35 protein-coding genes are annotated in these 43,161 nt (G+C 64.9%); 12 read left to right on the top strand and 23 right to left on the bottom strand.

All coding sequences use genetic code 11. The features are described from left to right. Both IEY07_RS23390 and IEY07_RS23395 read right to left on the bottom strand, forming a co-directional pair. A partial coding sequence (locus IEY07_RS23390) for an MFS transporter (protein ID WP_188898487.1) occupies window positions 1-362 on the bottom strand: 362 nt, incomplete at its 3' end. Between the two features lie 176 nt (window positions 363-538). After that, on the bottom strand, window positions 539-964 hold the full coding sequence (locus tag IEY07_RS23395; RefSeq protein ID WP_229670597.1) for a hypothetical protein: 426 nt from the start codon (window positions 962-964) through the stop codon (window positions 539-541). A gap of 985 nt (window positions 965-1,949) precedes the next feature. On the opposite strand from IEY07_RS23395, the gene IEY07_RS23400 reads away from it, so the two are divergent. Then, window positions 1,950-3,176, top strand: a complete 1,227-nt coding sequence (locus IEY07_RS23400) for an ATP-binding protein (RefSeq protein ID WP_188898491.1) — start codon at window positions 1,950-1,952, stop codon at window positions 3,174-3,176. Between the two features lie 93 nt (window positions 3,177-3,269). Here the strand turns inward: IEY07_RS23400 and IEY07_RS23405 are convergent, their stop codons facing one another. Then, window positions 3,270-3,800: a helix-turn-helix domain-containing protein gene (locus tag IEY07_RS23405; protein WP_188898493.1), complete on the bottom strand. Its 531-nt coding sequence runs from the start codon at window positions 3,798-3,800 to the stop codon at window positions 3,270-3,272. A 131-nt stretch (window positions 3,801-3,931) separates the two neighbouring features. Between IEY07_RS23405 and IEY07_RS23410 the strand changes: the two genes are divergently transcribed. Then, a complete protein-coding gene (locus IEY07_RS23410; protein ID WP_188898495.1) occupies window positions 3,932-4,243 on the top strand; it encodes a hypothetical protein in 312 nt (103 codons plus the stop codon). Between the two features lie 6 nt (window positions 4,244-4,249). Here IEY07_RS23410 and IEY07_RS23415 read toward each other — a convergent pair whose 3' ends face one another. Genes IEY07_RS23415 through IEY07_RS23425 form a run of 3 tightly spaced genes read right to left on the bottom strand, consistent with a single transcriptional unit; the run spans window position 4,250 to window position 6,272 of the window. Next, window positions 4,250-5,620, bottom strand: a complete 1,371-nt coding sequence (locus IEY07_RS23415; protein WP_188898497.1) for a hypothetical protein — start codon at window positions 5,618-5,620, stop codon at window positions 4,250-4,252. Then, the gene (locus IEY07_RS23420; RefSeq protein ID WP_188898499.1) at window positions 5,620-5,877 is read right to left on the bottom strand and encodes a hypothetical protein; all 258 of its coding nucleotides are present in this window, start codon (window positions 5,875-5,877) and stop codon (window positions 5,620-5,622) included. Before IEY07_RS23420 ends, IEY07_RS23415 begins: the two co-directional genes overlap by 1 nt. A gap of 53 nt (window positions 5,878-5,930) precedes the next feature. Further along, window positions 5,931-6,272, bottom strand: a complete 342-nt coding sequence (locus tag IEY07_RS23425; protein WP_188898501.1) for a hypothetical protein — start codon at window positions 6,270-6,272, stop codon at window positions 5,931-5,933. 283 nt (window positions 6,273-6,555) lie between these two features. On the opposite strand from IEY07_RS23425, the gene IEY07_RS23430 reads away from it, so the two are divergent. Next, window positions 6,556-7,110 (top strand): plasmid mobilization relaxosome protein MobC, encoded by a 555-nt coding sequence (locus tag IEY07_RS23430; RefSeq protein ID WP_188898552.1) that lies wholly within the window; start codon window positions 6,556-6,558, stop codon window positions 7,108-7,110. Next, window positions 7,107-9,008 (top strand): relaxase/mobilization nuclease domain-containing protein, encoded by a 1,902-nt coding sequence (locus tag IEY07_RS23435; protein WP_229670599.1) that lies wholly within the window; start codon window positions 7,107-7,109, stop codon window positions 9,006-9,008. Before IEY07_RS23430 ends, IEY07_RS23435 begins: the two co-directional genes overlap by 4 nt. Window positions 9,009-9,572: 564 nt before the next feature. Here the strand turns inward: IEY07_RS23435 and IEY07_RS23440 are convergent. The 13 genes from IEY07_RS23440 to IEY07_RS23500 all read right to left on the bottom strand — a co-directional run bounded on the left by IEY07_RS23440 (window position 9,573) and on the right by IEY07_RS23500 (window position 30,867). After that, window positions 9,573-9,935: a hypothetical protein gene (locus IEY07_RS23440; RefSeq protein ID WP_188898505.1), complete on the bottom strand. Its 363-nt coding sequence runs from the start codon at window positions 9,933-9,935 to the stop codon at window positions 9,573-9,575. Between the two features lie 331 nt (window positions 9,936-10,266). Then, window positions 10,267-16,854 (bottom strand): RHS repeat-associated core domain-containing protein, encoded by a 6,588-nt coding sequence (locus tag IEY07_RS23445; protein ID WP_188898507.1) that lies wholly within the window; start codon window positions 16,852-16,854, stop codon window positions 10,267-10,269. Between the two features lie 514 nt (window positions 16,855-17,368). Further along, window positions 17,369-18,070, bottom strand: coding sequence for a hypothetical protein (locus IEY07_RS23450; protein WP_188898509.1), 702 nt, complete (start codon window positions 18,068-18,070; stop codon window positions 17,369-17,371). Between the two features lie 2 nt (window positions 18,071-18,072). Continuing rightward, window positions 18,073-19,683: a toprim domain-containing protein gene (locus IEY07_RS23455; RefSeq protein ID WP_188898511.1), complete on the bottom strand. Its 1,611-nt coding sequence runs from the start codon at window positions 19,681-19,683 to the stop codon at window positions 18,073-18,075. 8 nt (window positions 19,684-19,691) lie between these two features. Next, the gene (locus IEY07_RS23460) at window positions 19,692-20,369 is read right to left on the bottom strand and encodes a DUF4913 domain-containing protein (RefSeq protein ID WP_188898513.1); all 678 of its coding nucleotides are present in this window, start codon (window positions 20,367-20,369) and stop codon (window positions 19,692-19,694) included. Beyond that, window positions 20,366-22,186 (bottom strand): type IV secretory system conjugative DNA transfer family protein, encoded by a 1,821-nt coding sequence (locus tag IEY07_RS23465; RefSeq protein ID WP_188898515.1) that lies wholly within the window; start codon window positions 22,184-22,186, stop codon window positions 20,366-20,368. Before IEY07_RS23465 ends, IEY07_RS23460 begins: the two co-directional genes overlap by 4 nt. Then, window positions 22,183-23,691 carry a putative type IV secretion/conjugal transfer ATPase gene (locus tag IEY07_RS23470; RefSeq protein ID WP_188898517.1) on the bottom strand — a complete coding sequence of 503 codons (1,509 nt, stop codon included), beginning with the start codon at window positions 23,689-23,691 and terminating at the stop codon, window positions 22,183-22,185. Before IEY07_RS23470 ends, IEY07_RS23465 begins: the two co-directional genes overlap by 4 nt. 56 nt (window positions 23,692-23,747) lie before the next feature. After that, window positions 23,748-25,271, bottom strand: coding sequence for an SCO6880 family protein (locus IEY07_RS23475; protein WP_229670601.1), 1,524 nt, complete (start codon window positions 25,269-25,271; stop codon window positions 23,748-23,750). After that, window positions 25,261-26,970, bottom strand: a complete 1,710-nt coding sequence (locus IEY07_RS23480) for a TrbL/VirB6 family protein (RefSeq protein ID WP_188898521.1) — start codon at window positions 26,968-26,970, stop codon at window positions 25,261-25,263. Before IEY07_RS23480 ends, IEY07_RS23475 begins: the two co-directional genes overlap by 11 nt. A 26-nt stretch (window positions 26,971-26,996) precedes the next feature. After that, window positions 26,997-27,812 (bottom strand): DUF8175 domain-containg protein, encoded by an 816-nt coding sequence (locus tag IEY07_RS23485; RefSeq protein ID WP_188898523.1) that lies wholly within the window; start codon window positions 27,810-27,812, stop codon window positions 26,997-26,999. Window positions 27,813-27,860: 48 nt separating this feature from the next. After that, on the bottom strand, window positions 27,861-28,187 hold the full coding sequence (locus tag IEY07_RS23490) for a hypothetical protein (RefSeq protein ID WP_229670602.1): 327 nt from the start codon (window positions 28,185-28,187) through the stop codon (window positions 27,861-27,863). A 35-nt stretch (window positions 28,188-28,222) separates the two neighbouring features. Next, entirely contained in the window at window positions 28,223-28,846 is a 624-nt protein-coding gene (locus IEY07_RS23495; protein ID WP_229670604.1) for a DUF6668 family protein, read from the bottom strand. A gap of 1,013 nt (window positions 28,847-29,859) precedes the next feature. Continuing rightward, complete coding sequence (locus IEY07_RS23500) at window positions 29,860-30,867, bottom strand: C40 family peptidase (RefSeq protein ID WP_188898525.1); 1,008 nt, start codon at window positions 30,865-30,867, stop codon at window positions 29,860-29,862. Between the two features lie 215 nt (window positions 30,868-31,082). Between IEY07_RS23500 and IEY07_RS23505 the strand changes: the two genes are divergently transcribed. The 8 genes from IEY07_RS23505 to IEY07_RS23540 all read left to right on the top strand — a co-directional run bounded on the left by IEY07_RS23505 (window position 31,083) and on the right by IEY07_RS23540 (window position 40,572). Further along, on the top strand, window positions 31,083-31,439 hold the full coding sequence (locus IEY07_RS23505) for a helix-turn-helix domain-containing protein (RefSeq protein WP_188898527.1): 357 nt from the start codon (window positions 31,083-31,085) through the stop codon (window positions 31,437-31,439). Window positions 31,440-31,804: 365 nt separating this feature from the next. Continuing rightward, window positions 31,805-32,278 carry an XRE family transcriptional regulator gene (locus tag IEY07_RS23510; RefSeq protein ID WP_188898529.1) on the top strand — a complete coding sequence of 158 codons (474 nt, stop codon included), beginning with the start codon at window positions 31,805-31,807 and terminating at the stop codon, window positions 32,276-32,278. Beyond that, complete coding sequence (locus IEY07_RS23515) at window positions 32,278-33,693, top strand: alpha/beta hydrolase fold domain-containing protein (RefSeq protein WP_188898531.1); 1,416 nt, start codon at window positions 32,278-32,280, stop codon at window positions 33,691-33,693. Before IEY07_RS23510 ends, IEY07_RS23515 begins: the two co-directional genes overlap by 1 nt. A gap of 7 nt (window positions 33,694-33,700) precedes the next feature. Beyond that, window positions 33,701-34,807 carry a hypothetical protein gene (locus tag IEY07_RS23520; RefSeq protein ID WP_188898533.1) on the top strand — a complete coding sequence of 369 codons (1,107 nt, stop codon included), beginning with the start codon at window positions 33,701-33,703 and terminating at the stop codon, window positions 34,805-34,807. A 1,343-nt stretch (window positions 34,808-36,150) separates the two neighbouring features. Further along, window positions 36,151-38,043: a hypothetical protein gene (locus IEY07_RS23525; protein ID WP_188898535.1), complete on the top strand. Its 1,893-nt coding sequence runs from the start codon at window positions 36,151-36,153 to the stop codon at window positions 38,041-38,043. 347 nt (window positions 38,044-38,390) lie between these two features. Then, on the top strand, window positions 38,391-39,308 hold the full coding sequence (locus IEY07_RS23530; RefSeq protein ID WP_188898537.1) for a ParA family protein: 918 nt from the start codon (window positions 38,391-38,393) through the stop codon (window positions 39,306-39,308). Between the two features lie 406 nt (window positions 39,309-39,714). After that, window positions 39,715-40,047 carry a ribbon-helix-helix domain-containing protein gene (locus IEY07_RS23535; protein ID WP_188898539.1) on the top strand — a complete coding sequence of 111 codons (333 nt, stop codon included), beginning with the start codon at window positions 39,715-39,717 and terminating at the stop codon, window positions 40,045-40,047. Between the two features lie 345 nt (window positions 40,048-40,392). Beyond that, window positions 40,393-40,572: a hypothetical protein gene (locus IEY07_RS23540; protein ID WP_188898542.1), complete on the top strand. Its 180-nt coding sequence runs from the start codon at window positions 40,393-40,395 to the stop codon at window positions 40,570-40,572. A gap of 625 nt (window positions 40,573-41,197) precedes the next feature. Here the strand turns inward: IEY07_RS23540 and IEY07_RS23545 are convergent. The 4 genes from IEY07_RS23545 to IEY07_RS23560 all read right to left on the bottom strand — a co-directional run bounded on the left by IEY07_RS23545 (window position 41,198) and on the right by IEY07_RS23560 (window position 42,708). After that, complete coding sequence (locus IEY07_RS23545; protein ID WP_188898544.1) at window positions 41,198-41,344, bottom strand: hypothetical protein; 147 nt, start codon at window positions 41,342-41,344, stop codon at window positions 41,198-41,200. Further along, the gene (locus IEY07_RS23550) at window positions 41,322-41,672 is read right to left on the bottom strand and encodes a hypothetical protein (protein ID WP_188898546.1); all 351 of its coding nucleotides are present in this window, start codon (window positions 41,670-41,672) and stop codon (window positions 41,322-41,324) included. Before IEY07_RS23550 ends, IEY07_RS23545 begins: the two co-directional genes overlap by 23 nt. Continuing rightward, a complete protein-coding gene (locus tag IEY07_RS23555) occupies window positions 41,665-41,994 on the bottom strand; it encodes a hypothetical protein (RefSeq protein ID WP_188898548.1) in 330 nt (109 codons plus the stop codon). Before IEY07_RS23555 ends, IEY07_RS23550 begins: the two co-directional genes overlap by 8 nt. A gap of 111 nt (window positions 41,995-42,105) precedes the next feature. Further along, complete coding sequence (locus IEY07_RS23560; protein ID WP_188898550.1) at window positions 42,106-42,708, bottom strand: hypothetical protein; 603 nt, start codon at window positions 42,706-42,708, stop codon at window positions 42,106-42,108. Window positions 42,709-43,161: the final 453 nt, after the last annotated feature.

Here is a 43,161-nt window from a genome sequence, read left to right on the forward strand (position 1 = left end):
CCGCACGCGGCGGAGGCGACGACGAAGAGTCCGGCTGCCAGCTGCAGCACCAGCTTGCGTCCGAACAGGTCGCCGAACTTGCCCGCCAGGACGGTGGCGACGGTGTCGGCCAGCAGATACGACGAGACAACCCACGATAAGTGCCCCGCTCCCCCGACATCAACAACGATCGACGGCAACGCCGTCGACACGATCGTCTGGTCCAAGGCCGACAACAGCATGCCCAGCATCACGGTGACGAAGATCAGATTGATCTGCCGCCTGCCCAGCTCTCCACTCACCGGGACCTGCTCAGCCACCTCTACTGCAGCCAATTCCTTCACCTTCTGGATTCGGGTACATCTGTTGACCTGCTCGTCCATACAGTTGCACCCAAAGTGGTCTCCTGTACAGCACTTAGCTGCTATGTGGTCAGTAGGCGATCAGACGGGACGTCAGCCTATAGCTAGGTACAGTTGGTGCGCGGCACCATACGGGTCCCACCCAGTCCTGTGAGACCCACGATCCGGACAGGGTCATTCGTCGAGATGTTTGAGCGTTATGAGTGGGCAAGAACCTGCAAGGCGATGACCAGGAGTGCAAGTAACGCCAATATTCCCAGCAGAATCGGGCGTTGCCACCACGGAAGATCGACACGTCGGACTGCGCTCCACGCAAGGAATACCAACGCAAGCACGAGTGCGATCGTGGAAGCGAGGAGCGCAGCACCCACATCCCAATCCGTCACCGCAGCAATACCAAGAAACAGAAAAGGCAGCACAACGGCAGGAAGTGCACCAAAGCTTGCGCGAACGGCGTGAACGAATTCTGCCCGTGTCATAAGTCGTCCATGCGACACGATATGAGCGATCGCATCCGCCGTGAAAACTGCCAGCACGGTGCCGACGAGCGTAACAGCCAAAGTAAGCAGCGCGCCCTCGGCGCTGATGTGTCCATGCGTCCACGTTGCCAAGGTGACGGCCAAGGTGGCGAAGATGAGATATACGCCTTCCTTGAGAGTCGCAGCTCTCTCGGCTGGGCTAAATATTGGCCGACCTCGGTGCGACAGGTGACGCTTCTCTGAGGTCGCGCGAGACGCCGAGCTCATGATTCGATGGCGCTTCTGTCACGGCGGCGGATTAAGCCGGCAGTCGTGACCCCCCAGCTAGCCCACTGCGTGTCAGGTAGCTCTGACTGGACGGATCTCGGGAGCACGTCATCTCCAATCTCTGGCCCGTAAATCTCTGGCCCGTAAGTTGTTGCCCAAGGCTCTTCGACCGCTGAACGATCGGCGCGAGTTGCGGCCGACGATACGACGGCGGTGACATCGACTGGACGTGCCAGAGCCGTTTGTTTCTGGTCGCAGGGCCTCCGAGCGTGGCCTGAATCGTAGCGATCCCAGCGGTTGAAAGGTTGCTGTAGCTCCTGGGATCTACCTGATTGCCTGGAGTCGCCGGGCGGCATTTGCTGCAGGACTCGTGGCTGACCACACCGACTGAGGTCGGTGTCGCGATCTGGAGGTGCTCAACGGCGTTGCCGGTGCCGCTCAGACAGTTCCGCAATTCCGCTGCCGTGCGTGCGTGCGCTCGGGGCTCGTTTGCACCGCGGTACGACTGGGAACCAGACGACCTGGCCGCGGGCCCGGTAGCTCCCGATCTCGAAACCGTTGGCGCGACCCCAAGACCCAGCTTCGGCCCCGGACATGATCAACTCCGAAACGAGCTAGCCAAAGAACTGGACCGACTGCGCGCGCAACCGCAGACTGAGGCCGGCCCGCAAGCCGTTCCTCCTGCGGGGCAGTGTCAGCTGGTGCCGAACACGTCTCGGGTCACGCTCACCCACATGCCCGGAAGTCTCGCTCGGTGAAATGCCCGATAGAGGGGTGCTAACTGCGACGATGTTGCTAGTTGTCTGCGGTTTTATCTGGATCTATGCCCTGATGTGGCATAAATCTGGATAGACTCCGAGACATGCAGCATGAGTTGAACCCGTACACGCCCGGCTCCGGTTTGGCCCCGCCGGCGCTGGTAGGACGGGATGCGGAGATTGTGGCGTTCGACCAGCTGCGGATCCGAGTCCGGAAGCAGGTGCCGACCGTCGGCCGTCCTCTGATCTTGTCCGGATTCCGTGGTGTTGGCAAGACCGCGCTGCTCAACCAGCTCCGCAACCTGGCCGATCAGCATGATTGGCTGACCATCGCACTCGAGGCCCAGACCACGGGCGAGGGCCGGGCCAGTGTCCGGACCCAGCTCGGGAGAGAGCTCACCGCGGCGATCCGCAGGTTCAGCGTCAAGAACCGGGTCGGTGATGCCGCCCAGCGGCTGCTGGCCATGGTCGGTGACTTCTCCATCTCGGTCGCCGGGATCGAGGTCGCACGCAACCAGCCCGCAGGTGAGATCCGCCGGGCGGCCAGCGGTTCCCTGGACATCGATGTCCAGGAGCTGGTCGACGACATCAGCGATGAAGTCGCTGCGAAACAACGCGGTTTCGCGATCTTCGTCGACGAAATGCAAGACCTCGACGATGACCTCCTCGCCGCCTTGATCACCGCGCAACATCGCAGCCAGCAGCGCACCGCCCCGTTCTACCTCGTCGGAGCCGGACTGCCGTCGCTGCCGTCGACGTTGACGGCGAGCCGTTCCTACGCCGAACGGCTGTTCAACTACCGCCGCATCGGTCCCCTCGACCATCAGACTGCTGCCCAGGCCCTGGTCGAGCCGGCCCGACGTATGGGGGCCGACTACAGCAGCGAGGCGCTGGATCTGCTCATCGAGGCCAGCCACGGCTACCCCTACTTCCTGCAAGAGTACGGTGCCTCGATCTGGGACCTGGCCGCAGTCAGCACCTTCACGGTGTCCGACGCGAAAGCAGCAATCGAGGTCGGTCAGGCTCAACTTGACGCTGGCTTCTACCCTGGGCGCTGGGACCGCGCCACTGGGACCGAACGCCGCTACATGATTGCCATGGCAGGCCTTCCCGATCCTGAACCCATGACCCGGGCCATCGCCGACCATCTCGAGACGACGCTCAGCTCGGTCAGCGGCATCCGAGACGAGTTGATCAAGAAGGGCCTGATCTACTCCCCCGAACGTGGCCGTGTCGCATTCACCGTTCCCGGCATGTCCGAATACATCCGTCGCCAGACAGACCCTGAGAACCCTGGTCACGCGGGACGACCCCGACATGCTGGACCATGATCAACACCGGTCCGGTTGCCCGCGATTCCATTGATTATCGCAGGCAATACGAGACGCGATTTCCGCAGACCCTGACTGATCTGAGTTCTGGACTTAAGCGTCGGTGATCAGAGGATCACGGAAGTTCACTCGGCGCCAGATGAGGGTTGCGCTCACGCCGTACTCGGCTGCCAGCTCCCGGTATGTTTCGCCGGCCTCGTGGCGGTCGTGCAGCTCATCGTCGGATACCGGTAGCTGCTGGCGCGGTCTGAGTCTCGTGCTTTCGACGCCCTGGCGCCGCAGCTGTCGGCGGATCGTGCGCGGGTGGACGTCGCATTCGGCCGCAAGCTCGCTCACCGTCTTGCCCGCCTCGTACCCAGTCGCCAGAGTCGTTAGTTCGTCTTTCCGCGGACGCGATGGCAATGTGGGCGTCTGGGTTGCTTTGGCGTAGCGGCGTTGGAGTGTCGAGGTCGGGATGCCGGAGATCGCTGAGATCTCGGTCCAGGCCAGGCCGAGGTTGTCTCGGAGCTGAATGATGGCGACGTCGTGTTCTGGATCGAGCTGATCCGCCGGTCGTCGTTCGACGTCCTCTTCGGTGAGTGCTCGTCGTACGAGCGCCCGTGAGACGTGGTGCTTGGCGGCCACTGCTCTGATGGAGTTTCCGGCCCGGTAGTCAGCGGCTAGCGGTGCGGTTGGTTTGCGCGGCCGCCCTCGAGTCATGGGTGTCGTCCCGCTGTGATCGGCGAGAACTGAATCACTGGCATCATCAAAGGACTATGGCGTCCTGCGATGATCGCGAGTTCACCGGCGTACAGCTGATCGTCGCCCAGCTCGTGGAGCCGCCGATCATCGAGCCACTGCAGCGGCTGCTCGACCTGGTCGATGACCCGTGGCTGGTCAAACAGACGGCGATGGCCTGGGCCGATGTGCGCGGACTGGACGGTTTGGCCGCGGCGATCGAGCGGACGGTGCCGCCGGCGCCGGATACGGGCTATTCGGCGGTGCTCAACCAGCCTCACCGGCTGCTCGTCTACGCACGCTGGCATTGGGCGGGCGTGAACATCATGGCTGATCTGCACCTGATCTAGTCCGATCTAATCCCGGCCCTCGCGCCGGCCCTCGGTTTGCCGTTCGCCGGTCCGGGGTCGGCGCGTTCTTGCTGCGCGACTGCTGTTGTGGCGTTTCCCAGAGCCTTGTTGTGCATCGAGGATTCGTCGGTTCAGGAGGGTCTCGCTGCTCGCGCCGCTGGTCTTCAGCCCGTAGTACATCGAGCCCACACTGATGCCGAGCTTGGCGGCGATGTCGCGAGCTTTGACTCCGGCGGATCGCATCTCGGTGGCCTGTTGGAGCTTTCGGGGGTCGTTCCACCAGCGATTGGTGTAGGCGAGTCCTAGAACCTTCTGCCGGCCGCCCTGATTGTTTTGTTGCAGCTCGCGCAGCGCGTTGACCACTGGTGCGAGGTCGGGCATATCGCGCACCGGGATCGCGCCTCCGCCTCGGGCGAAGATGACTCTCTCTGCGCCCTGCTCGGCGTCGGTGGCCGGCGTCCGCGGTTCGGCGTCGAACATCCGGGCCGCTCGCTCTGCGGCAGTGCCGGAGGCGACAGGCTGGCCGATGTTGAGCTCGAGGTCGGTGGGCGGATTCTGGTGCATGAGCCGGCTTTGCAGGTATGGCGGTAGTCGGCCGAACGAGGTCATCGCAAGCTTCGACTCTTCTACCTCCCTGCCAGGACCGCCGTAGCCCTCGATTCGCAGCCAGCGGACGCGCTGTTGGGTGCGCTGGTTCACCCACCACCACGAGGCGTATTCACGCCAGGTCCGTTCGCCGGGCAGGCCGATCGGGTCCCCGTCTTGGTACAGGAGTCTCGCCTGGTTGTCGGCAAGGCAACTCCCGACGCGGTCCACTTCGGTAGGCGTCACCGGTGCCGTCGGGACATCCAGAACTTTCGGGCCGATCATTGCCCGGAATGATCGTGCGTACCACTGTGCCGTGATCGCTGGACGGAGCTGCCGGTCGGCTGGTTTCGGGAGGGGGAAGAGTCTGTTGATCCGTGCGTTCAGCGCTGCTTCGAGGAGTTGGCCGCGTGCGACTGCTGTCTTCCGGGCAAGGATTCGGGCGTCCTGGGCGAGGGCTGTGATCACGCCGACGGTGACGGCGTGGTGCACACGGGTCTGTTCCATCACGGTGGCGAGTGCCCGGCCGGCCTGCTTCCCGTTGATCGTTTGGACGGTGCCGGCGACAGGTTCGGCCAGGTGCTGTTCGAAGGCGTACAGGTACCAGGCCTGGAGTGCGCGGCGAGTCTGCGGATTCCGGGCGTGCTGAGGCCATAGCTCGCTGAATCTGGCGACTGCGATTGACCGCGCACCGTATTGCAGGCGTACGGCGACCTCGTTCGCCTCGGCTGTTGCGAACTCTGACACCTCATGGGCGTAGATGCGGGCGCGTTCCGCGGACAGGTCTGGCACTACGGCTCCTGGCGCAGCGCAGTCATGTCCAGGCCGATGTCGGCGAGGATTTCATCGTCGCTGGCCGCCTCGGACAGTCGCGCGATGGCCTCGGCTTTTGCCGTGCGGGCTTTCGCCGCGTCCGCCTCGTACATCTCCATCATGCGGAGAAAGTCTGCGTTGGTCGGCGCGGGCAGATCATCTCCGCTCGGATCAGCGTCCAGCGGCTCGTTCAGCGCTTCGTCGTTCGGGGGTTCGCTTGAGTCGTGTTCAGTCATCTTTGCCTCACTGTTCTCTCGCGTCGCTAGCCGACATCGTGCGGTCGTGGGGTTCAGTCGGCGGCCGTATCTGATTCCGTTGGTGTGTCAGGCGCGCTCCGCCGGCGCTTGGTGCGTTGTCCCCTCTTCGGGTCTCGGAATCCGATCTTGCGGAGCTCGGCCGCCGTCCAGCCGGCGCTCAGTGCTTCGCTGTAGCGGCGGGCGTTTTCCTTCTGGGCGGCGGCGACCAGCTCGTCGCCCTCGCGCTTGGCCTGTGCCACCTTCTCGGTGCTGGCTTGTTGTTGTGCGGTGACGTCCTGTTGCGCCTCGGCCAGGCGTCGTACGGCGTCGATGCGTCGTTCCTCTGCTTGGCGGGCGCGAGCGACCGCATCTTCGATCGTTAGTTCAGGTGCCATGGGGGCACGGTATCCACCGTTGGTGCCTTTGAGGCGGTTCTGTGGAGAACGTTTCTCGGTCGGTGGACGATGGGTGCGTGTTTGTCGCGGCGGAGCCGCGACGTCGTTGCGTGTCCGCACCGACGTGCCTTCGGCAATCGGACGTCCGCGTGGAGCAAGCTATAGAGTTAGCCGTGCTAACTCGGTGCGATCCTCGACATCTGTCTCCGGTTCGGGCACACTGGGTGCATATCCGACCGTTGGTCGGGACGCTGCGCTTGGCGGAGAAAGGGGCGACGTTCTGATGGTTGACGACACAGCGGATGGTCCGCGTCGTCGGCTGTTCGGGCGTACCCGTCGAGAGAACGTTGAGGGTGGCCGTGTTGGCCGCCACGAGGTGAAAGTCAGCGCCGAGGAAGAGGCGGAACTTCAGCGGCTGGCCGGCGAACAGAACATCGGCGTCGTCCGACTCCTGGTCGAGTCAGCGCTCGCTTCCGGTCGTGACTCTTCCCCCTCACAGGAACGTGAAGAACGACGCGAATTGCTCGCTGAGCTGTTCGCGATCCATCGACTGTTGGGAAGCATTGCCCGCAATGTCAACCAGGTCACTCGGGCGATCAACGCCACCCACGAAGTCCAGCCCGAACTTGTCGCAACGCTAGACAGCGTGCACCGAATCGGACAGCGCATCGACGCTGCGGTGGACGGGCTCGATCACGGCTCGGAATGGCTGTCCGAACTGTCGGCAGCGCGAGCCTCGCTGGAGTCGGTCGAGGCCGGCGATGACATCGGCCGCACACTCCAATCGGTTCGAGTTTGTGCGGATCGGATGACAGGGATCTTGGACGGTGTGGCGTGATTCCCAACGTCACCCGCGGCGGTCGGATGGCCGGCCTTCTGTCCTATCTGACCGACACCGACCCGACCCATCTGCGCAAGGGCAAGCTGCGCAACGATCACGAGGATCCGCACCTGGTTGGCGGGGACGACTGGCTGATGGCCTGGTACAGCAACGGCCAGCTGTCCCACGATGATGCGATGGCGATCGCCCGCCACCTCGACCGACCACGCAAGCGCCACGGCGTCGACGTCCTGGCCGCAGTATCCGAACGCCAGGCGGTCGGCAGGGACGATGACGGGCAGCGGATCTTCCGCAACGTGAAGGTCAGGGACAAGCCAGCTCACGTCTGGCACTGTTCGCTGTCGCTGCCCATCGAGGACGGCCTATTGTCCGACGAACGGTGGGAAGAAATCGCCCACCAGTTCGTCACCCGGATGGGACTGGTCAAAGGTGATCAAAGCGATGACGACATGGCCGGCTCATCGCGCTGGACCGCGATCCGACACGGGATCAGCGAGAACGGCAACGACCACATCCATGTGGTCGTCCAGATGGTCCAAGACGACGGTGTCAAAGTCAACATCCACAACGACTACGTACGCGCTCAATCCGTGTGCCGGCAGCTCGAACGTGAGTACGGGCTGACATCGCTGGAATCGGCCCGCGCCGGGGTTGGCTACGACCCCGGCGAGCGAGAAGCCGCCGCCCGCCGGAAAGCGTGGGCGCGGCACCGCAACCAGCAGGAGCAGGCCGCCCGACGTGGGCAACAACTCCCCGACTGGGACGACCTTCCAGTCGAAGATCGCCAGGCGCGCATCCAGGAGCAGCTGCGCCGGCTCAAGTCGCCCAAAGACGGTCTGGAACGCACCATCCGTGCGGCTGCGACAGCCAGCCAGACCGAGGCCGAGTTCGTCCGCCGCGTCCGGCAGTCAGGTGCGCTGATTTCCCCGCACTTCGTCGCCGGCCGCAACGACGTGATCAACGGCTACCGCGTCGCCGAACGCCCCGACGACGGCGGTCGCCCCATCTGGCACGGCGGCAAGGACCTGGCCGCCGACCTGAGCCTCCCCCGGCTCCGCGAACAATGGCCCGACAGCCCCCAGGACGCGCTCGACGCCGCCGGAGAATGGCGTGCCGCGAAGCTCGGTCGCCCACCTGTCGGCCGTGGTCGTGAAGACCTCGACCGGCCCTGGACGCCCGCTGACCAAGCACGCCTTCAGCAGCTGGCCAACCAGGCCGAACTGCTCTCGCCAGAACAGACCGAAGAATGGGCCCGACTGGCCCGCTACACCAGCGGCGTCTTCGCCGCATGGGAACGCCGACTCACACACCAACTCGACAACCAGACCGACCCTGATCCTCAACTCGACCAGCTCCGGAGCCGGTTGGGACGGGCAGCTGATGAGCTCGGCCGGTCGGCCAGACTCCACCGACGAGCCCAGCGGCCTAACCCAGCTCGCACACGTGCCGTGATCCTGACCTCCGCCGCTGCCTTCCTATCGATCCATGGGGCGAACCGGAGTGGGTTGGTCGGGCAAGCTGTCCTCCTAGCGGAGCTGATGCGGCTTACTACAGCCATCGCGCGAGCCGCCGAAGTCGCCGGCGACGCACGACACGCATCCGCCCTGCTCAAGCTGAAGACGCTGCAGTTGGAACAGCCATACGCAGCTGCTCAGCCAAGGATTACCGGAGCAACCGCGCCGGCCCCGGTCGACAACCTGTCCCCCGCCGCGAAGGCTGGAACGACTTCGGCACTGCCACCAGAGCTCGAACAGGTCCAGCGCCAAATGCGACCACAACGCGGCAGCGGATCCCGACCTGCCCGCGGCACACCTCAACGCGAGCGACCAGCACGAGACCGGCGCCACAGCCCGGAGGCCGGCCGAGACTCGGGGCGCGAGGGCCAGAGCCGGTAATTTGGGCCGATAAAGCTGTCGTCCACAAACAACGTTTGTCAGGCCTCGCGCAGGGCCTGCTTACTCATCGTTCCTCAGGTAGTCCCGCCGCGGCGCGGATATGGCAGATACTTGATGATTTCCGGCCGCCTTGAGTGAAGTGCACTCCCGCCGCAGCTGAAGCTCTGTCGGGAGCGTTGCAGGTCCACTCGTGAGTCAACGATTTTTCCGTTGCTTCGGCGCACGTCTCAGTCACAGATCCTTCCAGAGCTTGGATTAGCAGATCATGCACGATTTCTCTTCTTTCATCCAAGCTCGTGTCTTCACCGACGAAGCCTTCGTCCCATCCAGCCTGACCTACGGTGACGCTGAGATAACTCGGATCGCCGAAGCTGAAAGTAATCGGGCAACATCCCTTGCCGTCAGGACCGCGGTCCGATCGTCGTCGGCAAAGTGACGTCCCTGAAGGGCATCGTCGCTTGCCATCCCTACTCCTGAAACGATCGGTCCGTCCCCAACGGGTCCACGGCTCCACCGGTTCGAGATCAAGCCAGGCTGCCCGCACTGCGAAGGTCAGACGGGACGCTAGCTCGGGTTGCCAAACAGATATCCGCGTATCAATCCGGCAATGAATGCCGCCACGAGTAAGGCGCGGGAGAGGTACCAGATAGTTAGGAAGGGTATTTGCGGAATTTTGGCCCTTTGGGCAACAGAGCGAATTTTTCCCGGATCGAATGGATGGAAGAAATCGGGCGCCAACCTTGCGTGCGCCGGGGGAATCTTCTCCCAGCCTTTAGTTGCTTCTCGACCGCGTGCGGAAGTAGCAATCGTCAAACCCAAACCGAGCGCTCCGCTCACGAAAAATACGGCGCTACCTTGTGGCGCGATGACCATGAGCCAGACGAACAGCGCAAAAGGTAACGGCCCGATCGCGGCAGCCGCTGCCACAATCCTCGATGTTGCTGAAATCTGACCGTCCTGCGTAGGCCCAGCTGAAGAATTACCCGAGTCGGGCAGCCGACCCGATCGGACTGATGTTGATTCCAAGTGGTAACGGCGACTCCTGAGAACATCAAATACATTGTATCCAATGCACCACAAAACGGCGACCGAAACAACGATCGAGACCAGAACGTGGCCCTGTCTTAGACCTGCGAATCCAACTCCTAGCACACTCAGCGTTAGTACGGTAACACAGAACGTGAATACTCTCGGGTGCCGGAGAGCCCAGGCAGCTAGCGCCGAAAGACGCGGATTCCTTGTGCTCATCATGTTGATTTCACCAAAGCCGCTTCCTCGATCTCCATATTACACCTCCCCCGCCAAGACCCCCGGAGAAGCCGACTCCAACTCCGCCCCCCAACGCCACCCCATATCTTGAAAAAGTCCCCCTGCCTTTCATTCCGGATGCAACAGTTCCACATACAATGCGATAGCAGCCGGTGAGGTTACCGCCAACCCTTGACTTGGGATTCGGATATCCAGGGGTCCAGGTTGCGTATGCTCCTGCTCGACTCCACCCGCGGGGGTTCCTGTTCCGTCCGTGCCCATAGCCGATACCGCCGTAGAGAGTCGGGCGTCCGCCATAGGTTGAGAAGCCGTACTGCGCGTAGCCGAATCCAAAGGATGCACCGGCACTCACAGTTCCGGAGCGTGAAAGGTTACACAGCGGACTGACTGCGCATGCGTACTTGTACCTGTTCCTTTTCAGATGCCTCTTGAATCGGCGCCACCATTGACCATTGAGGTCTTGCTGATTGATGGGATCGTTGGGGTATGCGTACGCCGTATCCCCGCCACCAAAAACTGGGTCCGTGCTGGTGAACAGTCCGGTTGCCGTGTTGTAGACGCGGGCTCCCATCAGAGTGAGACCAAGCTGGGACGTTGAGCGCTGATGTCCTCCGAGCCACCCATAGTCGATGCTGGCCGTGTTTCCGGTGTTGCCGGTAGCTTCCGAGTCTGTTTGGCCGTATTCGGTGTACGTGCTCCAGCTGTCGATGCCTGTTGCCGGGTCGGCGCCTGGTCCGTTCATGGTTGAGGAGAGTGTGACGGTTGTTGCGATGTCTCCGCGAGGAGTGTCTAGCGCAAGTTGTGTTGTGGTGGTGGCGCCTGTGGTGGCGATGGTGAGTCCGAGGTCGCCGTCGATGAGTTCGTTGTAGCGGGTGCTGGTGGTCGTGCCGCCGACTGTTTCGTCGCTCCATGTTGGGTTGTCGGAGTCGTCGGTGTAGTGGCGGGTGAGGGTTGTTGTGCCGGTGCCGGTTTGGTCGGTTGCGATGAGTCGTCGTTGGGCTCCGTCGAGGGTGTAGCTGGTTTGGGTGCCGCCGGATCCGAGGGTGCCTTGGCTGATGGTGTGGATGGCGTCGGTGTCGTAGTAGCCGAGGCTGATATCACCGTCGGTTGGTGTGGTGGTGTCGGCTGCTGGGATGGTGGTTTGGCGGCCGAGCTGGTCGTAGACGTAGGTGCCGGTTCCGTTGGCGCCGGTGGTGGGCCGGTCGGCGGTGTCGTAGGCACGGGTGGTGCTGCTGCCACCTGTGGTGGTGCAGGTGCCGTCGGTAGCTGCCGGGATGCTGGTCTGGCTGGTGCGGTTGCCGTTGGCGTCAAAGGTGTAGGTGCGGGTTTGGCACGGGGCGAGGCCGGTGTCGGTGTCGGGTGTTCCGGTTTGGTCTTGGACTTGGGTGAGCCTGCCGGCTTGGTCGTAGGTGTAGTTGAGGCTGCCGGTCTGTCCGCTGTCGGTAGTGCTATCGGTGGTGCCGTCGGGTGTGGTTTCGCTGGTGATTTGGCCTTGGGTGTTGTGGGTGGTGTCCCAGCCGAGCCACGGCTGATCCGCGGCTGGGTTGCCGGTGTCGGGGTCGATGCCTTGACCGTTGATGGCGAGGTTGGTCTGGTCGCCGGCAAGATCGGTGGTGGTGCGGCGGATCAGGTTGCCGGGGAGTTTCTCGAGGGTGAGGTCGCCGGCGGGGTCGTAGGCGCCGGTTGAGGTGTATTCGGTTCCGCCGGTGGTTTTGACTTTGACGGCGGTGACCAGGCCGCGGTGTTCGGCTGCGCCGTTGGCGTCGGTGCCGTCGTAGGTGTAGCTGGTTTGGCCGTTGTTGTCGACGACCGTGGCGATGTTGCCGGCGGTGTTGTAGGTGGTCGTGGCCGCGTCGGGGGTTTGTCCGGCTGGGGTGTTGGTGTAGGTGAGTTGGCGTCCCCAGTTGTCGTAGGTCATCGCCGTGTCACCGGCCGACGACGTCGTCCCCGTGACCTGCCCGGTGGCCGTGTCGTAGCTGGTAGTGGTGTCGGGCACCGGGGTGGAGCTGGACAGTCCGGTGACGGCTAGGTGCACGGTGGTCGGCCGGTCCTGGGCGTTGTAGCTGGTGGTCGTGGTCGACGTCACCGAGCCGGACGTCTTGACCTCGGTCGCGGTTTGCAGATCCCACGTGTAGCCGGTGGTTTTGGTGACGGGCATGGTCTGCCCGGCGGGTTGGGCTGCCGGTCCGACCTGACAGATCATGCCGGCCCATTCGGGTTTGCTCGTGCAGCCGGTGGTGCCGGTGCTGGCTGCGGTGTAGTAGGCGGTGACCCGGGTGCCGGCGTCGGTCCCGCTGGATTTGGGTTGCCGGGTTTCGATGGTGCGCCCGCGTGCGTCATAGCGGGTGGTGGTCGTGATGTCACCGCTGGTGACGGTCCCGGACAAGTCCATGTCGGTCGTTGTGGTGGTGGCCTGTCCGAGGTCCCAGCCGGATGTGTCACCAGCGATGACTGGGGCGTAGCCGGTCAGGGTGATCGATAGTGGCTTCCCGTTCCCGGTGGGATCGATGGTGCCGTCGGTAGTTTCGGCGGTCTGGATTTCCTCGGTGGGTAGCCGGTAGGGCTGGCTGGTGTTGGGGTTGATCCCGGAGTTGGGTGCGCCTTGGTCATAGTTGGTGTGGGTGTGGAGCCGCAGCGGCTGAATGCTGCCGTCACTGGCGGTCACGTCGTGGACCGGCCCGTAGGTGTCGGTCACGAGGGTGCCGGCCGGCGTGACTACATCACCGGCGGTGTTGGTGATGTCGTTGTTGTAGATGGTGACGGTTGCGGTGTCGGTGGAGCCGGTGATGTCGGGGTCGATCGCGTTCTGGGCGCGGATGTCGGCGATGGCTCGTTCGTCCCAGGTGTGGATGATGTTGCCGTTGGTGTCGTAGTCCTGGGCGGTGAGTTGCCAGTCTCCTGCGCCGTAGTTGGCGGTGTTGATTGTGTAGCCCTGGTCGTCGGTGAACTGCAGGTTTGCGTATTGCCAGTTGGTGGATCCGGTGGCGGGTGCTGCCGAGATCGGTTTGTCTTGGCCGAAGACGGCGGCGGCCCAGGTGGGTGTGGCGGCCTGGTCCCATTTTGCGGTTTCGGTGGTCATGTCGGGCAGGCCGGGCACGGTGCCGGACAGGGGCACGTTGTACACGTATGCGGCGATCTGTGCCGTACCGCCGCCGGCTGAGGACGGGTTGGGGCGGGTGACTTTGAAGAGTCGGTTGTTGGCGTAGACGAATGTGTAGGCGGCCTGGCCGGGCGGCGTGTAGGTCGCTAGCCGGAGCCCGGTACCGGTACCTGTCCAGGTGTAGCTGGTGGTCAGCCCGGTCCGCTCGTCGGTCTGGGAGATGAGTTGCCCGGCGGTGTTGTATTTGTAGCTGGCCAGTGTCCGGTCAGCGTCGGTGTTGACCTGGGCGGTGATCTTGCTGACCTGGCCGGCGAAATCTCCGGGCGTGCTGGAGGTGGCGGTGGTCGCGGTGGCATAGCTGATCCTGAGTACCCGGCAGCCTGCTGACGGTGTTCCGGGAACGCAGCTGGTCACTCCGTCGGGGAGGGCGGCGATGATCGCGGTGACCCGGCCGACGGAGTCGTAGTTGTAGGTGGTGGTGCTGCTGGTGGCGGGTTCACGGACGTCGACGGTGCGGAACAGCGCTTCTTGGCCGGTGGCTGGGGCTGCTGTTACTTGGAACTTGGTGATGGTCCCGTCATCACTCTTCAACTGCAGCACCGTTGACGCTCCACTGCCGGTGATGGTCATAGCGGTGCCGGACTCGCTGGTGTCGGCGTCGGCCGGCACCCAGGTCCCGGTTGGGATCGTGGCTCCGGTGCGTCGTGCACCCGGGGTTGTTCCGGGGGTGAGGTAGGTCAGCAGGTTGCCGTCGGCGTCGGCGACTGAGATTGAGCCGTCGACGAAGCTGTTGTCCCAGATCTCCGCGCCGCCTGCGCCCGAGTCGGCGCCGTCGAATGATGCGGTCCAGCCGGGACCGAAGACCCGGTTCTGGATTCCGTTGGCGGGGCCGGAGAACGAGTTGTGGGTTCTGGACACCGACAGGCTCCCGTCGGGTGTCGCCAGGTCGGCGTCGCTGTCGGCGACCGACAGTTCACCAGTCCACAGCCCGACTGTGCCCGGTCCGGCGTCGGCCTGCGGGAAGCCGTCGCCGAAGGCGTGTGGGACCCGCTGGATCCGGGCCGACCCGGTGCATTGGGTGCCGGTGTCATAGGTGAGGCAGACGCGGAGGTCGAGCAGCGTCGCGGTGCGGTCGGCCACCGTGATCCCGGAGCCGTCTGCTTGCCCAACCAGCACGCTGGTGTCAAATGTCGCGGTCGCCTGGGTGGCGCCACTGGCCTGGCTCAGTGTGAAGGTGGTCCCGGCCGGGGCGTCCGTCCAGCCGGCACTGCCGGTGGCTCCCGACACCCGCCACTGCATCTTCGCTGTCACCGCGGTCGAGCCGCCCTGCGGCGGGCCGGAGGCGACGATCGCAACGGTGTCGGTGGTAGTCACTTGTGGGCTGTTCTTCGGCGTGACCAGGGACGCGGTCCCCCAGCCTGCCTGGAACACTGCCTCGCTGGAAGACAGGCCGGCAGGGTTGATCGCATACGCGCTGATCTTGTGGCCACCGGAAGTGGAAGGAATGCTGGCAGTGGTCTTGGCTGTCGAGGTAGAAGACGATTGGGTGATCGCGGTCGAGGTGTAAGCCTTGCCATCGACCGACCACTTGATCGTCGACGGAGCGGAGAAACCGGTCCCGGCGGCGGTGATCGTGCAGGTCGTCGTCGTGGACGGGCCAGTGCTGGTCCAGGAGTTGTTCGTCAAGCCCGGGCAGCTGATCACCGGCTTGGCCGGAACGACTGTGGCGATCCGCAGCTGCCGGGCCGCGGACATAGGCCCGTTGGCGCCGGTGCTGTCTTCGGACTTGGCCCGGATCCACACTGTGCTGTTGGCCGGCAATGCGGCACCCAACGAGCAGCTGGACGAGGTGCCGGCCGCCACATAGCTGCCGCCGGCACAGCTGGAAATCTTGTCGGCCTCATCGGTGGTGCTGGAATTGTCGAAGGCGAAGAACCGGCCCCGCATCACATCACCATCAGCGTCGGTGGCCATCACCGCCGTCACCTGTGGAGTGGCGTCGGAGGTGTAGTAATAGCTCGAGGTCCCAGTACCTCCAGGGGCGTAGGACCGCCACGGCGATGCCGTCGGCGTCGCGGTCGAACCCGGCGGACGGCTGTAAGACCACCGCAGCACCGGCGGATGAGTCGTCTCCGAAGAGTCGAACTCCTTCCAGTTCGACGCGTCGGTCTCATCATCAGCGCGCAGCAGAATCCCCCGCGGATTGGTGCTGCTGTGCGACCACATCTGCAACTGACTGGTCATATCGATCTTCATCGTCCCGTTCGGACAAGCCGACTGATAGCCCTTCGACTGCGTCGAGCTGCCGTACTTATCCGACACCCAAGGCTGATTAGTCCACCGGGTCGCGGTGGTACCGACGCCAGCATTCCAGGACGACCACGACCGGGCCGCGCAACTCCGCGTATACGTCCCATACAAACTCAAGGAGGCCGACGTGATCGACTTGTCCTGGATCGCGGTAGTCGAGAAAGCCATATAGGTGCGCGCCACCCGGTCCGGGGATTGGCCGTTGTTCCCGAACTTCAACGTGTCATCCGACGAATGATCACCATCCCAATCCTGTTCGACGAACGCGTCATAGATCGGCTGCGCCGAAGCCGCCACATAGGTCGGATCGATCGTGATCGGGAACACCCGAGCCGGATCATCCAACCAGGCCTGATCCGGAATGACCGCCAGACCAAGATCACCAGCAGCATCCCCCTTCGACGGGACCGCGTCGCCGCTGGCATCAGTGACCGTCAACTCAGCCGGAGCCACCTCCGTCGGGTCCACCCCACTCGAATCAGTGGCCTGATCAGTACTAGAAGCATCCCAAACAGCTGGTGTGGCCAGCTTTCCCAGCACATCGGCCTTGTCATCAACGAACGCGACGCTCCCGTCGGCGCGCGGTGAGGCAGACAGATCCCTCGACGTGGTCAGATCCGTGGCCAAACCTAAATCGCCGCCCGGCTGCTTGTCCAGCAACCGATCCAACCCGTCGCGGTTCTTCGCGATCCAAAACGTCTCAAAGCCAGTCGGGCGGACCTCGACCTTCACATCCACACCCGGCAGCACATCCGCATAGGTAGCGGTATCACCGTCCAGAGCTGGTGTTGGCAAGGTGCCGTCGACACCCGCACCCAAGATCATCTTATTTCCGTCAGCAACGGTCGTGATCAACTTCGACGCATCATCACCCGCCCCGGCCAACACCACCTTCGCCGGTGCGGCCTTCGGAGACACCGTGCCATCAGAGTTGCGCTGCAAGGTGAGATCGATGTCCCGCCAGCCATCAGTCCTGGTGGCGGTCGAGTCCTTGAACCGGACGGGTCCCCCAGTCATCTCCGACGACAACGTCCCATCCGGGTTCGCCCACGTCCGCGACGTCTCCGACCGGTCGGCCAAGACCTCTACCCGCTTGCCCGACGCGCGCGCCGTCACCGCCGCCGACACCAGATCCGGACGAACAAGCCCGTCGCCGGTCGGCTCCACCCATGAACCATCCGAACCCGAGTCCGGCGACGGCGACTGGGACGGCGTCGGATCAGTCGTCGGATCAGCCTTCGCCACCGGCATCGGAGCCGCGGACACGACTAAACCCAGACTGAGCAGACCGACCAAGCCCACCAACGACGTCCGCCATCCTCTACCGGATCTGGGAGACCGTTTTTGGGCGTGGAAAGCTACAGCCACGACAACTCCACGAAAGGCCCGAGCCTCTACAAGCGGAGGCTGTCGGGCCAAAAGCTACATAGCCCCCTCACAGCAAAACCCAAGTACCACATTCCGTTATCTAACCGTGATCTTCCGCGCTGTCCAGGCTCAGGAAGTGCGTCTCCGGCACTTCGGTAACTCCTCCGCGCTACGAAGAGAATTTGTATCAGTGCTATCTAAGGCTGGGTATCCTCAGCTATTTCTCAGGAGATCAAAGTGATGGCGCGCTAGACCCACTGAATCGGAGTTCTCATGCGGTCCTGCCGCCTTCGTCGGGATCGGCGCCGAGTTCTCATCGGCCCTGTTGTTGGCGTTCGTATGTTCGGCTGATTGCCGTTCTGCGGTTGGTACGTGCTCGTGGGTGGTGAGTGGGGCTGCCGTGTTTGTCGACGATGGTGGTTGCTGGCTGGGCTTGTGATGCATCGGCGCGGATCCTTTCGTCCGCGACCTCCGCTTCGACTCCGCCCTCGGTCAGAGCGTGGTGCATCTCGAGTCGGCGCCTGGCGCTGTCGTACAGGCGGGCAGCTTCCGGGTGCCGTACGGCAGCATGGTGTTCCTCGGCTGCGGCATGTGCCAGGGCGACCTGAGCTGCTTCTGGTGTCGCGACTTCGTCGGCCTCCTGGCGGGCGGCCGCGGCAGCGTCCTCGGCCTGGTTCACTTCAGCCTGGGTGAGTTGGGCACGAACCAGTTCGTCTCGCGCCAGCCGGTCGTCTTCCTCCGCCATGGTGTGGTCGACGCGGTTTGGTGTGGAGCGTCCTGTGCCCTGTTGTCGGCCATCAGCGTGCTCTGGCTGGGTCGTCGCCGCGCGTATCTTCTCCAAGGCTGCGATGCGCGCGTCGAGGGCGTCGGCGGATGCTTCGTTCTGACGGGCTCGTGCACGATTGCGCCGCTCGGTGAGTTCAGCGATCCGCCGGGCGATCTGGCTGACGGTTGCGACACCGGCTCGGATTTGAGCTTCCAGGACCTCGTCGATGCCGTCCGATTCGAGTGCCATGATCATTCTCCTTTGCCGGGTGCTTGCCCGGTGGTGACTTGCTGGGGTCGGTGTGCTGCTTGGGCTTGGTTGTGTGCTGCTCGGAGGTGGGGTTTGCTGGCGGGGTACGCGGCCTGGTGGCGACTGATCGTCGCCGCAAGCTCCGATTCCTGGTCGGTCGTGTCGGGTCGGCTTGGAGTGACGGCTGACTCGAGGCCCGCGGTATTAGTACCGCGGGCGAATGGTTCCCCCAGGCGGTCACCGTTGGCCTCTTCTCGCTCGGTGATTGCTTCGAGGACGAGGTCGGCGAAGTCGCCACCATTGATGGGTGCAAGGGCATCGGCGGCATATCCGGCGGCAAGTCCTTGGGTCGCTGCCGTGGGTTCGCGCGCGATGATCTTGGCCACGGCTCGACCGGCGTCGACACGCAGGAACGCGTTCAGCGCGAGATCGTCGTGATTCCATCGGCTCAGCTCCTGGTCGATCACGTCGCGGACCAGCGGTTGATCATGGGCGGACCGAAGGGCCGCTGCCAGCGCGAGCGCTCCCCCGGATCGCAGCACGTCGCCGGGATCCATGCCGTCGGGATAGTGAAGCACCCCGGTGTTGATCCCACGCCTGCTGGCCATCTCATGCAGCTGGTTGGCGCTGTGGGTGCCGGCCGGGTCGGCGTCGAGTCCGTACAGGAGCAGGTCGGGCCGATTGTTCGGCGGCCAGCCTTCAAGCCCGTCGAGGTGGGCTTCGGTGATTGCCGTCCCGCACACGGCCAGCGGTCGGTATTGCCCCGGTAGGTACTGGTTGGCCTCGATGACGGCGAGGGCGTCCATAGGGCCTTCGACGAGGACAGGCACCCCAGATTTGCTGCCCGAGGGGTCGTACAGGGTTTCCCGCTTGTGATAGATCGCTGACTCGGGTGAGTTCAGGTATTTCGGGCCCGCGGTGCGATCGCTGTCGCGGTCCGGATTGCGTCGGCCGACGAACCCGTTCTCGGTCCGGAATATGGCGCGATCGCGGAACCGGTCGATGAGCCCGAATTTCCCTTCCCTCGATAGGCCGGCGGCCAGCAGCTCCTGGTCGGAGAATCCTTTGCCCCGTAGGTGATCGGTCAGGCCCGTCCAACCGGCGGGCGCGTACCCGACGCGGCCGTACCAGGTGTCGCGCCCGATGCCGCGGTCCTGCATCAGCTGCGGCACCCACGAATGGTCCACCTGGCTCGTGTAGAACGCTTCCGCTTCGTTGACCGCGTCCAACAAGGCGGGCACGCTGCCCTCACTCGTGCCGACCTCGGGCAGCTCACGAGCTAACGTCTGCTTGATGGTTCCGGTCACGGCGACTGCGACGTCGCTGTGTTCGCCGACGAGGCCGCGGAGTGCGTCGGCGCCGCTGCGTTCGGATCGTAGGTCGCGATTTTCCAGGACGGCGTAGTCGATGTTTCCGGTGGCGCGATCGGCGTGGATCTCGTGCCGGTTCCCGTTGGCCTCGATCCACGTCAGGGTCGCTTTCTGCGGTCCCAAGTCGATGCCCGCCCAGGTGACTGGCTGGTCGGCGGCTGCCGCGATCTTCTCGACGGCTGCGATGGTGCGGTTTAGTTCCCTGGCCGCTCGGGCTTGCTCGTACTGCTGCTGTGTGATCATTGCTGCTCCTAGTGCTCGTCGTGATCCTCGACGGTGTTCTGGTCGTTGAGTTCGCGGACGTCGGGAAACATCCCTTTGGGTGGTGGGGCGTACGGCAGCGGATCGCCTTTTTCGTTCTGGTTCTCGGGTTTGGTGGCGACGCGCGCGAAGGGTCCCTGGTCGGACATCAAGATCGGCATGTGGTGATCGCAGTGGTCGCGCCACCACACGCTCATTCCGGTGGCTTCGTCCAGGCGGAGTTCTTCCCAGGCCCGCCAGAGCGATTCCAGGCGGGAGGTTGCCTCGCCGGATCGCCACCATTCGGCCGACCAGTACCGGTTTCGGCCGTCGCAGTGGCGTCGGTAGGTCCAGCGCAGCCATTCCCGCATCCACTCGTCGACGCTGCCGTAGTACAGCTCCGGTGCGGGTTCTTCGGGATCGTCCTCGGTGTTGAGTTGGCCGTCGAGCTGGTCAGTGATGGCCGCGCCGGCCGCTGCTGTTGCTCGTTCACGGAGCCGCTCGCGGACGTCGTCGGTGATGGCCTCTTTCACCGCTTGGTTGGAGACTGCGGCGACTTCCGATTCAACGGCTCGCCGTACGCCGGCGTCCACGAGGCTCGTGGCGAGAGAGCCGATGTCAATGCCGAATGCCTTTCCTGCAAGGGATTCGCGGCTTTCAGCCGTCGTGCCTGTGATGGTGGCGGTCATGATGCATGCTCCAGTTCGCCGGTGAGGTGAGCGATGGTCTGTTCGGCGTCGTTCAACGTCTGTGGGGCTCGCGGATCGTGCGCGGCGATCGAGGCTTTGATCTGCGGGGCGTGCTGGCTGGTCATCCACGGCTGGGTCCGGATCAGGGTGGGCCGGGATCCGGAGCCGATGACCAGGGCGCGGCCTTTAGGCATGGCGCCCAGGTCGGCGACGTCGAGGATCCGTTCCCGCTGCAGCTGCTGGGACACGGTGCGCTGTCCCCTGTTCGTCGACGTCGAGGAGGCGATGCGGTCGAAGTCTCCGACCAGGCGGGACAGGTCTTCGAGGAATTGGGTTTCGGCGACACCGCCGCCATAAACCTTGATGTTGGCGGCGCTCCAGAGTTTCTTCATCCCGGACTCGCCCCAAACGTCGACGCCTTGGGACCAGGACTGCAGGATCGTCATCAGCACGATGCCGCGGGAGCCGTAGTGGCTGTAGAGGTCGGGAAGGTCGCGCCACCGGCAGACGTTGGCGGCTTCGTCGAGGACCGCCAGCAGTGGCATCTGCAAGCGGCCGCCGGCCGAGGTGGCGGCGAGCTCCTCGGCGGCCTCGACGACCGCGACCGTTAGTGCGGTGACCAGTGGGCCGGCGGTCCCCCGGCCTTCCCGGGAGAGCGAGTAGAGCGTGTCGGTGCTGCGGACGAAGTCGTGCGGGTTGAAGTGTGGGCGTTCGGGTCGGGCCAGATCGGAGTGGGTCGGGTCGGGGGTGACCCAGCGGGCGACGGCCCTGTTGGTCAGGCAGGACGCCATCTGTTGGGCGGTGCCGTAGATGCCGCCGCGTTGCTTGTCCGGGGCGTTGATCACCCCGGATACCTGGTCGGCGGTAAGGAGGAAGTCGTGCTTGCGGAGGATCTCGATCGGCTCGTCGTCGTTGGGGTTGGTTAGCCAGGTGTAGGTCTGGGTGATCGGCCGGCCGGCCAACGCGGCGGCGAGGAGGAGGCCGGCGAGGAGGTCTTGGCCGGCGGGGTCGAAGAAGGCGTCGGTGCGGGCGCCGACGTCTCGGCTGCCGGAGGCGAAGTGGTCGGCCAGCCGGGCTGCTTTGACTTCGTCGGTGACGTAGCTGAGCGGGTTCCACCACCAGCTGGGGTCTTCGTTGGCGATCTGTTGTGGGTCGAAGATCCAGACGCGGCCGGTCTTGGCGCGGACGTCGCGGGTTGCGTCGACCACGTCGCGTTTGTTCGAGGTGCCCACGACTGCACCGGGTGCGTCGACGATCGCGGGGATGGCCCGGCTGGTGGTCTTTCCGGTGCGGGGTCCCCAGATGTCGATCTGGACGTCTTCCCAGGAGCCGTACAGCTCGGTGCCACCGGACAGTGCACCGCCCATTCCGCTGGCTAGGGTGCGGCCGATCGGTACGCCGGGTGAGGTGGTGACGCCCAGCCGGTGGGCGGTTGCTGTGGCATTGCGCCGGTTCATTGCGGCGATGTCGCGGCCGCGGCCCATGTACTGCGAGGCGCGGTCGACCCGGGTTCGCTGGCCTGTGAGTTGTCGCCACAACAATGTTCCGCCGACGGTTGCGGCTGCGAGAGCCACGATCAGGCCGATCAGCACTCCGGTACCCGACTGCGGCCAGGCCACGGTGCCACGGATCAGGCCGGCGCCGATCTCGAACGGGTTGCTCGGCACATCGGGATGGGTGCCGTCGATGGCGTTGCCGACGCGCACCACCACGTCGATCCCGCCGATCACCACGGCGACGGTGATGATGCCGACCCATAGCAAGATCACTTCACTGGACAGTCCGCCTGGCCCGGTACGGCGATTGTTGGCACTCATCGCCCGGCCCCATCCGTGTCGTCGAGTCGGCCGGTGCGGCTTTGTTCTCGCCAGCGGGCGTTGGTGTCGTGGATCGAGCGTTCGATGGTGGTCAGTTGTACCCGGACCGGGATCCCTGGTCGGCCGCCGACTTTCACCAGGAACTTGCCTCGGCCTGGCGGCTCGGCCTCTCGGTTGTTGATCGGATCCCATGCGGGTGGGTCTTGCCAGCTGGTGAGCATGTTCTGCTCGGCGGTTGACATCGGTACCACCGTGGTCAGCTGCGGCATCTCCGCTGACGGCAGACCACCGCAGATCACCATGCCTGACCGTTCGACGAAGCCCTTGGCTTTCATCCGATCTTCCTCACTCGGTAGCGCGAGGAGATCACTCATGGTGTGGCTGATCATCGCCATCCCGACCCCGCGCTGCCGGTTCAACCGAGTCAGCGCATCGACCCGGTCGACCATCCCGCGGCCGGCGCGCAGCGCACGCCACAACTCGTCCAAGATCACGAAGTAGTGCCGCCTGGGCTCGAGGCCGGCGTCGGCGAGGGCGTTGGCGACATTCACCGTGCCGAAGCCGGCGGACCAGCAGGCCAACAGTGTCGCGGCCTGTCGATCCATTTCCGAGTCGTCGATCGATGACACGTCATAGACCACCGGAGCGTCGCGGCGCATCGGATTGGTGGTCGGTTGAGCGAAGGTCTCCCCGAGCCGGCCACCGGAGACCAGTCCGATCAGCGACGCCTCGAGGTTCTCGGTGATTTCCTTGTACCGCTGGTCACTGCCCCGATCCAACGCGACCGCGCGCACACCGTCTGGGGCCTCCTGGATCACCTGCAGCAGGTCTCCGAGGACCGGGATACCGTCATGGCGGTCGTCGAGGATTCGCAGCGCCCGATCGATGATCGTTTCCTCGCGATCGGTGGGTGGAGCGGCTCGCACGATCGTTAGCAGGGCTGACACGATCGTTGTTCGGCGGCCGTGGGCGTCGGCCAGCACTTCGCCGGCTTCTCGGTGGTGACCGGCTGCGCGCAGCTTCTCGGCCGCGCTGACGGCTTCGCCCGGGTCGAGCACGTTCAGGTGGCCCCGGCCACGCCCTAGCGGGATCACCTGACCGCCCAGCGCTTCGATCATCGCCACATAGTCGGGACGTAGGTCTCCGAGGACCAGCGGCATCACTCCGTAGCCGGCCAGACCGGTCGCCATCCGCACCACGGTGGTCGACTTGCCCAGCCCTGGCTTGCCGAGGACGAACACGCTGGGATTGCTGATCAAGTTCGCCCGTTGGAACCACGAGATCGGGTCACAGCACAAGGTGGCGCCGGTGGTGATGTTCCGACCGAGGGGAACGCCCACCATCGGGGTCCCGGCACCGATCGCGTACGGCCACAACCCGCAGACCTGCTTGGTGGTACCGCGCCACTCCTGCGGCGCCTGGACCACCTGTGCGGCACCGCGGCCGCGGCCCAGCCAGCCACGCATCGTTGGTCGCAGCGGCCGGAACGTCGACCCTTCGGCCATCGGGCTCGGATCGTGCATTACGCCGGTCCGGCGGCCCGCCTTCCTGCTTTTCCCGTTCATAGTTTGTCCTTCAGCTCGGCCGGAACTTTGAGGTGTTTCGACAGCACCAGCCCGAGCGGAAGGGCGGCAGCGAACGCACTGTCTTGGCTGCCGTAGACCGGCCGGATCCGCAACCTGGCTGTCGCGGACAGGCTGTCGATCGCGGCGCGGGCGTCGGCGGCCTTGGTGCGGTCGGTCACGGTTGCGGTGATCAACACGCCGAAGTTGACCAGGCCCGCACCGGACGCTTCTTCTGCTGCGGTGGCCTGGGCGGCACGGACCGCGACGACATCCCGCGCGGCAGGCTTCGCCGTCCCCGACATCCGGAACTGCGCTGCGTTCACGTCCGACTCGACGATGGCGGCCGCGCGGGCCGGGTCGATCGGCCGATACAGCAAGGTGATGCGCTTGCGGGCGATGTCGCGGTGCGGGGCCAGCAGGCGAGCCAACACGTTCGACTGCACGTGGCCACGGGGTGCACCGGTCATCGACCAGGTGCAGGAGAACGCCCCGTCGTGCCGGTAGCCGTCCCAGCTCGTCTCATGGGCGGTTGGGCCGACGTCGGGCCAGCCGAGGTCTGGTGTCTGGCCGAGGGCGTGCGCCTCGTCGATCAACCCTGCCGCGGCCGGATCGTAGGCGACCCGGATCGTCTCGCACAGTTCCTGGGCACCCATCGGCCGAGCCGCGCCTGCGCCGGTGGCCTGCAGGCCCGCGGTCAGGCCCGGCAGTCGCGACGCGAGGTCACGGCCGAGCTCGTCGGCGTCACGTCGCTTTCCGCCGGTGCGCGTCGTAGCCGAGAACGTGATCGTCACGTACGCCTTCACGGTCGACGATCCGGCCGGATACCGCTGCACGACCTCCCCCAGCATCTGCCGGGCAAAGGCCGGCGCCTGCGGGTCGGTGTTCAGCTCGACCTCACGCCGCAGCCGTGCCCCAGAATCCGGCGCGGTCTCCAAGGTCACCGCGGCAGCTTCGACGCCCGCCTCGTCGCCCAGATTGGCCAACCAGTGGCCCCACTGAGCGACCCACAGGTCGACCTGCTCCTGATTGACCAGCGCCGCACCATCCGGCTCAGTGGCGATCACCACTCCATACGAAGCGGTGGCCGGTGTGTACACCATCGCGAACGGACGCCCATAGGAGTCCGTGTGCTCACTCAGCCGGGTCGCCGCCGCGATCCCGGGCAGCTGGTAGGTGCCCCACAACGCCCGGCCGAGCGGACCAGACCGGTACAGATGCTGACCCTGGGCTCGGGTGGCCGACCAGCCGATCCGGGTTGAGATCCGGCTCACCAAACTCGCCCCGTGCGCGTCCCGCGTCACCAAAGCGAGGAAAACCACCAGCAGCCCGGCGGCGACGATCACGCCGCGCAACAGCCCGGCGACCATCACCACCACAACGGTGAAGATCATCGCGCCGAGCAGGAACGCGGTCCCCAACGACCCAAGCCCGAACAGCCCCGCCGACTGCGGCTTCCTCCAATTCCCGTACGTACGAGTGTTCGTGCGGTTGCTCGATGCAGTGTTGGACTCAATTGTCACCTGGACCATCTCCCTCGCCGGTTGTATCTGCCGCTACGCCCTTGGCCGTGTCATCGACCGCGTCGTAGACCTTCTTCGCCGCCTTGGCGCCTTCGATGGCGATCGCGGCCGGACCGGCCGCAGCCGCAGCTGCGGCAGTCGATCCCCCGGCCGCCGTAGAACCGGCCGCCGTAGAGCCAGCCGACGCAGATCCGGACGACGCAGCGGCCGCCCCCTCCGATGCACTGCCAGCTGTTGCATCGCCCGCTGATTCGGCTGCACCTCCTGCATCGGCGACCGTGGCCGAACCCGACCCCGGGATACCCACACCACTGCCGCCCTCGGCCGAGCCGCTGTCGACGTCAGCTCCTGGGTGGCCGCCCGCGCCGGCATCGCTGCCTGCGGGGCCTTCCCCAGGGCCGCCGTCGCTTGGTCCTTCACTGTCAGGCCCATTCCTCCCAGGCGGGCCGCCGCTGCCGGTATCAGCGCCCTGGTCAGCACCGGCTGTACTCGATCGACCGATACGGGAGGCGACCTCGATCGCACCGGACGCGGCAGCGCCCGCCAATGCCCCGGCGGCTGCTCCGCCGGCTCCGGCGCCGACGGCACTCACCATCGGAGTGACGAATTTCATCAGCGCTGGCAGCGCAAACGCAGCCAGAGCCATCAGGCACAAGCCCGACAGCACGCGGACGATGCCGGTCTTGTCACCGGCCGCGAACCCTGATGCGCCCACGAGACGGAACGCGGCCGCGTACACCACCGCTGCGGCCGGCTTGTACAGCATCAGGGCGACCGTCCAGGCGGTCAGCTTGCCGAACCAGTTCTTGCCCATCGCGGTGTTGGTCGCGGCACCGGCGGTCGGCAGGATCCCTGCCATCAGCACGAGCATCCCCGACCTGGCGACCAGCAACACGATCTGCATCAGGCCGACGAAGAACGCGATGACGCCGACGAAGATCACCACCAGCACCGCACCGCCCCGGAGTTTGCTCAGGGCGAGGATGGCCACGATGTTCTGGCCAAAGCAGGCGCTGTCCTGCACGTGGCAGTCCATCGACGCGTTGAGGATCCAGACGGCGAACGAATCCGACGCGGTGACCAGCAGGTTGATGATCGAAACACCGCACCCGATCACGACCAGCATCGTGATCAAGCTCGGGAGAAGTTCTTGGCCGGGTTCGGCCCGCATCGTCCAGGCCATCCGGATACCGGCGAAGATCACCGAGGCCGTCGCCACCGTGATCGTGATGTACCACAACGATCCCTGCAGGAAGGCCGCCGTGCTATCGACATGTGTCGGCCGGTGGCTCAGCAGCCGGGATGCGAGCGAGCCGCCACCGGCGATCAAGATCACCCCGCCCAGAACCCAGCCGATCTTGCCCACCTGCCCCATCGCCTCGCCCGCACGCATCCGTGACGCGATGATCGCCCCCAAGATCACCAGTGAGAGGATCGCCAGGACCAGGCCGATCCACTGGGCATACCCCAGCAGCGTCGTGAGATGACCGGCGTTCGGTGCGTGACCGAGATCGGTGACCGGACGGTCGCTGGAGTTCGACAGGCCCGGAGTCGGAATGCTCACCCACAGGCTGCCGATGGCCCCAATCAGTCGGCCTTCAGCCTCATTGACCGCATCAGCGAGATGCTGCAGCTGGTCGGCCAGAGCGCCCGAGATCGTGTTGCCGAGTTCGCAGGACGGCTGCCAGGGCTTGCACATGACTGGTGCCTTCTTTCGTTGGCTGCTTAGTTTTCGCCCCAGGCGGTGTAGCCGGTCAGATCGGGGATCCGCCCGACGTTGACCGGCTGGGACGATGCGGCCGAGAAATGCCAGTCACCGTCTTGCCACACCAGTGATTGGACGACCGAGGCCGTGATCGTCCCGTCGGTATTGGTGACGTCGTAGGCCAGGTCGACCTGCGCTGACTTCGCGGAGAATGACAGCATCCGGTAGCCGTCGAGCCGCATCCGCGTGCTTCCCACATCACCGTTGCCGGTGCCGTCGTCGTCGTTGAGGATGTGCGACCGGTACGGGCCCTTGCCGACGAAGTAGTTCGCCCACACGGTGGCGTTCTCACCCGCGCTTTGCACCATCGCGTTCGCCGCCGCGAAAAGTGCCCCGGTCGGTGAATGCGCGAAGCAGTAGCGATAGCCCTTCGACGACGTCTTCCCGGGCCCGTACGTGGGCGACGACGGATAGGCCGTCGTGCCTTCGTACTTCCAATCGGCCTTCGGCCGACTGGGCGCACTGCTCAGGTCGGTCCGGAGGCCGCAGATGCTCGCATCCGGATCACGTGCGGCAGATGACGCGCCGGCCGACGACTCCGCCGCCGAGGGCGTGCTCGGTGCCGCCGGGGACGGCGATGATGTCGGCGATGATGTGGAGGCGACGGTGCCGGGGGTTGTCGCGGATGAAGCTCCTGGTGTCGATCGACCGCGGACATTCAGGATGATCAAGACGATCGCCAAGATCACGACGATCGCCACAACCGCGGCTGCAGCGAGCCATGCCGGGCGAGTGAACGGGTTCTGCTCCTGGCTGTTGTTCTCCGGCGAGGACATCGGTCCCCTTTCGCTTCAGAGTGGGGGAAATGAAGAGGTGGAGAAGCGTCAGGCGAGGAAGCCGACCAAGGAGCCGGCTGCCGAGATGACGATCACTCCGCCAAGGGCCATGCCGATCCGGCCGACGTGTTCACCGCCTTCGCCCCGGCGGGAGTTGATCGCCATCATCGCGCCAGCAGCGACCAGGCCCAGGATGCACACGGCCAGAGCGACCCACTTGGCCCAGCCCATGATGCTGCTGATGGACTTCATGCCCGGAGGCTCGGACGCTACCGGCAGCGATGGCCCGTCCATCGGGACAAGCGTCACGTGCGCCGGCAGCGAAGTGACGCTGTGCAGAACCGGGATAACGATGGAGACAACGAGGTCGATCATGGGAGAGTTCCTTTCGTTACGCGGCTTTTGGCCGCCTAGTGGGTGAGAGACCGCAGCTCATCGCACAGGCTGCGGACTGATCGAGGGATGTTGGTTTCATCGGCTGGTGCAGTTCGCCAGGCCTCGACCCAAGGCACCGTCCAGGTTCGAGGCACGCCCCCGCTGACAAGCTGCTGCAGCTCGCGCAGCGGTCGCGGGAGCCGGCCCGGCGCATCAGCGACGATGATGAGTCCGAGCAGATGGATCGACGGCACCCGGCCCGAGGCCCATTGCCGGGCGGCGGTCTGAGCCGCGCGCAGACCCGCCACATGGGACCGGGCGACGATCACCGTCTGGTGCACGGTCTGATGAACGGTGGGGAGTCGGTCCGGAGACGGTCGGTTCGGCCAACCATGGCCGGCGGCCGCCCAGGAGTCGTCGAGACCGGCCAGCGTCGACTCACCCGCGCCACCATGGGCGCCGACGAACCACAGCGCCGCGATCGTCGGCTGCTGCCATGACGGAAGCCCCCCGGCCGGTGCGTCAACGCCAGCTTGTGGAGTTACGGGACCAGTCGGCTTCGCCGACCTAACTGGGGGTGCAGGCATCATCGCTGGCTCCGGCGCCGCCTGCCGGGTCAGCCACGGATTGCCGTGCACCTCAGCGACGATGCGTGTCATGAGGCGCCCCACAGCCGCGCGACCGAGCGTCGACGAGAAGGAGAAGTCAGCCCGGTTGAGTCGTCTTCAACTGTCCCGTCCGGGTTGATCAGGATCTGCCAGTCCCCTGCCGGCGTCCGAGCTGAGACCCGCAGCGGACGGCAGAGATCGGCCGCCCGATGCCGAATCGAGTCGACGACCGCCGCACGTAAAGCGGCATCGTCGATGCCAGCGATCTCCTGCCGGAGCCCGCCGACAATCACGTACCCAGTGCCATCATCGCTGGTGACCGCCTCGCAGCGCGGCCACCGCGGGACAACCTCGAACTGTGCCGCATTCATTGACAGATGCCCTTTCTGGCTAGAGAGTGGCTAGAGGATCGTGTATTTGCTGACTGACCAATCCGCCCCCGGCTTGGTACGTGTCAGATAGATCACGTACGTCATCCGTTCGCTGCGATCCGGCCAGCTGGTCCAGTGCCCAGCCCCGTGGTCGGTCGGAGTGGTCGTCACGCCCCGTACCGCCGACGTCGCGGTGTCCTTGGGCCCTGGCCCGAGGCCACCCAGCTCAGCCGACACAGCGACCCAGCCGTGATGAGCGACCAGCTGATCCCACCGCGTACCCGGCCGCTGATGACTCCTGGCGATCATCGAAAAGCTCGCGGCGGAGCTTCGGAGTCGCATACGTAGCGGCCCGCACGGCCGCATCGCCAGGTCCTGCATCCAGACTCGTGTCCCATGCCTCGAGCCGGACGGCGAACCCAATCGCTGTCGATGAAGCAGCCGAGCGGTCGACCTCCTGCTGCGCGATCGTGAGCCCGCGCGGCGCTTCGCCGGACCGCGCTGTCGATGCCGCGGGAGTCGCATCGGCATGAGGCGCGGCCGAACTCGGCGTATGTGCGGGTGAGGACACGGCAGTGGTAGCCGTTGGGGCGGCCGCCCGACTGGTGGTCGACGTGCATCCGGCGATACCGACGACGCCGGCCAGTGCACCGGCCGCAGTGGCGGCCGCCGTGAGGCGCCTTGTCTTCATGATCATGATGTCGCCTCGCCTGCTTTGGGATCAACGATTCGCCGGGCGGTCTCGGAGTAACCGGCGTACTCGCTCATTGGCATGATTCGAGCCACCTCGCCCGGCCGCGGCTCTTCGACCAGCTGGTTGTTGCCGATGAACATCACGACGTGGTTCCAACCGCCCTGAGCGTCACCGGGGACATGAATGAACACCAGATCGCCCGGCTGGAGCGCGTCGAGCGGCACCATGTGTGCGTACGGTGATGCGACCTGGTCGTAAGTCAGTCGACCAATATCGATCCGGCCGCCCGATGCCGCCCTGTAGGCGTACTCGATATATCCCGAACAGTCATACGCAGCCGGACCAGTGGCACCGAACACATACGGAGAACCGAGCTTCGCCCGTGCAGCCACGACCGCCGCAGCAGCCAACGACGACCCATCCCCGGTCCCCGAGCCGTCATCAGTAATTGCCGCGTACCGCGGCACCAACGCGGTGATCTTGGCCGCATACCGCTCCGCACCCCCGGCCGGCATGCCACCGGCGGCGATCACCGCGTACTCCCCCACGTTGTAGCCCGCCAACATCAACCGGGTCAGATCTCCCCGGACCTGGCCCTTGTCCATCGCAGCCTGGATCAGATCGGCGATGTGGCACATGTACGCAGCCTGGCTACCGATCGCATCCTCGACATTCCAAACGTCGGCCTGCCCGTCACCGGAATAATCCCGACCCCACGTCGCCCACGTCGACGGCAGAAACTGCGCGATCCCCTCCGCACCCTGCGCCGACACCGCCCGAGGATTAAACGACGATTCCGCATCCACCTGAGCCGCCAACAGCGGCGCCGAAACAGCTCCACACTCAGCGCCGGCATCTGCCAGCGCCTGCACATCCTCGGCCGGCACCGAGCCGGCCGCCAGGCCCGAGCCTCCATTCCCCGCGCCAGCACCTCCGGTCCCAGCGGCCGGCTCCTGGGTTACCAGCAACAGGAAGATCAGCAACACCGGCACCGCCACCACCAGCACAGTGCTTCCACCAGCGACGATCTTCACCCGACCCTCCGCTCTCGAGCAGCCACTGCGGGTGTTCTCCTCCGTGATAGAGGTACAGAAGACAAGATCGCGTTTAACGCGATCTGCGCGTCACTTGAACGGTAGCATGGAATCGTGTTTAACACGATTACCCAGAGCTTTGGATGTCTGTCTGTCCTCGCCGAGAAGAGGGCGGGCACAATGTCCGGGTGCCAGTTGTCGTCAGACCCGATCCCGCGCCTCCCATGAGTGTGCAGATCGCGACTCGTGTGTTCGGGTCTGAGTTGCTGGTGGCACTGATCCGGCATTACCGGGCAAATCCCGGGCTTCAGAAAGAGGCCGCGGCCGCTCTGGGTGTCCCGGTTCAGGCGGTCTCCACAAATACGCGCATACTCGTTGAGGCTGGTGTGGTGGTCGGAGACCCGGCTCCTCGGGGCGGGCGCCCAGGTCGTTGGATCGTCAACGAGGATCGAACTCTTGAGCTCGCCCGCGAACTCATCACCTACACCCTTGACAACACGGCGAACCTTGATGCGCCGGAGATTGGCAGCAAAGAAACCTCCTGACGGGTCCAGCCGGGCAGACCGCGGCTTCTCGCAAGGTCGCCTACCGTTCTTGGACGATGTTCCGTCAATATTTCGGCCCCTATCCCGTGCTCAGGGCTGTTCGCATGGCCTGGCCGAACACTTGCCAGACCAACCCCTCCTGGCACCCCCGGTGGAGCGCGCGAGCCATCTCGGCCGGAAGACGAGCAGCACATCTACAGATGTCTGAAGACCCTACAAGCGCATCTACAGAAGTGCAATCCTTAGATGCGTGTCGTACGATTCACACATCTATAGGTTGCCTCCGCTAGATCGGTCACGCTACGTTGAGCAACAAGTCCGACTCGGGCACAATGCGGCGAACAGCCAGGGGGTGCGGTCCAGGAATGTCGGAAGCTGGCGAAAACGAGCGCTACTCGGACGAACTGCCACACCTCGCCGATCGACTTAACCTGCTGTTCAAGACCGTTCCGCGCAGCCCGGACGACCCGAGACTCCACACCGCGAACTCTGTCGTCGAAGCGCTCCGGGAACAAGGCATTACCGTCACGCCGAATCACCTGCGCGCCCTGCGAACGGGCACCCGCCGCAACCCTTCGTTCCGGCTACTCGTCGGTCTGGCGGCTGTATTCCATGTCCCGCTCGACTATTTTGCCAACGACGCGGTCGCAGCCGATGTGCAGGAATCCATCCTGGCCTTGACCGCGCTGCGTGATACAAGGGTCAAGCAGCTGATGACGCGATCCCACGGAATCTCACAAGGCGGCTTGAGCTCGATCCTCGCATTGCTCGACCAAATACGCAGGATCGAGGGTCTGGATCCGGCGGACGAATCTTCGGAAGATTCGGAGGGAGACTGATGGTTGAGTTTGAGCGGCCGAGTCTTCGCGCGCGGTTGATGCCTGCGGTCCAACGGTTGCGACATGCGAACGAGCACTACCTCTCGACCGACAACCTCCACCGTCATCTGCAACAGCTGACGGCGCATCCCCGACCTGTCGCACCGCCAGGAACGCTGCGCAGGGGCGTCTCGATCACCGCGACATCGGAGCAGGGCTGGCGCGTCTACACCGTGAGCCCGACGGGAACACACGCACGAGGAACAGTCATCTACCTCCACGGTGGAGGCTGGATCCACGAGGCGGGACGCACCCACTGGCGGTGGGTCCAGCAAGTGGCCGATGAGGCCTCCACAACGGTAATCGTGCCGGTCTATCCGCTTGCGCACGAGGGCGGCACCGCCGCCGAGGTCGTCCCTATCGTCGCGGGCATCTGCGAACAAGCGAGCGGTCCCGTCGTCGTGATGGGCGATTCTGCCGGCGGCACGATCGCCATGTCAGCCACCCTGCTACTCAGGCAGCGCCAGAAACCACCGGCCCTGACCGTTCTGATCTCGCCAGTGCTGGATCTGAGCCTGGCCAATCCCGAGATCGACCGTGTCCAGGCGCGGGACCCGTGGCTGGCCAAGCCTGGCCTGCAGGCCATCGTCGAAATGTGGGCCGGCGGCCACCTTGAAGATCCGGACTTGAATCCCATCCATGCCGACCTGCAGGGTCTGCCGCCGCTCATGATCTTCAGCGGCACTCGGGACATCCTGAACCCTGACACTCAGCTATTTGTCGATCGCGCGATCACCGCCGGGGTCGAAGTCGGCTATACGGAGCTGCGCGAACAGATCCACGCGTTCCCGCTGCTGCCCACCCCTGAAGGCAAGCGGGCACGCAGCGACATCATCGCGGCAGTCCGCCGGGTAATCGCGGGCAAGAGCCACCCATTCAGCCGCGAACCTCGAATCGGGCGGTACCCCGCGCACGTCAAGAGTGCGCTCCGGAGGGCGGAGACGGTGCTTCCCCGCAGTGGCAGCATCGACGAGATGCTGGCGCTCCTGTCAGCGATTCGGGGACGGCCGATCTCACTTCTCACCGAAGACCTCAATCAATCGGTCTCGGGACTTCTGCTGTCGACCGACCAAGCCGACTACATCGCAGTCCCCGCGAAGGCATCGCCCGAGCGTCTCTGCGCCATCGTCTGTCACGAGGTAGCACACGCACTCCTGGGGCATGATCACAGCAAGCCACTGATCCGCTCACTCATGGACTCCGGACTCTTGCCGGGCATTAACGAGGATTTCGCCCGCTCCATCGTCGCGGCCAGGTACGTGTACATGGATCCCTCCGAGGTTGATGCTGAGATCGTCGCGACTTTCCTGGCGAAGGAACTACGCCGCCGTGTCCTGCGTGGCGGCGATACGTTCTACGAAGACCGCTGGCGGTAGCAGGGCAATGCTCGGCCCCATCGACTGGCGGATCTTCACGGTCGGCGTCGCGGCACTGCTGCTGGGATTGGGACGGCTGTGGCAGCTCCGCAATCGGACGGCCACGCTCAGCGGCAAGGCCATCATCGTCGCGCAGCTCTCCCTCGGAATGCTGTGCATCGCCTACGGGACCGTTGGAGTCACCGCGCCGTATCTCAACGTGGGTATGGCCTTCTGGACCACCGTCAGCGGGCCGCTCATCGGTTCGCTGGAAATTCTCGTACTCACGCTGCAGACCGAACAGGTCCCGCCGGCGGCGGTACGCCGAGTACTCCTCCGCTCAGGTTTCGTCACTGCGTTCCTACTCGCCACTTGGCTACCGGCCTTCGCCTTCGCAGGCCCAACCGACATCAACTTTGTCCGTTCCCCCATCAACCCTGCCCTCGTCGCCCACGAGCTCGTCTTCCACGGCTACGTCATCTGGGGTTTATCGCAAACCGTCGTACTGGCCGTGCAACGAGTCCCGCAAGACATAAGGCGCAGGCCAACCTACGGCACGGCGCTGCTGATCATCGGGGCCGCTGCGGTGGGGTTCGCTCTCATGAACGTGCTCATCCCCTACTACCTCTTCGCCGGACGCAACCGAACAGCGATGAACGACGTGATCGCACCCAACGTCGTGTTCCTCGCCTCCTTCGTAGTCGGCAGCGCGCTGCTTGCGCTGGGCGAACGCGTCCAGGACGAGATCGTCGCCCGTTACCGGTTGAGTCAGCTGCGTCGCGTATGGGCACGGGTGATCGAGCTGTCGACGTTCGACCTACGGCTGGCAACCCACCTACCCGCACCGGACCAGCTGCAGCGGGCATACGTGGAGATCATGGACGCGCTTTGCACCCTCCGGGTCGAGACTGGCCCGCCTCTTAGCGTCGAACAGGTCGCCGACATCCTGCGCCATGGCGCCGTCTCCGACGACCCCGCGGCACCAACCATCTCCGAAGCGCTGCCCAACCGACGAACGCGTCAAGAGGACCTCACCCTCATTCATACCTTGGCCAAGGTCTATCAGCAGAGGACGAACGTCGCTGCCGTCCCATCGGATCTGTCTGCCACCAGCAACCAAGAAGCCAGCAGCTGAACCTCACCAGGAAATGCTGCTCATCGGCATAGATGTTCAAAGGCCCGCCGTGCGCGCAATGGACGTGGAGCGGCGGCTCGGCGCGACCTCCAGCCATCCATCCCCCGATGGCGCTTATTGGGAACTATGCAGGACGCGTCGAGGATTGGCGAAGATCGGCGATCACCGGAGCGACCGCATCGTGCAATCTCTGCAACTCCGCCGCCAGCGGCTCTGAAGAATCGCCCACGAAAGCTAAAACCCCGGCGGCCCGGACCACAGCATCCTCGGCCCTTCGCCCGCCATCTGCCCCGGACACACGTTCGACGTCGGCGGCACGTCCGCGGTTGAAGGCGGCCAAGTCCACACGCAGCTGATCCACCACACTCTCAAAATGCGCTAGCCGCTTCCTCAGTTGCCGCTCCTCCTTCTCCGCCGCACGGCGGCAAAAGTCGGAGCAAAACGCCTGCGGTCGTCCTGGACCAACCACCCGAGTAAACGGCTGCCTACACGCCGGCCGCGCACAGTAGTCGGGGAGCTCCTGAACCTCGGTCGTCGGGCCCGCCGTTCGAGCGCGCGACGAACCACGCCTCGTCGTCGCCCCGTCGGTCGCCACGATCGACACTCCTCCGCTCCGGCGGAAATATGCGCGTATTTCCGAGACCAAAGTCTATGCCGTCAAGCCTCCGTGGCCAGGACATTCGTAGCGGCAAGTCCCAATAGCTTCGGTAGATGAGCGCCGCGGCACGCCAACTGTCTTACGCGCAATATACGCGGTATCGGATGCAGAGAGACTTTCCTCAGGCGAAGATTGCGACCGCGCCATGAGCGAAGGAGATCAGCCCGTGAGGCATCGATCCATGACGATCGGCCGGTGCCTAGTTGGGTGCCGAGTTATTAACAGAACTCCGGTGCGCCTCCCACACCGCACGCCAACCTCCTGCCAAACTCCTCAGCATGCCTAGTCCCAGGCCAGCCACCGAACGCAGGCCGGTCGGGCGGCCAAGGGCCAACCGCGCTGTCAGAACCGTCAGTGCTCAGTTCGACGCCGACACCGCCGACCAACTACTCCAGACCAGCCATCGCATGGGCCTCACCGCGAGCCAGGTCCTGCGTGACCTAGTCAGTGAATTTCTTCACGAACACGGCGAAAGCCAGCCGATCGACCCCCACCAGAAGGAGCTACCCGAGATGTAACGAAGCACAGAAATGACGAAAGCCCCCGCGGCAACGGAGGCTTAGACGTCATAGACCGATATACCGAGAAACATCCGGGCCGGCAAGCCCTGACCTTCTCGAAGAGTTCGACACCGGGCGAGGAGTCGGACGTCGTGTTTTGTACTCCCTCTCACAGGAGCAACGCCATGCTAGCAGCAGACCCTGCTCACATTCCTGACAAGAGCGACCCATCGGCGTGTCCGGCCGAACCCAACGCCCCAGCCGCCGCGTGGGAAGCAGTCGCGCACCACATCGCGCAACAGCCACACATGCGCGTCTCCCGTGACGGCGGAAAGACCTACCCGGCATCACGCATCCGCCGGCTGACGCTTCGTCCGCCGAACCAGCCGGCCGCCGTCCCAACCTACGACCGCCATGGCACCACCCGCTGTGTCGTCTTTGACCTCGACGCCCACGACGGCACCTCCGACAGCCGAGAACGCGTCGAACACGACAACCACACACTCCAACAACTCCTGGGCGACGACCACCTAATCGCCGACCAGTCCCCCAACGGTGGCCGCCACATCTACCTACTGCTGCCTGCCCCCGCACCGATCTGGGAAGTCCGGGCCGTCCTCGCCCACCTCGCACCGCAGCTTTCCAGCCTCGACCCGACCTGCATGCTCAACCCCGTTGCAGGCCTCATCCGCCCACCGGGATCACGACACGGCAGCGGAGGCCACCAACAACTCATCACTCCGCTCCCCCGCGCCGTCGCCATCACCACCCACCGCGCCCCCCGTGGCCTTTGGCCGACCCTGCTCGCTGCGGCTCAAGCCACCAGCCGCCCTACTAGCACGCCGCCGACGCCGAGCGACGAGCCGCCGGACCACTCGAGACTCACAACACCTTCGACAGCGGAGGCTGAAGCGACCAACAACCTCAGCGATCGCATCCAGCGACTAGCCCGCACCGGCGATCACACCGGCTACAGAAGCCACAGTGAAGCTCGCCAGGCCGTGATCACCGGCTGCGTTCGGGCCGGCTGGAAGCTGGCCCAGCTCATCTCCCGCATCGAGGACGGCCGCTGGCCAGGCCTCGCCGCTATGTACAGCCGCTACGGCAACCGACACTCCCGCAAAGCCATCGTTCGGGACTGGAACAAAGCCCACAGCTGGCTACCACCCCAGAAACAACATCCACGTAATTCTCTCCACCAACGCAACACAAGGGAGCACAAGTCACACCCCCCAACCAAACCAGGCGCCGGGGGGTACCAGGACGTGCGGACTTGGCAAAGCGCTCTGGCTATCGCGGAACGCACCCGGTGGCAAAACGAGCCAACATTGATACTGGTGGCACGCGCAGTCGGGCGCGCGGCTCAGCTGAACGGTGGCCTACACAGCGACCACGGCGACAGATCGATATCACTTGGCACCGGGCTGGATATCGGAACGGTCAGCAGAGCACTACGGCGACTTCGCGACGAGGACGAACCATTGATCTCTCGGGTTGAAGAAGATCGAGGTGTGCACGCGGACGTATACGAACTGAACATTCCAGGCGGCATGAGCGAAGCCGCGACTGGCCGGCCATGGCGACCAGGCACGTTGCATGCCCTCCGCCCCGTGTTCCGGGAACTTGGACGACCAGCAGCCTTCGTATACGAAGAACTGGCGACTAGGCGAGCGCCACAAGGAATTCCTGAGCTCACGGAGAGTGTGCCCTACCAAGCTTCAGCGGTGCGGGATGCGTTGCACACACTCGAACAATGGGGGTTAGCCGAGCGCAGCGGCGCGGGCTGGATCTCCGGGCCACGAAGCCCCGAGGATGTCGGCGAACGACTGGGAACCCACGACCTCATCGTCGAGCTCGCCGCGCGCTATGCGGAACAACGTCTGATCTACAGGCTCTGGCTGGCGAGCCGAGGCAACTCGGCCGCAATGACGGCACTAGCGGCGAGAGTATCGCCGACCGACAGATTTACCCGAAGTGCGGGACAGCCGGCCCGAGCACCGGCTCAAAGCCACGACGAGCTGACTGCACAGGTCGTGGCCTTGATCGAGGCACAACTCGGTGCGCAACGTGTGGCCTAGGCTGTCGGTTAGCGCTGGATTTTGCTTGTGTCATGCAATATGGCGTCCTATATGGCGGTCTGTATCGCAGGTATCATGAGATCACAGCAAGGTGCGCTGTCTGGCAGTTGTTATGGAACGACTGTATCGCCTGTAGGTGGCCGTTGAAATGTGGCAGGAAGTCACGAGTGCGATGTGGCGCTGTTAGCTATACAGCCATAGGACAGCTCAGGGTCTTGTCGATGCTGCGAGGCCTATCGCGGACCGTATTGCACGCTGCGTGGCATGCAGTATGGCGCACGAGATATGACATCCTTGTGGCGTGTCGATGGCGTGTGTACATCATGCACGCTGGCATGATCAGCGCTATGGCATTGCAAAGAGCAGTCGCTATCGGCAACGGCAAAGGTGGCTGTGGAAAGAGCAGCACGGCGGCCGCCGTCGCCGGACTGAGCGCGGCGGCTGACTATGAAGTCGTGCTCGTCGACCTGGATCCGCAAGGTGACCTAGCCGACGAGCTCGGCGTCCGCGACCATCCCGACAATGACGGGGGAGACGGTCTACTGCGGGCCGTAACAGCCGGCGTGCCACTTCCGAAACCGATCCAGGCCCGTCCCAACTTGTACCTTGTCCCGGGCGGACCAGCTCTTTACGACCTCAGCGGCGTACTGCTTTCACGACAATCGCGCGGGCAATCCGTCTCGGATGCACTGACGAACGCGCTCCAGCCGATCGCCGATAACGCCGAGCTCTGCATTATCGACACCCCGCCGGGCGACGTCCTGCTGCAAAACCTCGCCCTCACCGCCGCACGCTGGCTAATCATTCCGACGACCGTCGACACATCGTCCATTCGCGCTCTCCACAACATCGCGGACCGGGTCGGCGAAGCCCGACGAGACAACGGCGACCTCGAGGTGCTCGGCGTGGTGCTGTGGAACATTCCAGTCGCCGCCAAACGAATCCGACGCGAAGCTCGGGCCACCATCGACCAGGTCCTCGGGAAAGGCACAACCATGTTTACGACCACGATTAGATCGGCGCCCGCTGCCGCCTACGAGGTCCGCGTTCAAGGAAAGCTCGTGCACGAGCTGGCCGAGGCCGTCGAAGGCGCCGAACCGTTCTGGAAAGCCCTGCGGGAAGGCAGGGAAGTCCGCACTCCAGGCACAGCCCCAGCGCTCGCCGCTGAATACATACAACTGACCGACGAGATCCTCACCCGCATGGCCGCAGCGGAAGCTGACGCCGGAGCCGGTGCCCCGCCCATGGAAGCTATGGTCCCGTGATCGCCATGAATGAGTGGTCACACTGCGGGGATATGGCATGGAGTATGGAAGGTACTGTAACGGGGCATATGGCATGTCATATGCCCCGAACCCCGGGAGGCGGGCTCAGATGAGTACAGACGAGGAACCGACGCTCCCAGGCCACAGAATCGCGTCCCTCGGACAACGACTGGCACCGCGTGCACACAGCGCCCCGCCAGCTGACCCAGCCTCAATCGACCGCCGATCTCAGGGTGGTGTTATCAACCAGGGGGAGCCGACGGAGCGACGCAGAAGTCGCCAGCCGGGCTCAGGAACGTCAACCACTGGCGGCGCACCAAAGAGCGGGACAACACCCGCCCGAGCGGCTCGGGGGCGGCCCGACGCAACCAACGACATCATCCGGAATGTCGCCATCAGCCTCACAGTGGCCAGCCGTGAGGCACTCCGGCGAGCCGCCCGCATCGCAGAGGTCAGTCAAGCGGAGATCATCTACGAAGCACTCGAAACCTACGTCGCCGCTGGCGGCCGGGCGCCGGACCCAGAGCAGGCGAACGGTAACGGACTATTCCACCGCCGCCCAGTGACGACCGGACTTCCCCGCAGCATGCACACCGTACGAATGCCTGCTGCGAACGTCGACATCATCGATGGCCTCGTCGCCGAAACTGGCCACCCGAACCGATCGGCCCTAATCGAAGCCGCGCTTACACACAAACTCGATGCGCCCGAGCCCGATCGCGAACCACCGTTGCATTGACGCCGCGCCGGCCAGCTCATGGGCATCGTTTCCTTGCTCCTCGGTGGCTGATTCCCGCCGGCCCGGCGTGGGGGGGGTGTGCGGTGCGGCGGGTGATGCCGGTCGTCGATCGCTTGCCAGCGTTCACCCAGCTGCTCAGGCAGCCTCCGCGGCGGGAGGCCCGGCACCGCCGACGCCGGGCATGGGCACCGTGACGAACCGACCGTCTGGCAAGAGACGCGCCGTCACCAACATCGACATCCAAGGCCGATAAGAAGCGGGCAGCGCGAACATCGGGTGGTACGGACCCGATCAGACGGGATCGCCCAGATGCTAACGTCCGCGTGTTCGATTACGCTGGCGGCTGTGACTGGAGAGATCACCGTGCGGGCACGGATACGGCAGCGGACCAGGCATGACGAGCCAGTGTCCGCGGACGAGCGGTGGGACGAGGTGACCGCCTCGAGCTACGAAAATGCCCAGACAACCATCCAGGCCCGGGTCGGGGACGGGGAGCTGGTCCTCGCCTGGTACGTCGACCGATAATCGGGGGAACGGGTGGGCACACGGCGCACAGTGCAAGACCGAACAGATCGCCGTGCCACTGACCAGGCAGCCCTCGGACGCAGCACTGGGACACGAGCTCCTGGCCTGTCCGCACCCGCCGGTCCGAGCAAGGCTCGGCAGACCCGGAAGCCCGGGCAGCGGCACTGCTGGGTGAAGGGCGCCGATGGCCAGGCGGTCGAGGGCCTGATGATCCGCTGGGTCTGTGATCCTGCGGCCGGCTGGCAAGCCGACGTCCTGGTCATCGGCGCAGACTCCCACCCGCGCCCGATAACCGTCCCTGCGGCGGATGTCGCTCCGGCCCGCCCCTGGTAGCCCAAGGACGGCCTGATCAAAGCGGTGGGCCGGGCGGATCGTACGCTAAGGGGCATGCCTGACGCGCAGGCCAGTGATCTGCGCCGACGAGGTTGCAGCGCGCGTACGTGGCCGGTGACAGCGCTGCCGCGATTGCCGCCCGGTACGGCCGGACGTCGCCAGGCTGTGGTGAGGATCTTGCGGGAGCGTGCATCCGTCGGAGAAATCGCTGGGCCGGCGCCGTGACATTTTCGCTACGCACGGGATGCCGATGGGCGGCGGCCGGGGGAGTGAGGCGTCGCTACAGGGTGGTTTAGTCGCGGGGCTCGGCTTTTGCCAGCCGGCGGATCGCCTCGCTGGGTTTGGGGCCGACGCCTCGTTCGTACCGCTCGATGATCATCTGGGCGGCACGGACCTCGACGCGCGTGGGGCGCTTGTCAGTCGTTGTCGGTGTGCTCATCGATGCCTCCCGTGGCTTCTTCTTCAGTGTAGATCGCTTCGGCGCGTGCGGTCACGGTTGCCAGGACGGCGCTGATCAGTGGCTGGTCGGCCGGCTGGAGCAGTTCCGAACGACTCAGCGAGTCGAGCACGCTCAGACCCAGTGCGCCGGATTCCGGTTGCATGGTCAGCTCAGCTGCCCAGCGCAGCATCCGCATCGTTTCCTCGCGGCGGCGCCAGACGTCGAGTTCACGTGCACCTTGTCGGGTCAGGAGCTGGCCGAGCAGCACGCCGATAAAGCCGAGCAGGGGAGTGGCGACAGCGATCGCGATCACCAGCCAGTCAGGCATCGCCGGCCTCCTGAGGTCCTGGCACACAGCCTTGGTGGGCGAGGCCGCGCCGATACAAGCCGGGCACCGACACGGCCGGCTCCCCCTTGGTGATCGGCTCATCGCAACGGGCGCACACTGTCTCTCCGGGTGCGGTCGTGTAGACGAACGCACCGCGGCTCAATGGGGTCGGTGCCGTCCGGGCGGCCTTCTCGGCTTCGTTCAGCGCATGTGCTTTCAGCAGCGTGCGCACGAGATTGACCGCGATCGTCTCCGGTGGCGCGTAGCCCAGCGCCGTGCGGTCGGTGACGCCCATCTCCTGGGCGACGGTCGAGACACGCACCCGAACCGCGGCGTCAGCCGTCGTGCTGTCGAGGATGAGCCCCTCGTCCTGGCAGAGCTGTTTCGACCAGCTCGGCCGTGTGGCGGAACGCTACGGTGCGCCGGGTCAGCATCAGACCAGTTCCGTCGTCAGGTGCGCCCAGCGCTGGTGCGCGGATTGCCGGGTCATGCCGGCAGCCCGGCCGATCGCGTCCCAGCTGGCACCGGCCGTACGGGCATCGACCGCGGCGGCGTCCAACGCACGCTGCGCGGACTCGACTGACCAGCGCGCCCTCTCCAGGCGACCGAGTGCGGTCGGAATCGCCAGGTGCTGCTCCCGCCAGATCTTCACGGCCAGGTCGGCGACGTCTTCGCGGGAGTCGTCGAGCCACCCAGCCGTCTGGTCGTCAGTGGCGTAGATCCGGCCGGCCGCGAGGTCCTCCAGCGCCGCCGTCGGAACGCGGACCAGCAGATCGCTGACCCAGTTGCTGACTGCCCCGTACGACGTAGGTGTGGAGCATTCGCAGACGACCCGCCAGCCGATCACCTCGGCCGCCGGCCGGCTCGCGTACCGAGTCTCCGCCGATGGCGACCCAGGCTCGCCGACGTACTGGGCGTCGACGATCACGTGATCATTCGGGACCTTGCCGGACATGGTGCCAATGCCGCGGGCGCCGTCGAGGAACTCCGGTGCCAGACGGGCTTCATGGAGGCCCTCGTCATCAATGTATCCCATGCAGCTATGATGTCATGACCGCCTGACAAAGAATAGAGCGATGTCAGGCTTACCAGACAGTCTGCTTATCACGCTCGTGCGTATTCCGGCGTCCGTAAGTCGCCCGCTGACCGGGCGGGGGAGCCGGGCGGGTCCTGCGGGCACCTCGCCGCACCGCGTGCTCGATCGGCCGGCGCCAGGCCCGTTGGCGGAACGGCCTCCGGGCGGGCGGAGGAGGTGAGCATTGGCCAGCTGCGCGAGGAGCACGGCCCGTACGTCACGGGATGCGGCTTGACGAAGGGGCTGACTAGAGTAAATAGTGACTACTGTGGTAGTCACTGTTGAGTCGGGGGTTCTTGCGGGTCTCCGGTCGGTGGGTTTGACCGACTATGAGTCGCGGGTCTTTGTGGCGTTGCTGTCTGGTTCGGGCCGGTGGGGCTTTGAGGGGATGACGGGCTATGAGGTGGCGAAGCG

Source organism: Microlunatus endophyticus (assembly GCF_014646195.1).
GTDB lineage: Bacteria > Actinomycetota > Actinomycetes > Propionibacteriales > Propionibacteriaceae > Microlunatus > Microlunatus endophyticus.

Coding starts and splice junctions, on each gene's coding strand:
- IEY07_RS23465 (WP_188898515.1), bottom strand. CDS start 22,186: ATGAGTGCCAACAATCGCCGTACCGGGCCAGGCGGACTGTCCAGTGAA.
- IEY07_RS23455 (WP_188898511.1), bottom strand. CDS start 19,683: ATGATCACACAGCAGCAGTACGAGCAAGCCCGAGCGGCCAGGGAACTA.
- IEY07_RS23560 (WP_188898550.1), bottom strand. CDS start 42,708: ATGGGATACATTGATGACGAGGGCCTCCATGAAGCCCGTCTGGCACCG.
- IEY07_RS23470 (WP_188898517.1), bottom strand. CDS start 23,691: ATGGCCGAAGGGTCGACGTTCCGGCCGCTGCGACCAACGATGCGTGGC.
- IEY07_RS23450 (WP_188898509.1), bottom strand. CDS start 18,070: ATGGCACTCGAATCGGACGGCATCGACGAGGTCCTGGAAGCTCAAATC.
- IEY07_RS23410 (WP_188898495.1), top strand. CDS start 3,932: ATGGCGTCCTGCGATGATCGCGAGTTCACCGGCGTACAGCTGATCGTC.
- IEY07_RS23510 (WP_188898529.1), top strand. CDS start 31,805: ATGTCGGAAGCTGGCGAAAACGAGCGCTACTCGGACGAACTGCCACAC.
- IEY07_RS23460 (WP_188898513.1), bottom strand. CDS start 20,369: ATGACCGCCACCATCACAGGCACGACGGCTGAAAGCCGCGAATCCCTT.
- IEY07_RS23490 (WP_229670602.1), bottom strand. CDS start 28,187: ATGATCGACCTCGTTGTCTCCATCGTTATCCCGGTTCTGCACAGCGTC.
- IEY07_RS23420 (WP_188898499.1), bottom strand. CDS start 5,877: ATGACTGAACACGACTCAAGCGAACCCCCGAACGACGAAGCGCTGAAC.
- IEY07_RS23430 (WP_188898552.1), top strand. CDS start 6,556: ATGGTTGACGACACAGCGGATGGTCCGCGTCGTCGGCTGTTCGGGCGT.
- IEY07_RS23545 (WP_188898544.1), bottom strand. CDS start 41,344: ATGAGCACACCGACAACGACTGACAAGCGCCCCACGCGCGTCGAGGTC.
- IEY07_RS23495 (WP_229670604.1), bottom strand. CDS start 28,846: ATGACACGCATCGTCGCTGAGGTGCACGGCAATCCGTGGCTGACCCGG.
- IEY07_RS23520 (WP_188898533.1), top strand. CDS start 33,701: ATGCTCGGCCCCATCGACTGGCGGATCTTCACGGTCGGCGTCGCGGCA.
- IEY07_RS23400 (WP_188898491.1), top strand. CDS start 1,950: ATGCAGCATGAGTTGAACCCGTACACGCCCGGCTCCGGTTTGGCCCCG.
- IEY07_RS23480 (WP_188898521.1), bottom strand. CDS start 26,970: ATGTGCAAGCCCTGGCAGCCGTCCTGCGAACTCGGCAACACGATCTCG.
- IEY07_RS23550 (WP_188898546.1), bottom strand. CDS start 41,672: ATGCCTGACTGGCTGGTGATCGCGATCGCTGTCGCCACTCCCCTGCTC.
- IEY07_RS23530 (WP_188898537.1), top strand. CDS start 38,391: ATGGCATTGCAAAGAGCAGTCGCTATCGGCAACGGCAAAGGTGGCTGT.
- IEY07_RS23425 (WP_188898501.1), bottom strand. CDS start 6,272: ATGGCACCTGAACTAACGATCGAAGATGCGGTCGCTCGCGCCCGCCAA.
- IEY07_RS23525 (WP_188898535.1), top strand. CDS start 36,151: ATGCTAGCAGCAGACCCTGCTCACATTCCTGACAAGAGCGACCCATCG.
- IEY07_RS23515 (WP_188898531.1), top strand. CDS start 32,278: ATGGTTGAGTTTGAGCGGCCGAGTCTTCGCGCGCGGTTGATGCCTGCG.
- IEY07_RS23485 (WP_188898523.1), bottom strand. CDS start 27,812: ATGTCCTCGCCGGAGAACAACAGCCAGGAGCAGAACCCGTTCACTCGC.